Raw genomic sequence first — 47,254 nt, forward strand, 5'->3', positions numbered from 1 at the left:
GTGCTGCAGGAGCGGCTTGCTGCTGTGGAGTATAGCCACCTTGCTGTGCACCTTGAGCCTGATTGTTTTGACCATAACCACTGTGTTGCTGAGCGCCTTGTGGTTGATTACCTTGATAACCACCACCTTGTTGTCCGCCTTGACCTTGATTACCTTGGTAACCACCACTGCTTTGCTGATCGCCACCACGTGCGCCTAGCATTTGCATTTGACCAGTAAAGCCATCAACAACAATCTCTGTTGTGTATTTCTCTTGACCTTGTTGATCGGTCCATTTACGCGTTTGAAGTTTACCTTCAACATAAATTTGTGAACCTTTACGGCAATATTCGCCAACAATTTCTGCTAACTTGCCAAAAAATACAACACGATGCCATTCCGTTTTATCAACCATTTGGCCAGTGTTTTTATCTTTATAGCTGTCTGAAGTTGCTAGAGTAATATTTGCTACACCATTGCCGTTAGGCATATAACGAACTTCAGGATCTTGTCCTAAATTACCAACTAAAATTACTTTGTTCACACCGCGTGCCATGGAACCATCTCCTATAAACGTTAGATTAAACCAGCTACTTTACGTGCTTGGTCTAGGTCAAATTCTTTATCATTAATCTTTAAATAGCTGCGGCTTTCATCGCGAACTACGGTTGCTTCTATTACGCCTGGTAATGCAACCAATTGAGAAGCGAGCGTTTGAGCTTGCTCCTCAGAACTTAATTTGGTTATTAAGCTAATAACTTTGCTTTTAGGTGGAACTTGCATTTTCCACGCAACAATAAGCCATATTAACCCAACAAGTGCTGCTGCCGCAAACACAGCTTGCGTTGTTGTTGTTTGCGCTACGTAACCTCCAAGCATACCGCCTAAAAAGGCACCTAAAAACTGGCTGGTTGAATATCCACCCATTGCAGAACCCTTTTGGCTTGCTGGTGCAATACGCGATACAAGTGCTGGCATAGTTGCTTCTAAAAAATTAAATGCGACAAAATAAAGCAGCATACAAACAGCAATACCTATTACGCTATTAACCCAAATAGACATGGCAAGCATACTCACGCTTAACAATGCAACTGAACCTATGAATGCCTGTTTTTCTTTTTCTTTTTTAATGGCAATAATCATAATTGGTACCATTAATAAAAATGCTAAAAACAACACCGGTATATATAAATACCAATGATGGTTAGCCACCAAACCATCTTTAATTAGTTGACTCGGAAGTACAACAAAAATAGTTGTTAGCGTTAAATGTAGTAGTAATACACCAGCATTTAATCGTGCTAACTGCGGATGTTTAATTAGTTTTTTAATATCACTAAAGCTTGCCAGTGTATCGCCCTTAGGGGCTTTATTAACGGCTTTAGGGACCAGTAATGTAACAATAAATATGCCTACAATCGCCAACACAGCGGTTAGCCAAAATACACCTGAAATTCCCCAAGAAGCAGCAACAATCGGTCCAAGTAGCATAGCAAAAGCAAAGCTCATGCCTATGCTCATTCCTATTACCGCCATTACTTTTGGTCGCTGCTCATCTCGGCTTAAATCAGATGCAAACGCAAGTAACGCGCTTGCTATTGCTCCCATACCTTGTAAGGCTCGCCCTACAGTTACCATTTGAATCGAGTCAGCTAATGCAGCTACTACAGAGCCCAGCGCAAATACAGCTAAACCACCTACAATTACTTTTTTACGACCTATTTTATCTGATAACCGACCCATAGGAATTTGTAACACAGCTTGTGTTAACCCATAAGCACCAATAGCAAAGCCTATCCAAATAGGCGAAAAGCCGTCAAGCGACTGCCCATAAATAGCCATTACAGGCATCAGCATAAACAAGCCAAGCATTCTAAATGCAAACACACTTGCTAGCGATACTGCAGCGCGTTTTTCTCGTGAATTAAGTGAAGATGCGGTCATTATTTATGTGATCTTACAGTATGAAAAATTAAGGTTGAGATTCTACCATAAGCTTGGCAAAAATTAATCGCCTATAAGTAAGGATTTTTTCATTGATCAAGGATTAATCTTGCTTCGTATTATGCGATACTGAGTAAATAACTTTGGTAATAAACGAGATAGCATGGAAAACATTGAAGTCAGAGGCGCACGAACGCACAATTTGAAAGACATCAGCCTAACCATCCCACGTGATAAATTAATTGTTATCACTGGGCTATCTGGTTCAGGGAAGTCATCACTTGCATTTGATACACTTTATGCTGAAGGACAGAGGCGTTATGTTGAGTCTCTTTCTGCATATGCAAGACAGTTTTTATCACTGATGGAAAAACCCGATGTTGACCATATCGAGGGCCTCTCTCCTGCTATTTCTATAGAGCAAAAATCAACGTCTCATAACCCACGCTCTACTGTGGGAACTATTACCGAAATATACGACTATTTACGTTTAATGTTTGCCCGTGTGGGTGAGCCTCGATGCCCTACGCATAATTTACCACTTGCTGCACAAACAGTTAGCCAAATGGTTGATACCGTTTTAGCGCTGCCTGAAGGCAGTAAGCTAATGTTGCTTGCGCCAATAGTAAAAGAGCGTAAAGGTGAACACGTTAAGTTATTAGAACAGTTATCTAGCCAAGGTTATATACGCGCTCGTATTGATGGTGAAGTATGTGATTTATCAGATCCACCAACGCTTGAACTTCATAAAAAACATACAATAGAAGTCGTTGTTGACCGCTTTAAAGTAAAAGATGGGTTACAACAGCGTTTGGCTGAATCGTTTGAAACTGCACTTGAAATGTCAAATGGAGTTGCCAAAGTAGCATACATGGACGACAGCAGTGCTGAAGAAGTTTTATTTTCAGCAAACTTTGCGTGTCCAACCTGTGGTTACGCAATGACGGAGCTTGAGCCTCGCTTATTTTCGTTTAATAACCCAGCGGGTGCGTGTCAAACTTGTGATGGATTAGGTATACGTCAGTATTTTGATCCCACTCGTGTTGTACAAAACCCTGAGTTGAGCCTTGCTGGCGGTGCTATTAAAGGGTGGGATAAACGCAGCTTTTATTATTATCAAATGCTACAAGCGGTTGCTGAACATTATAATTTTGATTTAGATGTACCTTATCAAGAGCTAGATGACGAATCTAAAAAAATTATTTTAGATGGTTCTGGCAGCACTAAAATTGCGTTTAATTACCGTAACGACCGTGGTGATTTAATTACTCGTAACCATGAGTTTGAAGGCGTGTTAAATAACATGAACCNTCGCGTTTACGCGAAGAATCTCGCAATGTATTTATTGGTAAAACTAACTTACCTGCAATTACCTGCATGAGTATTGGTGAGGCTATGGAGTTTTTTGAAGGGTTATCGCTAACCGGACAAAAAGGCCAAATAGCTGAAAAAATATTAAAAGAAATTCGCGACCGTTTATCATTTTTAATTAATGTAGGCCTAAACTACTTATCACTTGAACGTAGTGCCGACACTCTATCTGGCGGTGAAGCGCAGCGTATTCGTTTAGCGAGTCAAATTGGTGCCGGTCTTGTTGGTGTAATGTATGTACTTGATGAACCATCAATTGGCTTGCATCAACGCGACAACGACCGCTTACTGCAAACACTGGTCCATTTACGTGATTTGGGTAACACTGTAATTGTGGTAGAACACGATGAAGATGCAATTCGAGCCGCTGATCATATTATCGATATTGGTCCTGGTGCTGGTGTTCATGGTGGTTATATTATTGCCCAGGGCACCCGTGACGACATTTTAGCAAGCAAAGAGTCTGTTACTGGTCAGTTTTTATCAGGTGTGCGTAAAATAGAAATACCAAAAGTACGCCATCCAACTAACGACAAATGGCTAGAGCTGTTTGGTGCAACGGGTAACAATCTTAAAAACGTAGATTTAAAAATTCCATTTGGCTTAATGACTTGTGTTACCGGTGTATCGGGCTCAGGTAAATCAACATTAATAAATGATACCTTATTTAAACTTGCTCATACGGAGTTAAATGGCGCAACGACAGCCGAAGCAGCACCGTATAAATCAATTAGCGGTTTAGACCATTTTGATAAAGTAATCGATATTGATCAAAGCCCGATTGGTCGTACTCCGCGTTCAAATCCAGCAACGTATACTGGAATATTTACTGGCATTCGTGAGTTATTTGCAGGTACACAAGAAGCGCGCTCACGTGGCTACAAAGTAGGTCGCTTTAGCTTCAACGTTAAAGGCGGACGCTGTGAAGCTTGCCAAGGTGACGGCTTAATTAAAGTTGAAATGCACTTTTTACCAGACGTGTATGTACCGTGTGATGTTTGTAAGAGCAAACGCTATAACCGCGAAACACTCGAAGTACAATACAAAGGCAAAAATATACATCAAGTCCTCGAAATGACTGTTGAAGACGCTCATGAGTATTTTGATAAAATACCGGCTATTGCACGTAAGCTTAAAACTCTTATGGACGTTGGTTTGTCGTATGNAAGCCGCTACTACTCTCTCTGGTGGTGAAGCACAGCGTGTAAAACTAGCGCGTGAACTATCAAAGCGTGACACAGGTAAAACACTCTATATATTGGACGAGCCAACTACTGGCTTACACTTTGCCGATATAGAACAGCTACTTGTTGTATTGCACAGGCTTCGCGATCACGGTAATACTATTGTTGTTATTGAGCATAACCTTGATGTGATTAAAACAGCAGATTGGGTTATCGATTTAGGACCTGAAGGCGGTGCTGGTGGTGGTGAAATACTCATTGCAGGCACGCCAGAAGAAGTTGGTGAATGTGAGCGTTCACATACTGGGCATTACTTAAAACCTCTATTGCAAAAATAGAGGTTTACACACCTCGGATAAGGAAAGCCGGTGTTAAGGTATTTTAAAATTGTAAAATGGCGTGCAAATAAGCAGCTACAGCAACAACAAAAAAACTGGCAACCACATAAAATACGTTTACATGAACGTGTTAAAACGGTTTGGTTTAATCTTAACACCGCACAAAAGCTCTATTTAATTGCGCTAATGGTTTTGCTCGTTTTTCAATCGGGCTGGTTGTGCGCACTTATAACTATTACGGCATTAGTCATCGAATTTTGGCCCAAATTTGATAAGTTATGGCACTCGTTGGCTGGTAAAGCATTAATACTTATTTTTTATGCGAGTATTGCTAACTTTGTACTGGCAAATGCCAGCGGCATTGTAAACGATGTAACCCACGTATCTGCCACACAATTCAATTACACACATAACTTTGCCACCCTGCTTTATTTACCACCGTGGGCTTTAGGTATCACGCTAAGTACATTATTATTGTTTCAGTTAATTTTACCTTTTTATATTATAGCTTTATTACTACTAAAACCATTTGGCTCAGAACGAGTTAAGTTTATTAGTCAAAGCTATTCACCATTAATAACCGCAACTCTCCGGTTTTTCTTATCATTAGTCGTTTTAAGTGCGTTATTTACAATAATAGATGGTAGAGATGAAGAAACTTTTTTGGCTGATATTCAAAGTGGCTATTACTTTGGGCAAGAAATGAATAATGATTCTTCAGTAAATAAAGAAAAAGCACTTATAGATTTAAAGGAACAATTAGAAAAACCAGATTCTAGTGTTGATCCTGAAATTAAATCACTAGACACTCAAATTGAAGGAATAGCAAAAGCAACTGAATCGACGACTTTGTTTTTAAATACTCAAGGGTACTTTGAACGCAGTAAACGCCTTATTGCTTTTTTTGCTTTTAACTATGAAGCCGATGGATTCTCGCGGTGTAAAAAAGCTAAAAACAGTAAATCAATCGAAATTAACGACTACGAAATTGTCGAAATCACACCTGATAATACAATGCCTTACGGCTATAAATTTATAGTTAAAGCCTGTGAGTCACCGGCATTCAAAGCACCTAATTAATTTCTTTGTAAATAATCACTTCTCACTTTTTGTACTCTAATTTACTTTTTATCATCGTAACAATTGAAATTTTTACTAGACAAAAAAATACCGCTAAATAGCGGTATTTTATAAATATTCAATCTTTATTATTTAACCACGAGGTATAAAACCTAGTACATCGTATACCGATTTCAATGTTTTCTCAGCACGTACACTTGCTTTTTCAGCACCTGATTTCATTATGCTATTAAGTAGGTTTCGATCTTCTCTGATCTCTTTAAAACGTGCTTGAATTGGCTCTAACATACTCACTACTGCATCGGCAGTGTCTTTCTTCAAGTGACCGTACATTTTGTCTTCATACTCTGGCACTAAGTCTTCAATTGAGCGTTTAGTCGCAACACTTAGTAAAGTAAGTAAGTTTGAAACGCCTGGCTTTTCTGTGCGATCAAAATAGATGCGCGCTTGCTCGTCTGAATCTGTTACTGCTTTTTTAAGTTTTTTCTCAATCTTTTTAGGCTCGTCTAGCATCATTATAAAACCATTTGGGTTTTCGTCAGACTTAGACATTTTTTTAAGTGGATCTTGCAGGCTCATTACGCGAGCGCCAAACTCAGGAATGTACGGCTCTGGTAATGTAAAAATGTCGCCATATACATTATTAAATCGTGTAGCAATATCGCGCGTTAATTCAAGATGTTGTTTTTGATCATCCCCTACTGGCACTTTATCTGCTTGATATAATAAAATATCAGCCGCTTGCAAAGCTGGATAAGCAAATAGCCCCACATTAATATTGTTAGCGTGTGTTGCTGACTTATCTTTAAACTGCGTCATACGATTAAGCTCACCCATTTGCGCATAACAGTTTAAAACCCAACCAAGTTGAGCATGCTCAGGCACTTGAGATTGTACAAATAATGCCGATTTTTCCGGATTAATACCACATGCTGTATATAACGCAACTCCATCCAGTACGCGAGCGCGAAGTAATTCAGGGTCTTGGCGTACCGTAATCGCATGCAAATCTGCAAGCATAAAGTAGCTATCACATTCTTCCTGTAGCTTAACCCACTGGTTAATAGCGCCAACATAGTTGCCTATTGTCATACCACCGGTTGGCTGCATGCCACTTAATACTACTGGTTTACTCATGATTTTCCTTTATTTAGCTTAATTAATAATATTTAACGCTGCGTTAGAACAGGTATTATATCTAAGAAGTTATCACATAGGTACTGTGGATTATAATCTCCAAGGTTTTCACCTTGGTTATAGCCGTAACTAAGTGCGATTACATCTATATTAGCGGCTTTAGCTGCAAGTATATCGCTTTTAGAATCACCTATCATTATCGCTTTACTAGGTTCAACCTTTAGTTTTTTACAAGCAAATAACAATGGATCTGGCGATGGTTTTTTTGCCATGTCGTCACCACATACAATCACATCAAAATGACTTGTTAGAGCAAGTTTATCAAGCAGCTTTTCTGTAAATATACGGGCTTTATTTGTAATTAATGCTTTTGGCATGCCACGAAGCGCTGCAAGTCCGGTTTCGACATGCTGATATAACACACTATATTCACCTACTTGCTGCTCATAGTGCTTATAAAACTGTAATATTGCTTTACTACTAAGTGACTCATCTAGATGCTCACTCACTTGCATATCACCACTCAAAGCGCGTTTAACGAGGACTTCAACACCATTACCGACCCAGCTTTCAACCAAGCGTTGGCTAACAATAGGAAAAGCGAGGCCACTCAAGGTTAGGTTAATAGCAATATACAAGTCGTAAACGCTATCAACCAAAGTACCATCTAAATCAAATAAGGCTATATCGTATTTCATTACTTAACACTTCCAAGCTGTTCACGCATTTGATCAATCACAACCTTGTAATCTGGTTGGTTAAAAATAGCTGAGCCTGCGACAAACATGTCCGCACCCGCTTGTGCTGCGGCTGCAATGTTATCGACTTTAATACCACCATCAACCTCTAAGCGAATATCTCGACCCGATTCAATAATGCGTTGCTTAGCTTGGCGTAATTTTTCAAGCGTATGAGGGATAAAGCTTTGCCCGCCAAAACCTGGGTTAACCGACATAAGTAAAATGGTATCTAGCTTATCAATAACATGATCTAAATAACTTAGGCTTGTAGCTGGGTTAAACACTAAGCCGGCTTTACAGCCGTGATCTTTAATTAACTGTATTGTACGATCTACATGCTCACTGGCTTCTGGNCCAGCCTCTGCAAACAATGGAATAAGACTATCTACAGGTTTAACCATTAAGTGTACGTCGATAGGGGCTGTAATGCCGTAATCTCTTAGTGCTTTACACACCATAGGACCAATTGTAAGGTTAGGTACATAGTGATTATCCATTACATCAAAGTGAACCACGTCAGCACCAGCTGCTAAGACTTTATCGACGTCTTCACCTAGTTTTGCAAAGTCAGCAGATAAAATTGAAGGGGCAATCAAATATTTTTGTTCTGGGGTAAACATAGTTAATCCATCAATCAGTAATATATTCGTTAATGTAACTTAATTAGTGATGTTACCCAAGTCACCAGAGCGAAATATTATTAGTTTTAAAGTTAATTATTTAATAGTTAAGTCATTATTTTTTATAATTATTCAGTATATTCAGCTAAATTTAAGTTTGTTATTTAACCGATATTTGTTATGCTTAAAAAAGTAACAAATTATTGGATTTATTTATGCGTGCATTTAAAACTGGGATATTAATTGCGTCGGCATTATTATTTATTGGAGCATTTAGCTTTGCTCCAACTACAAAGCAAGAATTAAGCTCTGTAAATAATTGCCATAACCAAGAGCAAGCTAGCAGTGTTCAAAATACTGCTCATGCATGTATAAAAATTGAAGATGATTCATCTTGGTTTTCGTGGATAACAGGTGATAGCCGTAGTGCACAATTTCACTATCTTGATCTATTAGAATTACTTACTAGCTCTGAAGACTCAAAAAAGACCCCATCTTTAAAACCATTATTTTAAATAATTTTATAATGTTTAGCACATTAAAATTGCGCTAGCAATATTTTATATTTAATCAGATACAAACGCAGTTTAGACTTAAAACTGCACTTTCCATCTTCAATTATTATAATTGCGATTATACTTAATTATAACTTTTGTATTTTAGGTTTACACAATTGATTCTTTAGTGGTAAATACATTGCCATTAACTCATCAACTTTGTTACGAGACCCGCCTTTAGGACTAATAGTGCGCTTTACTTGAATTTGGTCAAGCGAAGCTTGGCTATAAATTTTTCGAGTCCATACTGTATCGTGATTAGATATAAGCACTGGTGTATTATTTTCAAACGCAGCCTTTTCAGCTAGATTAGCTAAATTAGCTTGGTCATCTAAATTAAAGCCCCCTTTTGCATAAGAGGTAAACGACGCTGTTTTACTTAACGGCACGTAAGGTGGGTCGCAATATATAACTGCATTCTCAGGTACTAATTTAAACACGTCATCGTAGTCTAGACATGTAAATGTAGCTTGCTGGGCTTTTTTAGCAAAAAAGTACATTTCTTTTTCAGGGAAATAAGGTTTTTTATATTTTCCAAAAGGTACGTTAAAAATACCTTTTAAATTATATCTACACAGACCGTTGTAGCCATACCTATTCATATATAAAAATAACATAGAGCGTTCGTATATATCGCGGCTTTGATTAAACTGCACACGGTATTCATAATAAGCGTCAGGGTGGTTATTTAAATCTACAAATAATTTTTTAGCGTCGCTAATAAACTCATCGGGTGAATCTCTGAGCTCTTTATATAAATTAATTAAATCAGCATTAATATCATTAAGAATATAATGTTTAAAATTACTATTTAAAAAAACAGAGCCAGCACCAACAAAAGGTTCAACCAAAGTATCAGCATGCTTACTTGCTTGGTTTAATCGCGCGTTAATATCATCAACTAGACTGTATTTTCCGCCAGCCCATTTAAGGAAGGCTCTACTCTTTTGCTGCATTGGGCTCTTTACTTCAATTCGGTGTTGCGCGATTTTACACTAAAGCAGTTTAATTTACTGATCAAGTAGTGTTATTTCTTGTTTTATTTTACTAATTTTTTTATAGAAAGGCTTATTCTTTAAAATACCAGCCGGCAAGTTTTTCATAGCCCGTTTAGCATCACTTAAATTAGTAAAACTTCCTAATGTTATTACCCACCAAACTTGGTTATTTCTTTTTGTTTGATAAGTATGAGCAATTTTTTGTAATTTATGTTGAGCAATAAATTCGTCACTAACTTGCTGTTGAGTAACAGCCAATAATTGAATTACTGTATTAGCCTCTGGTTGTTGTTGATACCAAGCACTCAGGGGATTATTTTTAGGTTGAGTAGATACATTCACAACCTCTTTGTTTATTTCAAGATCGATTGTAGCAGCAGGCTCTACTTCTTCTTTGCTAATGTCTAACTGCTGAGCGTGTACGCTGGGATCTAAACTTTGCATTATTGCTGGCACATCATTGTGGTGACGTTTAGTATCAATGGCACCTTCACTCTTTACTATATTAGGCTCAGCAGGTTCTACAACCGTACTTTTAAGCTCATCTTTTTCTAGTCGTTGTTCATTAATTTGTTTAGCGGATATAACCGTTGTACTGACTTCAATATCTTCTTGCTCATAGTATTGCTGCCACCATTGCGTCATATCTGATTTATATAGAAAACCTATAATCAAAAACATAATAATAAACATTAAAACAATTAAGTGTAAACGCCATGACACTTTATCTTTTATAACTACATCCACAACATGCTCATTAGCCTGCCAGGCTAATAGTAAACTTGGATTACCGCGTGCCTCAGTTAAAAAAGCCTGAAATACAGGGTCTTCATCATAAGGTAAATCTGTAAAATACCAGCCCAACAATTGTTTACTTTCACTAAGGGTAAGTGGCTCTAAGTAAATTTCTACGGCATTATTTAAAGGCAATTTTGATGGTGAAGCGAGCATAATATACAAAGTGCTTGGGCTACTTTTTGCCAGTAATTCTAGCTCAATCAAAAACTCATCTGATAAATGTCGACCACCATCAAGCACCCACAGACAAGATCCGCATGATTGTTGCTGAGATAATTGATAAAAATTTTCAGATAAACTTAAACTATGATCAACCAGAGGGGCATTAAAGCTTTGCTCTAACAAGTCACTCATTAACTGAGCATCTGTCATTTTTGCGGTTATTTGTACAAACGCTTTATTAAAGTCGTTGTACTTATCGGTAATAAAGGTTTCGAGCATATAACTTTTGCCGAGCCCAGAAGTACCTAATAAAACAATGAAGTTTTGCCCATACTCGAATTGCAGTGCAATTCTATCCACCAAAGCCGCACGGCTTGGTAAAATTTGTAGCTGCATTTATTGCTCGATTAAGGCTCTTACTTGGTCATCAGATACATTATCGACTAATGCACATTGTCCAAATTGGGTAGGTAGAATAAAACGGATTGTACCTTTTTTATTCTTTTTGTCTTTACGCATGTGCGTTAAAAACTGCTCACTCGTCATTTCTGCTGGTATTGTGGTTGGCAGGTTATACTGTGCAATAACATCAACAATACGTGCTACTTCGTCAACTGTTAAGCCCTGACGTGTATGAGCAAGTTGCGCAGCAAGCACCATTCCTGTAGCTACAGCTTCACCATGTAGCCAAACACCATATCCCATTTGTGCTTCAATCGCATGCGCAAATGTATGGCCTAAATTTAAAAGCGCTCTAATACCATGTTCTTTCTCATCTTGAGCAACAATCAATGCTTTAATTTCACAACATCTAAAAATAATGTGCTGTAAACACACTTCATTTAATTGCTGTAAGCTTTCTACATTTTTCTCTAAATAAGCAAATAACTCAGTATCATAAATCAGCCCATACTTAATAACCTCAGCCATGCCCGCAGCAAACTCTCTTGCTGGTAAAGTGTGGAGTGATTGTGTATCGATAAAAACGGCTTGTGGCTGATAAAAAGCCCCAATCATATTTTTACCTAATGGATGATTTACAGCTGTTTTACCACCAACAGAGGAATCAACTTGAGATAGTAATGTAGTTGGAATTTGAATAAACGGCACACCGCGTTGATAACACGCTGCAACAAAACCGGTTAAATCACCCACTACTCCACCGCCTAATGCAATTAAGCACGTATCGCGACCGCAATTATTTTGAAGTAAAAATGCAGATATTTTTTCAAACCATTCTAGTGACTTGTATTGCTCACCATCAGGAATAATAAAAGAGAGTGGATTTAATTCGTCTAATGAATCAAGTAAGCCTTGCAAATATAAAGGCGCTATTGTGTCATTAGTAATGATGATAGGCCGACAATCACCAACGTGGTGAACTAGGCGGCCATTATCTTGAAGTGCAGATTGACCAATATAAATAGGATAACTTCGCTCGTCCAAATTAACAGTTAATTCAAGCATGCTCAGTTGTTCCTTTTATTATTGGTTTTTAAAAATCTAGTTTCTCGATGATTTGGTTAGCAACAACTTTAGCGCTTTGCTCATCAGTGCGTACAACAAAATCAGCCACTTCTTTATATAACGGTTCGCGTTCTTCTGCTAAGCGCTCTAATACATCACGAGGTGCTTCTTCAGTTTGCAGTAATGGGCGACGCTTGTCGCGTTGTGTGCGTGCAACTTGTTTTTCAATAGGTGTCTCTAGGTATACAACGATACCACGAGCCGAAAGCTTGTTTCGAACTTCTTTACTCATTACTGAACCACCACCGGTTGCAAGTACAATACCTTGCATTTCGGTTAAGTCGCCAATAACAGATTCTTCACGAAGTCTAAAGCCTTCTTCACCTTCAAGATCAAACACCCAGGCAATATCTGCACCGGTACGGCGTTCGATTTCTTGATCAGAATCAACAAATTCAAGGTGTAATTGATCGGCAATGTGACGACCAATTGTGCTTTTTCCAGCCCCCATGGGGCCAATTAGAAATATATTACGTTTCTCAGCCATATCTTTTAGTACAAACGAACTCTAAAATTAGAAATAAAACCCCGCCTAACGACCTGGCCCCAAAATTAAGGAGGGGATTATCTCAGTAATTGAGGGGGTATTTCAAGTCAATTAGCATAAAAAGCTATATAACGAGCAATTAATATAAATAATCGCCCATTAGTTAACAAAATAGTACTGTATTTTAATCGATTTGTATTTTTGGTGTCACGAAAATTAGTAATTCACGTTTTTCGTTAAACTCACTTGTCGTTTTAAATAATCTTCCAAGGTAAGGAATATCACCTAAAATTGGTACTTTACTCGTAGCATTAATTATTTGTTGCTGAAATATTCCCCCAAGCACTACTGTTTGACCGTTATCAACCAACACTTGGGTTTCAATTTGTTGTGTATCAATCGACACGGCATCACCTGTACCGGTTGCAACTGTATCACCTCGAGTATCTTGAGTAATAATAAGATCTAATATTACTTTATTGTCTGGAGTAATGTGAGGCGTTACCTGCAGGCTCAGTACTGCTTTTTTAAAGCTAACTGTTGTTGCACCGCTTGACGCAGATTCTACATAAGGAATTTCGGTACCTTGCTCTATACGCGCTTTTTGTTGATTACCCGTCGTAATACGAGGACTAGCAATAATTTCGCCTTTATTTTCTTCTTCCAGCGCGCTTAGTTCTAAATCAATTAAAGTACCATTAGCAAGTTTAGCAATATGCATTCCTATACTAGCAGCGGAACCACTAGAGGCTGGTAAGTTCACATTTAATCTATCTGATATACTTGGAATAGTACCGTTAGAAATGGTTTCAGCACCTTCTAGCGAACCAGATATACCGTCACTGCCTTGTTGGTCGCTAAAGCCCCAACGTACGCCAATATCTTCTGTTACGTTGTCGCGTACGGTTACCATACGCGCCTCAATAACAACCTGCTTTACGGCGATATCAAGTACTTCAATCATTTTACGAATGCTCTCAATACTTTTAGCCGTATCTTTAAGCAATAATGTATTTGTACGCTTATCAACTGAAACACTACCGCGTGGGCTGATAATACTGTTTATATCTGTTTTTAATAAATCAGCGAAATCTTCAGCTTTGGCATAATTTAAACGAATATATTCACTATAAAGCGGCTCTAAGTCTTCAACATCTTGTTTTGCTTTTAAATCTTTAGCTTCACGTGCTGCAAGCTCTTCTGACGGAGCGACCATTAAAATAGAACCATCCATACGCTTATCAAGACCTTTAATTCTCAATACAACATCTAGAGCCTGATCCCATGGTACGCCATCTAAGCGAAGTGTAATATTACCAGTCACAGAATCACTGGTAACTAAATTAAAGTCGTTATAACCTGCAATAATTTGTAACACAGCACGAATAGAAATATCTTGGAAATTTAAGGTCATTGGACGACCTTGATATTCTTTACCGCCATCTAAGTAGGCATTTTGTGTTTCGTCTTTTTCTACTGTAAGAGTAAGTATGCTATCTATTTGCTGATAAGTAAAAGTAAACGCTGAATTTGGCTCTATCACTATTCGGCTAAACCCATCTTCTTTAAACGTTTCGATGTTGCTTACAACCGTACCAAAATCCAAAACATCTAATTCATAAAGTAAATCATCTAAAATATCTGTGTGGTAAAAATCAGCAATAATTTTGCCGCCACTTTCATGAACTTCAATAGCAGCCTGAGTGTCTTGTAAAAATACAAGGACCTTAGCTTCCCCTTTCTCTCCACGGCGAAAATCAATAGATTGAATACGGTTAATATAATTACCAGCAACCTCTGTTGAGTCGCTACTTTCATTACCCACCGACTGCTCAGTTAATGGGTTATCAGAAACACGCAAAGAAACTAAGTTGTTTTGGACTTCGGTTTCATAAATTTTTAATCTATCAAGGTTCACTGTTACTTTTAAGCCATTATCAGTAATGACATTAGTAACATTAGTAATTCCGGCTTGATTTACAGGAACACTTTCTAAGCCTTGTTCTAATTGCGCTGTACTAAATAGCATCTCAATTCGAGCTGGGCTATTAAATACTTGTATTGTTGGCTCTTGGGTTAATTCTTCATCGAAGACTAACTGTAATTCTGTTTCGCCCTTAAGCAATGGGTTGTAACGAACATCGTAAAGTAATGGCGCAGCAATAACTGAATTTGCTACGACGAGAGTTAACATGGCAAATAGAACTCGCGAAATGCGATTAAGCCAAAGTACATCCTTATACATGTTGTTTTTACCTTTTTTATTATTAATTTGCGCCATCTGTTGCCGCCTCTAGCATTTCTAATTTAGTCAGGCGTTCTTTCCAACAACCAGACCCATCAGGGATTAATTCGACTAATTCAATGTAATCACTATTTACTAATCTTACTTTTCCATCATAACTGCCTAAGTAGTTTCCAACAGTCACACGATGTAAAGTTTCATCAGCGGCAGTAATAAGTGCCCAAGCTTGTCCATTAGATCCCATAGTGCCTTTCATTGCTAAGTTATCTAACGGGTATTTTTCTAAAGGCTCACGCCTACGCTCAGGATCTGGATGCAAACAATTTTTAACTTGCGTAAGTTTATTTTGAATTATTTCTGGTTGCGGTGCCACAAACGGACTACGCAACTGTTTTGCACTATATTCAAAATACTCAAATTTTATAAGATCAGGTATCGCATCAACTTTAGGTGTTGTACTCGCTTTTACTTGATCAATAAACTCTTTTTGCTCTGAGGTGTCGTCGTTACAACCACTCAGTACTAATGCTAATAGAGGTATTAAAGGAAGGAGTCTCATTTTTTCACCCCTTCTTCATAACGGTATGTTTTTGCTACTACGCTAAATGTTAGTTGTTTATCGCCCGATGATAAAATAGAAAAATCATGCAAGCTAACAATACGAGGAAGTTGGGCTACTTTCCCTACAAATTCACCAAAATTATGATAAGTCCCGACTACTTCAATTTTAATTGGTAGCTCAGTATAAAATTCTTTTTCTACTTCTGGAAGCCAGCCAATTTTTAAGAATGTTAATCCGCTTGTAGTACCAACATACGATAAGTCATCTAATAAACCAGGAGTTTCATCAGACGTAGGTAAGCGCTTTAATAGTTGAGAAAACTTATCTTCCATCTCAACCATTTGTTCACGATATATTTCAAGTTTACTTGCCACGGCATACTTTGTTCGATACGTAGTACGTAACTCAACTTCTTTTGCTACGGCATTATGATAACTATCTATTTCATCCGAAACCAAAAAGCTATAACTAAAATACAATATTAAAGCAGCAATAAAAGAGCAAAATATAACTTTTACGACGATAGGCCACTCACCTATATTATCAAGCTCGATCTCATTCCAATCAACTTCGCTAAACGCTTTTAGATTAAGGCTCATCTGAAACCTCACCAATTTTATTAAATGGTTTTACATAAAATTCCATATTAAAATCACTGAGTAAACGCGAAGACTCGTCGCCTGCAACAATACCTTGCATTATAGGACGTTCTAATAAATATGAACCTTGTACTTGACGAAGCATCGTTGATAAACGGTTATTAGACTCGCTGCGTCCTAATACATGAATTTGATTACCTCTACGCTCAAGCTTAGTTAAATAAACGCCTCCTGGCACTATTTTTGCCACTTCATCCATAATTTGAGTACCTAAGTTACGACTGCTTTGTAATTCTTCAATTAAGCGCATACGTTGCTGTAAATTTTCTTTTCTTTTATCCAGCTCTCTTATTTCTCTTATTTTGTTATCTAACGTACCAATTTCTGCACTTAGATAATTATTTTTGATATTTTGCCCGTCTTTGTATCCTGCATATACCGCACTTAGTAAGTACATACTTGCAAAGCACAAAATCACAATTGCAATTAATATAGTAAAGAATTTCTTTTTAGACTCTTCGCGTTTCAGTTCACGCCAAGGTAGTAGATTTATATATGGCATGATGAAAAACTCCTCAAGGCCAATCCTGTGGCTATAGCAAACTGCGTTCTGTGTCGTTTCATCACATTACGGTCAACTTTTGGCGCAACCTCCATATTAACAAACGGTTCAGCTACAACAGAATGGATACCAAGTTCTTCTATTAACAAACGATCTAAGCCATTAATCATGGCAGTTCCGCCAGTTAAAACAATATAATCAATTTGATCTTTGCCGCTAGTTGTTAAAAACATTTGAACTGCTCTGCGCACTTGTTGAAGCAATGATGTTTGAAAAGGAGCTAGCACCTCAAAGGTATAATTAGGAGGTAAGTCACCAGATGTTTTACCTATTTCAGCTTCATCAAACCCTTTATTGTAATATGCAACAATACTGTTTGTGTATTGATCACCACCAAAAACTTGGTCTCGGGTGTATATAGTTTCACCACCTTGCACAACGCTAACAAGCATTAACACTGCGCCAATATCAACCACAGCAACACATTTATTAAATGCATCAGTGGGTAATTGCTGATAATAAATATCCATAGAGCGACTAAGAGCATAGCTTTCTACATCAACAACTTTTGCTTCCAAATCAGCAACCTCTAAAGCACCAACACGCGCTTCAATACTTTCTGTTCGCGCAGCTGAAAGTAATACATTCATTTTGCTTGGATCAGCTTCGTTTGTTGAAAGCCTTTCAAAGTCGAGGCTCACTTCATCAAGTGGGTATGGAATTAAGCTATCGGCTTCAATCTCGATTTGTGATTCGAGTTCAGCATCAGTTAATGATACATCCATGAAAATGACTTTCGTAATAACGGTTTGACCCGAAACTGCAACAGCCGCAGATTTTAGCGATTTAGGCAGTTTTCTTTTTAATTTAGTTATTATATTACCAATCGCTTCAATATCTTGAATTGCTCGCTCGCTCATTGCGCCTTTAGGCATGGGTTCAATTGCAAGCGCTTCTAGTCGAAATCCGTTTTCAATTTCACTTAAAAGCACCGCTTTGATAGAGTGCGATCCAATATCAATTCCTACCATCATCTTTGACGGCTTTTGAAATAGTTGACTTAGCATGTTTGCAACTTGACCTTTGTTTTAATAATAAACAAGTTATAATTGTTATCTTAAAAAATATTATTCATTTTTTAATCAATATATACTAGCAGTCTCCATACATAATTGGGAGCCTATTTAGGGAAATATAAGTGATTTTATTAAAACGAACTTTACAATTCTTTATCATTTGCACGATTTTAGGGCTAATTACTTTAATCAGCCTTTATTATTACGTTAAACCTGATATCCCCAGTGTGCAAGTTTTAAAAGACGTACAATTACAAACTCCCATGCAAGTATTCACTAAAGATGGTCTTTTGATCAATCAATTTGGTGAAAAGCGGCGCATTCCAGTCACTATAGATGAAATACCAAAACCTTTAATCAATGCTTTTTTAGCGACTGAAGATAACCGATTTTACGATCATATTGGTATAGATCCAATAGGAATAATACGCTCCGCACTAGTACTTATTTCTACAGGTGAAAAAAAACAAGGTGCAAGTACTATTACTATGCAGCTAGCGCGTAACTTTTTCTTAACCCGAGAAAAAGCATATATTCGTAAAGTAAAAGAAATATTTATAGCTCTACATATTGAAAAATTATTAACTAAAGACGAAATTCTTGAGCTTTATCTAAATAAAATAGAACTGGGTAATCGTGCTTTTGGTATTGGTGCAGCAGCGCAAGTATATTACGGAAAAGAATTAAAAGACTTAACACTTGCCCAAATGGCGATGATTGCAGGCTTACCAAAAGCACCTTCTGCTCTCAATCCTATTCGTAACCCTACACGCGCAAAGTCTCGTCGAAATGTTGTTCTTGGTCGAATGCTAACTGAAAACTATATTACGCAATCACAATATGATGATGCGAAAAGCCAACCTATTACGGCTTATTTCCATGGCGCTGAAATTGATTTGTACGCCCCTTACATTTCTGAAATGGTACGTGCTGAAATGGTCGCTCGTTATGGCGCCGATAAAGCATATAACTCAGGTTATAAAATATTTACCTCTGTTGAATCTCGAGTACAACAAGCGGCACAAACTGCTCTCGTTAATAACCTACATAACTATGATATGCGACACGGCTACAGAGGACCGGTTAAAGTTTTATGGGAATCCGAAACACAACCCGCTTTAAATAAATTACAAATACTGAGTGAATTAAAAAGCACAAAAGAAATTGGTCCATTAAAGGCGGCTGTTGTATTAGCTGTTAATGAAAAAACTGCTGATGTGATTCTTAAAGATGGTGAGGTTACGACCCTTACTTGGGATAATTTAAAATGGGCTCGCAAATACATTACTCGTTATCGCCAAAGTTTTGCTCCTAAAACTGCATCAGATATATTAACACCGGGTGTGCAAATATGGCTTCGCAAAAATAGCGACGATAGTTATTTACTTAGCCAAATACCAGAAGCCTCTAGTGCTATTGTATCGCTTGCTCCGCAAGATGGGCGCATAAAAGCAATAGTTGGCGGTTATAGCTTTGAACAAAGCCAGTACAACCGTGCAGTTCAAGCTAAACGCCAGGTAGGCTCAAACATTAAACCTTTTATTTATTCAGCAGCGCTTGAAAAGGGCTATACCCTTGCGTCTATATTAAACGATGCGCCTATAAACTTATGGGATAAAGGCCAAGGCGTAGCATGGCGTCCAGAAAACAGTCCTGCTATTTATAATGGTCCAATACGTATTCGCCGTGCTCTTGCACAGTCTAAAAACGTTATTTCAATTCGTTTACTTCGTGGTGTAGGGCTTCAACGTACTGCAGATCATTTACTAAAATTTGGCTTTAAAAATTCAGATATTAATCGCAGCGAATCACTTGCTTTGGGTAGTGCATCTATTACACCACTTGAGCTTGCGCGTGGTATGAGCGCTTTTGCAAATGGTGGGCATTTAATAGAACCTTACTTTATTTCTGAAATTCAAGATGCTTACGGCAATGTATTATTTAAAACTAATCCTGCTATTGCATGCGATGAAGACATGAATGAATCTGCAGTAAGTGCTAGCAACCTAACAACACAAAGCAGTGGAAGTAATGAAGTTACTCAACCAATCAAATGTGCACCTAGAGTAATCTCTAAACAAAATGCATTTTTAATTGCAGATGCAATGAACAGTGCAGTTTGGGGTGGTGGTAGTTGGGCGCATAACACAGGTTGGAGTGGTACAGGTTGGCGAGCTCAGGCTCTAGAACGCCGTGATCTTTCAGGTAAAACAGGAACAACCAATGACTCTGTTGATACTTGGTTCAGTGGCTTTAATAATAATGTACTTACCTCGGTTTGGGTTGGGTTCGATAATCCAGGTAACTCTCTAGGTCGAACAGCTTACAACAGCAATCTCAGTGGGAATCAAATATCAGGTGCTGAATCAGGTGCTAAAACAGCTCAACCGGCTTGGGTTGAATTCATGAAAGCTGCACTTGAAGGCACACCAGAGGCACCTATAGAACCGCCAGAAGGACTTGTATCTATCAGGATTGATTTAGCAACAGGTCTGCTAAGCCATAAAAACGACTACACTAGCCGTTTTGAATACTTTGAAAAAGGCACTGCACCGACTAAATACGTTATGTCGCAGCCTACTGATATTTTTGAGGAAAATACAAAAACAGAAGAAGAGCTATTCTAAATAGTTTTTTAAACAAAAGCGGCAGCCAATTTAGGCTGNCCAATATAAGTCCGAATGAATACCCGCTGCAGTTACTTCTTTTCCTGCGCCTGGTCCTTGAATAACGAGTGCGTTATCGCGGTACCATTTACTATTAATCACAAAAATATTATCCCCTGGCGTTAAGTTAGCTAAAGCATGACCTTCAGCCACGTAAGCTATTCCCACTTTTGCAGTTACTTTTCCTTGCTCTATTTCTAGTAAGCCAGTGTAACGAAGCACTGAATGCTGTGATTGTGCTTTACTCGCGTGTACTTGTATAAAAGAATCTAACTCATCTTTTTGATCAATAAAATCCTTCCAGCTACCTTTAGCCAATTTGTCAGGCATAAGTGCAGATAGCTCTATATCATTAAGGTCTAACTTAATACCTAGCTCTCGCGCTAAGATAAGTAACTTACGTTGCATGTCTCGACCTGACAGGTCTTCTCGCGGATCGGGTTCTGTAAATCCCATGTTTTGCGCTTCAATTACCAAATCAGAAAATGCTTTTGATCCATCATATTTACTGCATAGCCACGACAAAGTACCCGAAAAAACACCTTCTATTCGCGTTATTTTATCGCCACTATTTTGTAAATCTGCTAACGCAAAATTAATAGGTAAACCAGCACCTACACTTGTGTTGTAACGCCAATGCAAATTTTTATCTGTTATACGACTACGTAACAACTCATACCATGTAGTAGGTGCTGTACCGGCATATTTATTAGCACTAATTAAATGACAATCACGCTCAACAAAGTCTGTGTATAACAAACTAAATTGTTCACTAGCAGTTATATCTATAACAACTTTATGCTCATAATCAAGCTCACTAATCACATGTAATAAATCAGACTTATTATATTTGCATGCTTCATGCTGCCATTGCGTATCCCACTGCTGGGTATTAATACCACTGGCATTAAATAGCATTTGTGTTGAGCGAACTAAACCTACCAGTTTAATACTATAATCATTTGGCAAACGTTTAATTTGCGAAGACAACTGATCAATAAAAACCTTACCTACATTGCCAAGCCCTGCCACTATTAATGCTATTTCTTGACCTTTATTTATCAGTTGGTCGTGTAATATACTCAGTACATCACTATCAATAAGTTGATCAGTCAACAACAGTGCATAGCCGCACCCTTTATGAACAAACCTAGGCTTAATGCTTTGTTGATTTAATACATCGAGAGCTTGTAAGTTCAACGCATTAATATCTTGCTCTGATGCAATGACCGCACAACCATTTAAATTCGACTCACTAATATTAGCTCTGCCTGAAAAATAACTTACAATCTGATTTGTTGCAGCAGCAGGTACGATTAAATAAGTTTCCCCACTTTGATTAAAATGATGAAGGCTATGCTGAATAAGCTGGCTGATATCTGCAACCTCTCCTTCACTAAGCTCATCAATCGTTAATAAGTCCACATTATGTAACGTTGTTATAAAGCGTTTTTGTTTAACGCTACCCTCTTTTACAATATCTGTTTGACCTGCTTGCACGTCAAAACTACTGCGAACAGCCAGTTTTATATCTGTATTTTTAAGTGGAGATAACGTTTTTGCGTGAAGTACAGGGTTACCCAATCTGGCTAATAAATTAGCCTGCCCTCGGCATATTTTAGCGTATTTAATCGCTTTACTAACTTTACGAGGATCGGCGCTAAACACGCCTTGAGTGTCAGTCCAAATGCATACTTGCTTTGCATTGCAGTAATTTGCTAATAAGGTCGCGCTATAATCGCTGCCATTACGGCCCAACGTTACAGTATCGCCATTAGTATTTTTAGCAATAAATCCTGTTACTACGTTAATTTTACTATGATCGATTAAGTCGCTGCATTGCTTAACATTTTGTGTATGTAATAGTTGCCCATTATTTAAAGAAAATAACTCTCTAGCATCTTGCGCGCAGGCATCAATATTTAGTTGCTGTAAATAAGTTGCTAATAAACGCGCCGACCATAATTCACCATGAGCGAGTAACACAGCTTCTTGCAATTGCTTATTTTTAGCTAATTCCGTAATTAAACTTAATTCTTCATTTAATGTTTTAAGTGCACTGCGTTTAAGATCCGCTTGTAACAATTGCTCAATCAAATCACTTTGGTGATTACTTAGCTGTAATAATATATCAGCCACAACTTGCATATCTTGTTGCTGATAACTTTGCCATAGCGTTACTAGAGTATCAGTTGTTTTACCTGATGCAGATACCACCACACAATCACCAGATTGAGTATGAGCTAAAATAATCTTTGCAACGCTTTGATAGCGCTCGGTCGAACTCAAACTCGACCCACCAAATTTATGTACGCAATTAACCATATTCTACCAATCCATTTTATAGGTGCTAATTACCAAAGTGCAGGATGAGCAGCACTTTGCTTAACGTTACCGTTAGACTACCCAGCACCTTTACCTAGTCGATTGGCATTAAGCTGTTGACCTGGTTTAACAAGGCTAAATACACGCTCCAGATCAGCGAGTAAATCTTGTATATCTTCAATACCAACCGAAATTCGAATCAACGTATCACCAACACCCGCCTCTAAACGTGCTTTTTCCTCCATTGCTGCATGAGTCATTGTCGCAGGGTGACAAATTAAGCTCTCTACCCCGCCAAGTGATTCAGCCAAACTAAAATCATGTAAGCTTGTTAAAAATGCTGCGGCATCGTTTATGTCGCCTTTAATATCAAAACTAACCATGCCACCAAAGCCAAGTTGTTGTGCTTTAGCGAGTGCATGTTGAGGATGCGACTCAAGGCCAGGATAATAAACTTGGCTAACAAATTCAGAGTTTTCAAGATATTTAGCGATTGCTAATGCATTTTCTTGGTGCTGCCTTAGGCGCACGTTCAAAGTACGTAAACCACGCAGTGTTAAATAACTATCAAATGGAGCACCTGTAATACCTATATTATTAGCCCACCAAGCAAGCTCATCACCAAGCTCTTGTGTTGCAGTAATAACAGCGCCGCCCACAACATCGGAATGTCCATTAATATATTTAGTGGTTGAATGCACCACAATATCTACACCAAACTTAATTGGGTTTTGCAGGGCTGGCGACAAGAACGTGTTATCGGCAGNCTAATGCCCCGCATTGCTTTGCAATATCGGTTACTGCTTTTATGTCAGTTAAACGTAGCACTGGATTACTTGGTGTTTCGATCCAAATTAGTTTTGGTTTAATTGCTAATATTTTTTGAAGACTTTCTGGCTTTGTTAAATCTAAAACTTCAAGCTTTAGCAAGCCACGTTTTTGTAACGAAGTAAATAAACGGTAGCTTCCACCGTAGCAGTCGTGTGGGATCACTAATGTATCATCGTGATTAAGCAGCTGAGTTGCTAAATGCACAGCCGCCATACCTGTGGCTGTAATTATGCCGCGCACTCCACCTTCGAGCTCTGCAAGCGTCTCAGCTAAAATATCGCGATTAGGATTACCACTGCGACCGTAGTCATATGCACGCTTAGTATCGAAGTCGGCAAACGAATAAGTAGTCGATAAATAAATTGGTGCTACCACTGCTCCATGATGTTTATCGGCTTCTACACCGCTACGAACTGCAATGGTTGCTTTGTTTTTTTCGCTCATATTCGTCACCTAATTAATTTGGATGTTTAGACGTCTAAAAGAGTAATTTATTCAATTTAAGAAGTCAAAACATTTAAACCTCTAGATGGCTAAACAACAAGTATTTGACTATCTTTTTTAAATCGATAGAATTTCACGCATATTCACACGCTTTTTATGCCGTGTGAGCAATTAATAATCTGAGGCAACGATACATCTTATGGCTAAATGGAATGGTGAGTATATTCACCCATACGCAGAACACGGTAAAAAATCAGAACAAGTTAAGAAAATTACCGTTTCGATCCCACTAAATGTATTAAAGGTATTAACTGACGAACGTACTCGCCGTCAAATTAATAACCTGCGTCATGCAACAAACAGTGAGTTATTATGTGAAGCGTTTTTACATGCATTTACAGGTCAACCGTTACCTAATGACGACGACCTACGTAAAGATAACGCAGAAAAAGTACCAGAAGAAGTGAAAAAAATAATGCAAGAAATGGGGTTAGAAGTCCCTGTTTTAGATGACGAATAAATAGATAAAGTAAAACAAAAAAACCTCAGTAATTACTGAGGTTTTTTTATGACTAAATTTTACTATGTAACGCTACTGTATAGGTTTACTGCATATAGTTTTCTGGTAACTCAATTTGCGCCACACCAGATTCAACAGCAGCAAGAGCAACCGCTCTTGCTATGCGTGGTAATAAACGTGGGTCCATTGGTTTTGGAATAATATACTGCGCACCAAATTCTAGCTTATCTACACCAGCGGCTTTTAGCACTTCAACAGGTACAGGCTCTTTTGCAATGCTGCGAATAGCTTCTACTGCTGCTATTTTCATTTCATCGTTAATAGCACTTGCGCGTACATCAAGCGCACCACGAAAAATAAACGGGAAACACAAAACATTATTAACCTGATTTGGATAATCAGAACGCCCTGTCGCCATAATTAAATCATTGCGTGCGCTGTGTGCAAGTGCAGGATCAATTTCAGGATCAGGGTTTGAGCACGCAAACACAACCGGCTTATCTGCCATAAGCTTTAAATCTTCAGCTCCTAATAAATTAGGACCTGATACACCAACGAATACATCTGCATCTGCAATTACATCTTGTAATGTGCGTTTATCAGTATTATTAGCAAATAATTTTTTATACTCATTTAGATCTTCACGGCGAGTATGGATAACTCCTTTGCGGTCCAGCATGTAAATGTGTTCACGCAGTGCGCCACACTTTATTAATAGCTCCATACATGCAACGGCCGCAGCACCAGCACCTAAGCATACAATAGTAGCATCTTCGATTGATTTTTCTTGTACTTCGAGTGCATTTAACATACCCGCAGCGGTAACGATTGCAGTGCCATGTTGATCATCATGAAAAACAGGAATACTACAGCGCTCAATGAGTGCTTTTTCAATTTCAAAACACTCTGGCGCCTTAATATCTTCAAGGTTAATACCACCGAATGTGTCGGCAATATTAGCAACCGTGTTAATAAAATCTTCTGTTGTTTTGTGCTTAACTTCAATATCGATTGAATCTAGACCCGCAAAACGTTTAAATAATAAAGCTTTACCTTCCATTACCGGCTTAGATGCAAGAGGACCTAAATTACCTAACCCTAAAATGGCAGTGCCATTGGTAATTACCGCAACCATATTGCCTTTACCGGTATATTTGTAAGCATTTGCAGGATCAGCGGCAATTTCACGCACAGGTTCGGCAACCCCTGGACTATATGCTAACGCTAAGTCTTGAACCGTTTCAGCTGGCTTAGTTAGCTCAATGCTGATTTTGCCTGGAACGGGATGAGAATGATAATGTAGTGCTTGTTCACGAAAGTCTGACATAACGCGATTGTATCCTGCAATTTAAGTTAAAGTGAGAGGTGTTGTCTGGGTTACGATACCCTTATTATTTTTAAATTCCAAGTAATATCAGATCTATCCTGTTATCTGCTAGATGCATTGATTTTAAGAGGTTTTTTTAAAAAACAGCTAAAACACAGCAACATTTCATGAGCAAAAATTCATCTAAAATATAGTTTTAAAAGCACTTTTAGCGTGTTGTGATTTTTGATGTAGCGCGCAGTTGAGACTTTAATATAAACCATATTAAATGACTTAAATCGTTACTTTTAAAACATTTATCTTCATGTTAGCTGCATTTAACAACGTAGTTAAAATTAGATAATTAAAAATATAGAGACAATTATGCAGTTTGTCTGCAGAGGTTTATGCATACTCATAATAAAAGCAGAAAATAGTGACACGAAGAAGAAAGGGGATAATTAAAATAAAAAAATAAATAAATGAGACAAATTATAGGTATAAAAAAAGCACCCTAAGGTGCTTTTCTCAACTAGACAGCAATAATTACTTCTTGCTACCAAGTGCACCGAAACGCTTGTTGAAACGATCAACACGTCCGCCAGTGTCTAAAACTTTTTGCTTACCAGTGTAAAACGGGTGACACGCAGAACATACGTCTAAGTGAATGTTTTTACATAAAGTAGAGCTTGTTTCGAATTCATTTCCGCATGAACATGTTGCTGAAATTACTTCGTACTTAGGGTGAATACCTTCTTTCATAGAAACCTCTAGTTAAGGCCGCATCGCTCTCCAAACCCGTAGTTTGGTACCATACGTCGTTAAAACAAATTGTTGGAGCCGGATTTTATCCAACAACAACCCCGCACACAAGTTTTAATTATATTTTTTGCTAAAAAAGTAATCAAATACTAAAGCGACTACAATTTGCTTGTAGGTTTTTAGCTATATTTTTAGTACATTACAGCATTAATTTTATAGGTAGAGTTGTTATGCGTTTTGTTGAAGTTGCAATAAAGGTTCCACTACCACGCACCTTTGATTATAAAATAGACGAGCAACTCACTAATATTGCCTCAGACTTAAAACCTGGTATGCGCGTTTTAGTGCCTTTTGGTAATCAACGTAAAGTTGCTGTAGTACTGGCACTCAAAAACACGACTGAAGTACCTGAAAACAAAATTAAAAGTATTTTTGAAGTTATTGACGATACCCCTATTTTATCATCGCAGCATATAGAACTACTTAGTTTTACTGCCCGTTATTACTGTTATCCGCTAGGTGAAACTATCCACATAGCATTACCAAGTGCATTACGCCAAGGTGAGTCGCCAGATAAAACCAGTATTAACATGGTCGCACTTACAGAAAAAGGCGCCAAAGTACCTTCGTTAAAAGCAAAAACGCAGCTCAACTTATTAAAGCAATTATCGCAATCGGGTAAATCGTCATTAACTGAGCTAAAAGCTTTAGGATTTAGTAAAAAAACGATTGATAGCCTTATCGATAAAGACCTAATAACACAAACTATTGAACACGATAACCAATGGCAAAGCGTCGCTCCTACTGTTGGTAGCAAGCCAACACTTAATAAAGAGCAAGCGATAGCCTGTACTGCAATAAATCAAAGCACAGGTTTTAGCAGCTTTTTATTAGAAGGTGTTACAGGGAGCGGTAAAACCGAAGTTTATTTGCAATGCCTTGAAGAGGTATTAAAACGCGGCGAACAAGCTCTCGTATTAGTACCCGAAATAGGCTTAACGCCACAAACAGTTAACCGTTTTCGCCGCCGCTTTCCTGATACGCCAATCATGCTTTGGCACTCAGCCCTTACCGACAACGAGCGGTTACAAACATGGCGTTTTTGCGAGAAAGGCAGTTGTGCAGTAGTGATTGGCACACGTTCGAGTATTTTTCTACCATTTTTAAAGCTCGGCATGATTGTAGTGGATGAAGAGCACGACTCTTCATTTAAACAACAAGATACATTGCGTTACCACGCTCGCGATTTAGCAGCGTATCGCGCCTACCAACATAAAATTCCACTTATATTAGGTAGCGCAACACCAGCGCTCGAAACACTCCATAAAGCTATAAATAATAAATACCAATTATTAAGCCTAACTGAGCGCGCTCAAACAGCGACCGATAACCAATTTAAATTGCTCGATATGAAAGGACAACCCGACCAAGCAGGTATTGCTCATGCAAGCCTTGCAACTATGCGCCAGCATTTAAATCGTGGCAAACAAGTAATGGTGTTTTTAAATCGTCGTGGGTTTTCGCCAACACTTATTTGTCATGAATGTGGTTGGTTGAGTGAATGTAAACGCTGCAGTACCAGCGCAACTTTTCATAAGGCAATTGGTCAAATGATCTGTCACCACTGTGGCGATCAATATCATGTTCCTCATCAATGCCCTGATTGTGGAAGTACACAAATATTCCCTAATGGTAAAGGCACAGAGCAAATAGAAGAATTTTTAACTACCGAATTTCCCGATACGCCTATTACTCGTATTGACCGTGATTCAACCCGCCGTAAAGGCAGCCTTGAAAAAGCACTCGACGAAATAAACCTAGGTGGTGCGCGTATTTTAGTAGGCACACAAATGCTAGCTAAAGGACATCACTTTGCAGATGTAAGCCTAGTGCTTATTTTAGACGTAGACAGCGGCTTATATTCATGTGATTTTAGAGCGACAGAGCATTTAGCACAACTTGTTACGCAAGTAGCTGGTCGCGCCGGACGTTCCGGCGAACCTGGGCAAGTGCTGCTACAAACCCATTTCCCCGAGCACCCACTTTTACAAGATTTAGTTAATAATGGTTATCAAGACTTTGCTCGTTTTGCACTAAGTGAACGCGATGACGCCGACCTACCACCCATCACAAATATGGCAATAGTTCGCGCTCAGGGACATAGTATTAAGCAAGTCGTCGATTTTTTGACGGATTTGGTTCCTGTGAATGGGGTATCTGGTATACAATTGCTCGGTCCGATCCCTGCTCCACTTGAAAAAGTTGCAGGCATGTATCGTTTTCAATTACATATTCAAGCGCAAGATCGCCGCATATTACATCAGTACCTTGCGCAAATGGTTGATTATTTAAGTTCGAGTAAACTTGCACAAAAAGTTCGCTGGAGCCTAGATGTAGACCCTATAGACATGATTTAGGTTAAGGCCAAAATAAAGCTATGGCACAGCACGATTACATAAACAAAAAACCAGCAAGCAGAAAAAATAATAAGCAAACGCCCGCTAAAAAACCATTTCCTATTATTTTAGTGGTTATCGCTATTTTATTGGTAAGCGGATTTGTCTATGGATTATGGTTTATTAAAAGTAACGCCGATCCTAAACTCGTTGAAAAACAAGCGAACCCAGTTCCTCCGGTAAAAGTTGTAGTACCTCGTACACCCGAGTTTATTGAAGAAATCAGAAACCATGAAATTCAAGTTGAAGTAAAAAAACTTGAGCAAAAAGGTCCTTATGTCATGCAGTGTGGTTCGTTTAGAACACACGAACAAGCCGAATCGCTAAAAGCAAAAATTGCGTTCGCTGGGTTAATTTCTGAAATTAAAGAAGCCTCAGGTACCAATGGTAAATGGTACAAAGTTCGCCTAGGTCCATATAAAACCAAACGCCATGCCGAAAGTGACAAAAATAAACTCAAGCGAGTAAGAATTGTCGGCTGTGGAATTTGGGGCTGGACTTGAAAATAAAGCATTCACCCATATAACCTCATCATAATCGTTTTTTACGAGTTGCCTCTGCAACTCGCTGATGAGGAATAACATGACCACTATCGTAAGTGTACGCCGCGGCGACAAAGTTGTAATCGGCGGTGACGGCCAAGTTTCACTTGGTAATACCGTAATGAAGGGTAATGCCCGCAAAGTTCGACGTCTTTATAATGGCAAAGTAATCGCAGGATTTGCTGGCGGTACTGCTGATGCCTTTACGCTTTTCGAACGCTTTGAAAGCAAATTAGAAATGCACCAAGGTAACCTCACCAAAGCAGCCGTTGAAATGGCAAAAGATTGGCGAAGCGACCGAGCACTTCGAAAACTCGAAGCCCTCCTTGCTGTAGCTGATGAAACAGCATCCCTTATCATTACCGGTAATGGCGATGTAGTTCAACCAGAGAATGACCTAATTGCTATTGGTAGTGGTGGTAACTTTGCCCAATCTGCAGCAACGGCCTTATTAGAAAACACTGATTTAAGTGCCCGCGAAATTGTAGAAAAAAGTCTCACTATTGCAGGCAATATCTGCGTATTCACTAACGACTTCCAAACTATCGAAGAATTATAATAGGAACCGCTATGTCTGCTATGACCCCAAGAGAAATTGTTCACGAGTTAGACCAACACATTATTGGTCAAGCTAATGCAAAAAAAGCTGTTGCTATTGCACTTCGTAACCGCTGGCGCCGCATGCAACTAAATGATGATTTGCGTGGCGAAGTAACCCCAAAAAATATTCTAATGATTGGTCCAACCGGTGTTGGTAAAACTGAAATTGCACGCCGTTTAGCTAAATTAGCTAACGCACCATTTATTAAAGTCGAAGCAACCAAGTTCACTGAAATTGGTTATGTTGGTAAGGAAGTTGAAACAATAATCCGCGATTTAGTGGAAGTTTCAATAAAAATGACGCGTGAGCAACAAACTAAAAAGTTTAAACATCGCGCTGAAGAAGCTGCAGAAGAGCGTATTTTAGATACTCTGTTGCCACCTGCTAAAGACCAATATGGCGAAAATCAAGTTGATGATAATTCTTCAACTCGCCAAGCGTTTCGTAAAAAGCTACGTGAAGGTCAATTAGATGATAAAGAAATTGAAATTGACTTAGCGCAAGTCCAGCCAAATGTAGAAATTATGGCGCCTCCTGGTATGGAAGATATGACCAACCAGCTACAAAGCATGTTTCAGAACATGGGCGGCGATAAACGTACTAAGCGTAAACTTAAAATTAAAGAAGCTTTTAAGCTATTAACGGAAGAAGAAGCAGCTAAGCTTGTTAATCCAGAAGAGCTAAAAGAGCAGGCAATTTTTGCAGTAGAACAAAACGGTATTGTGTTTATTGATGAAATAGACAAAATTTGTAAGCGCGCCGATTCTTCAGGTCCAGATGTTAGTCGTGAAGGTGTTCAGCGCGATTTATTACCACTAATTGAAGGCTCAACTGTAAATACTAAGCATGGCATGGTTAAAACAGACCACATGCTATTTATTGCTTCTGGCGCTTTTCAAATGGCTAAGCCATCAGACATGATCCCTGAGCTGCAAGGCCGTTTACCAATTAGAGTAGAGCTTGAAGCACTAACGGCTGATGACTTTAAACGCATTTTAACTGAACCACATGCCTCGCTTACAGAGCAGCAACGTGAGCTCCTTAAAACAGAGCAAGTTGATATTGAGTTTAGTGAAGATGCAATCGAACGAATTGCTAAAGCAGCATGGCAAGTTAATGAAAAAACCGAAAACATCGGTGCTCGTCGTCTGCATACTGTGATGGAAAAGTTAATGGAAGAAATTTCATACGATGCATCAGAGAAAGCAGGTTCATCGGTTGTAATTGACGCAGCTTACGTTGAAAAACACCTAGGTGCACTTGTTGAAGATGAAGACTTAAGCCGCTTTATTCTTTAATTGACGTTACAAACAGTTATACTGAAAGCCTCCGTTATGGGGGCTTTTTAATGAGATAAAAAATGAAACACGTAACAAAAGTACATTACCACAGCGTAAGTAAAAACTTAGATGTTTACTTTGACGATGACACCAAGTCTGTATTTACGTGTGAATTTTTGCGCGTTCACTCACCCTCTGCTGAAGTGCAAGGACATGGGTCAGGCCCAATGAAGTTGGTGCTTAACAAGCAATCCGTCGAAATTAAAAACATAGAGCCCGTAGGTCACTATGCTCTTCGTTTAGACTTTGATGATGGGCATAACAGCGGATTATTCAGCTGGCAGTATTTTGCTAAACTACAAGAACAACAAGATACATTGTGGGATGAGTACTTAAAACGCGTAAATGAGCACAAAAATAATAAAGATAGTGTGCCAATAAAATTTGTTCCTTAACTTTAAACTACTCGTAAGTTTTATTGCACTTTAAGTTGGTAAATCACAACTTAAAATTAATGCATTTTATTCACTGCCTTCCTTTCATTATAGATTTACGCTCCCCCACAACCCTTTATGGAGTGATTGCGTATCACCCCATTGTTTTTTTACAAGCCATCTAATTAAAGGTGTAGGATCACTCGGGTAATTAATTTGTTTATTTTGTGGTGCACTATTCCAATCATCTAACGCTTGAGGATTGAGGTAATGCATTACATGCGCCATACCCATTGCAAGTAATGTTTGCGCATTAGCTGCTTGCTCAAACTGCCCATTAAGTGGCTTTAGCAATAATTTTTTTCCTAGCTTTAATGCTTCACTGGCAAGCTCAAATCCTGCATTACCAATAACACCACTGGTATTCGATAAATCATTTAAAAAACCAGTCCGCGAAGGAGAACGTAAGTGAATATGCCCTATTGACTGATTTTTAGCATACGGGTGATAACAGTAAAATTCTTTTTCGGGAAAGTCTTTTAGGTAATCAACAATACTCTTAAGGTTTTCAAATGGTAGATATACCAATACCTTATTGAGTACTGCGACGGGGTTTTCATGTTCATGGTTGGCAATAAAAGGGGGGATAATATTATCCGCAAACGGTTGCCAATGTACCCCTAAATATATATTTGCAGGTGCATAATATTTAATAAACGATTTTCGTAAAATGCCTTTGCTAAACATAGGTACGCTATTTGACAAAAATGCAGCCTGATGACTAATGCCAACAACCGGAACACCAGCGCGCTTTGCTGCCCATGCAGAAATAGGCTCAAAATCATTTAGTACAAAATCATACGGCTTTACGTTAAGTGATTTTATATCTGTTATTAATTTACCTATTCGCGCATTTTTAAGCGTTTGTAGGCTGTTAACTTGACCGTTTTTAGTATTAAAAGATAACCCGCGAAAATGCCTGTATTGAGCGAACTCTTGCATATCAAAATAATCTTGCCCTGCACGCCCTGAAAAAACATAATCAACATCAATGGCTAATTCTTTGAAGCAATTAGCCATAACCCGTGCACGCGTTATATGTCCATTTCCAGTCCCTTGAATACCGTATAATATTTTCATACAGGGATCACCAGTGCTAAAGCAAGTAAACCACATGAGCTTCCAATAATAGCGCCAATAACAATATCAGCCGGAAAGTGTACGCCTAACACAACCCGAGAAATAGCAACACCACAAGCCCAGCTAAGTAATAACCAAGTATATTCAGGGAAAAAGTGGCTTATTATTATCGCCACTAAAAATGCAGCAGCACTGTGACCCGATGGTAAACTAAACTTATCACTTGGTATTATATAAGCATTAGTTACCAAGCAATCACATGGGCGAATACGAGCAAAGCGATTTTTAGCTAATAAATAAATAGGTCTTTCTATAACAAATCCAAGCAGCACAGTCATGGGTAACAACTGATGGTACTCGTTTGTACCTAGCCACCAAATAGTAGTGCAAGTAAATAAGTACAAACCGCCATCGCCACTTTTCGATAATCCAAGTGCTATTGTTTTAACCCATTTAGGTGAGTTGTAATTAAACAAAATTAAAAAGAGCTGTTCATCCATTTGAGCGACTCTTTTTAACATACTATTGTCATCCATCACTTACTCCTTGCTGCATAATATATGAACACTTATTTAGCTTAGATGTCGTAAATAACAATTGAGTGACGCTTTTGAGACACTATTATTGCTATTATTGTTTTAGCCCTTGTTTTGCTTAAATTTACTGCGATTAAGTCGTTGTTATTGCATATAAGGAGGGTATACTAAGCTATAAATTAATGTATCTTTTGAGGGTAAAATAATGGATTACAGCACTTCTGATTTATGTGACCACTTTGCTGACGTGGTTGACGTGCTAGAACCAATGTTCATCAACTTTGGTGGTCGACACAGTTTTGGCGGCCGCATTAAAACGGTTAAATGTTTTGAAAATAATGAACTGATCCGTGAATTACTTTCTCAAGATGGTACAGACTTAGTACTTCTTATTGATGGTGGTGGTTCAACTCGTCGCGCACTAATCGATATAGAATTAGCTGAACTAGCGTGCGAAAATAACTGGAATGGTATTATTGTATACGGTGCCATACGCCACGTTGATGAACTTGAAGAACTAGATTTAGGAATTCAAGCAATTGCTTCAATTCCTGTTGCAGCTGACAGTGAAGGTGCAGGCGAAGATGCCATTGGCGTTAACTTTGCTGGTGTATCGTTTTTTGATGATGACTTTATTTATGCCGACAGCACAGGCATCGTTTTATCAGCTGAAGAATTGGAATTGGAAATCGTAGAAGTCTAACGTGAACACCCACTTAAAAGTATATGACGAAAGCGCGGTTAAAGCTCTTTGCTCTAGCCGCGAAAACGAAACTAAGGCTTGGCAGTCAATGGCCTTGCTCGATACGCAAGTAAATGTACAACAAGCACTTATTGATGCCGCACAGTTTGGTATTCGCTATGTATTACTTGGTATTTGCGAGGATATAGGTCCTAAAGCTAATTTAGGTAATGGTGGTGCTACCCAAGCATGGCCAGCTTTTTTACAGCAGTTTTTAAATCAACCTCATAACCAATTTATCAACACTCAAAAAGTATTATTACTTGGCGAAGTTGACGTTGATGATTTAATGCTTCAAAGCAATCAACTTGATAATCAGCAACCATCTCAGCTTACTAAACTAAGAGAGTTATGCCAATACATTGATGAGCGCGTAGAGAGCGTTTTAAACCTTATATTTAAAGCAGGACTCGAACCAATTATTATTGGCGGCGGACATAACAACTCTCTAGGTATTATCAGTGCATTAAGCAAATATAAAAACACGCCTATCAATGCTATAAATTTTGGTCCTCATGCTGGGTTTAGAGAACCTGAAGGTCGTCATAGTGACAATAGCTTTCGTTATGCTTACAACGAACAATACTTAAATAACTATCATGTTATTGGCTTGCACGAGCTAAAAAACAATCAAGCTGTTATTAATGAAATGGCTAAAGCAGACTTTAAATTTACAAGCTATCAGTCAATACACATTAAACGAGAAGTAACGCTCACCCAAGCTATTAATAGTGCACTTAGCGGCTTTAATGAAGCCCCATTAGGTGTCGAAGTTGATGTAAGCTGTATTGCTTATATGCCAGCAAGTACGTACATATGCAGTGGTTTTAGCGTAAGTGACACTGAGCATTTTGTGTATTTAGCCGCCAAAAAGTGCCAATCTAAATATTTACACTTAAGCGAAGCAGCACCAAGCCAACATCCCAATGGATTAGATAGTGGAATAGATCATTGCGGGCAAGTAATTAGCGCACTCGTAAATAGTTATCTTCAAAGTAAATATAATATTTAATTCTGAGCTAGTCGCCACTCTTTTAACCAGCTCATTAAACCTATACTGCTCAGTGGGTGACCATAGTAATAACCTTGTGCCGCGTATCCATTTAAGCTTTTAACAAATTTAAGCTGCTCAAGCGTTTCTACACCTTCAAAAATCACTTTTGTTTTTAGCTGGTTATGCATTTCGACCATACCACCTACTAAACTACGTATATTATTTTGATTGCTAAAATCAGCCGTTAATGACGGCGCCACTTTAATATACTCTACGGCTAAACTCGATAACTTAGATAGTAATACAGGGTTATCACCTAAACCATCTACACATACTTTTAAGCCTATATTATTAAGACGAGCAATCATTGCCCTACCCTTGTTATCTAAGCTGGTAAAAACATGTAATGGACATTCGACAATTAAATCTCCAGCCTCTAAATGATGATTACTTGTCACTTTATCAACAAACTCAACAAACTCTTCATTAAGCATTTCAGGACCGAATACGTTAATACTAAGTGGTATTGCAATACCTTCCATTCTCAATGCCATTGCAAGCTCTGCTGCACGCTCTATAACAAACGTAGCTAATGGGTAAGCTAGCCCTGCAATTCTAATATCATCAATAAATCGGTTTGCTGATAAAATACCTTGCTTAGGATGCTGCCAACGCAGAAGTAACTCTAAAAATTCAATCTGACCGCTCTCATTACAAATGATAGGTTGAAAATATAGCTCTAACTCACTCGAAAAGTCGATATTAGCGAGCTCTTTTAAACGAGCTTGCTGTTCTTGCTGCTCAACTGTCATTTGCTTATGGTATGCAACAATTTGACGTTGCGGATGACTATCTAGTGCAAGGTAAGCGTAAGAAATTAAATTATCAAAGTCATCGCCTTGCTCATCGCAATCAACATAGCTAGCTCTCGCTTTTATTTCTAACGTGCAATTAGCAACATTAAAAGGCTTAAGCGTTGCATCTAATATTTGTTTTATTAATTGTTCATGAAGATATTTTTGATTTTCGAGACTACAAATAAATGCGAAGTTAAGCCCACCCAAATGTGCCAGCTTCTCCTTTGAGCCTAAATCGACTATTTCGTCACTCTCTAATAAATTTTTAATTCTATTAGCAGATTGCGCCAACAGTAAATCACCAAAATTGCGTCCAATATGCTGATTAACCTCATCAAACCCCTCTAAGCGAATAACAACCAAAGTGGCTTTTATTTGCTTGTCACCACGCCACATATAATATCTTTGACGTAATGTTTTTCTATCAGCAAACGCTGTTAATGGTGAATTTTCAATAAATGTTTCTTGCCCAGGCTCAAATTCGGCTATTGTCTTTGTAATAGGTGAATCATCATTAATAAAACCCACTATAGATAATAATAAAATAGCCAGTATTACCCAAAATAAAGGCACTTGTAATAATAAAAATGCAGAAAATAGCACTACAAACAACAAACCTGCCGTGGCGCTTACTATAATCATACTCCAGTTATTACGCTCAAAAGCCTGCCATAAATGAAAGCAAAATCCAAAAGCGAGTAAAATAGCAAGCCAAGCAGTACCACTGCTTAGAATAGCCAAACCAATAGCCGCAGTGCATAAATAGCTAAATTTAATACTATTATTTTTGATCGTAAATAAAGTGGCGATCATTGCCATTAATAGCGCACCACTAAAAAATATAGGAAAGTTACTGTCGGTTAATACACTCAAATTAGCGCCACTCGTATTATCAAAAAATCAGTTAAAAAATATTTATTATGGATAAAATTAATACAAACTAACTAAGTTTACCCAAAATCCATAATTTTAACAGTTTATTTACGCAAAATTGATAACTTAGTTATGATAGGAAATTTATTCTCTAATCTACAGTATCGATCTAATCACCAGTCTTTAGTCCACAACAGTCTTTAATCCTAAAGCTTTCTATACATTAAATACCATACCGATAACTAAATCCTAACGCCTCAATAGCTGAGCCAACAACTTTACGCTCAGCTTTGTCATTACTGGTAAAACGAGGTAGTTCACCGCCATGTTGCACGCATTTTTCGGCATAATAATCCGCTTTTGTTGGGTGCGAAGGATTAACCACATTATAAATATTTTGCCCCACTTGCCAGTGCTTTATAACCGCAAAAATTGCATTAATTACATCTTGTTGATGCACCATATTTACTACTTGCTGGCTTGAGGTATTAAGCTCTTTACCTGCAACAAAACGACCAGGCTCTCTATTTGGACCTAATAACCCAGCTAAACGCAGCACTTTTCCATCTTGTGAAAGCACTTGTTCTTCAGCTTCATAAAGCTTTATTTGTCGCTCGTTAGTGCATGAAATATCGTTACTTTCGGTGTATACACCAGCCTCTTGATCGTAAACACCTGTTGATGAGCATAATAAAAAGCCTTTTGCATTTAACGTTTTTGAAAGTTTTAATGCTGCGGTAAGTGTTTCCGGATAATTGCTTTCACTGTGTCGACTACGCGGCGGGATAGCACAAACCCAGTAAGCATCTTGTAAGTCAATTTGATGTGTTAATTGCTCGTCTTTTAGCAAAAACTGTCGTTCGAAATCGTATTTGTGCTCATTACTTCTATGTGTACCTTGCACTTGCCAACTAACTTGCTTTGCACTTAAACATAAAGCATGACCCAACCAACCAGCACCTAGTACTACTAATTTATTAATTTTATCTTCCATTTTTGTATAAACCTTAATTTTAAACGCATAATTATTGCTTTCTATCTAACTTTATAGAGATTTTCAACGAGATATGATTAGATATAATCTACTAAATAATAAAAATATGTGTACCCATGCTGAATAATTTATCATTACGGAAGAAAATATTATTATTGATCGGTGGAACAATTACTATTTTACTGATTATTACCTCCATTTTTTTTGTTAAACACATCGCTAACCTCTCCAGAGTAAACATAGAAAACGAAGCACAAAGTTACCTACAAACCGAGCAACTCTCAATGCAAAGTTACTTTGCAATGTACGGTAAAATGGTATCAACCTTTGTTAATAATCCACATTTAATAAACTTTTTTGAAAACTGGAATACCCGTGACCAAACAATTGAAAATGCGCCTGGTTACAGCGAAATAAACCAAGATTTTGTACGTATAAGCGCAAATGATGACAATATTTTATCCGCATTTTTTGCCTCAGCTTCAACTGGTGAATATTTTAAAGAAAACGAGCGCACCACTCACTACGATGGCAAACCTTACTACGCTTATAAGCGAGGTTGGTGGCAAGAAGCAATGCAAATCAATAAGCTCTATGTAGGTCCTATATCTGTAGATTTAACTACTGGAAATGCATCTGCAGTAGTACAACAACCCGTTTATAACACTCAACAAAAGCTAATTGGTATGGGTGGAGTTGATTTACAGCTTAATAAAATTAACGACATGGTCGAAAATATCCGATTTAACGGTAAAGGTTATGGTTTTTTGCTGGACGGTAATCAAAAGGTTGTGCATTTTTCAAAAGCGACGGGACATAAACTTTCAATTACAGACGAAGGCCCTAATGGAAAGGAAGGGCTTGATGCGCTTGAGCAACAATTTACAGATACCACAGGTTTTAAAACCCTAAATACACAAATGCGTAATAACTTAAAAGGCAGCCAAATAGTTACCTTAAAAGGTGAGCAATTTTATGTGGTTTATAATCGTTTACAGCTAGAAGAACCTTATTTAGATTGGTACGTAGGTTTGCTCATTCCAACAAGCATGATTGAGGAACCTGTAAATGCAGCAGTAACAACCACAACCACAGCTGTTGTTGTTATTTTGATCATTATTTTAGCCATGATTTTATGGGCTACACAAATGATTTCAAAACCAATAACTACGCTTACTAATATTATGCGCGACATAGCATCAGGCGAAGGCGACTTAACACAAAAAATTAATATTGATAGCCAAGATGAAGTTGGCCAGTTAGCTAATCATATGAATACCTTTATTGATAAGTTACGCGTAATGATGCTAGAAACAGCAGCTCAAGCAGAGCAATTAAGTAACGCTGCGGCTCAATTAAAAACGGTATCAGAGCAAACAAACTCAGAAATTCAGCAAGAAAAACAACAGGTAGATAGCGTTAGTGCTGCGGTAACTGAAATGGCGACTACCGTGCTTGAAATTTCACGCAATGCACAAAATACAAATAACGCAGCCGAAGAAGTACAAGCTATTACCGCTGAAGGCGCTAACCGCTCAGCACAAGCTCAAAAAGTAATGACTGAACTTGCACTTCATATCGGTGAAGCCTCTAAAGTCGTTGCAGGGCTTGAACAAGAAAGTAATAACATTGGTGCGCTAGTCGACGTAATTAACTCCATTGCTGATCAAACTAATTTACTTGCGCTAAATGCAGCTATTGAAGCAGCTAGGGCTGGCGAACATGGTAGAGGCTTTGCGGTGGTTGCTGATGAAGTACGCTCGCTAGCGAGTCGAACACAAGAATCAACCGATGATATTCGTAATATGATTTCGCGTTTGCAACAAATTGCCCAGCAAGCATCGCTCATGATGCTACAAGGTCAAGAACAAACAGAAGGCTCTGTCTCGCAAACAAAAGAAGTACTGACTTCACTGCAAAACATTGCATTATCGGTAACTAAAGTGCAAGACCAAAGTCATCAAATTGCAACATCAACAGAGCAACAAACAGTGGTAGCAGAAGATATAAACACGAGTCTATCGGCAATTAATAGCTTAGTGAATAGCACAGCTAATCATGCTCATGTACTCGCTGATGAAGCACGCGACCTGAGTGATTTAGCAGCTGCACTAAACAAAACGGTTAATCAATTTAAATTATAAAATCGGAGATTTTGTGTGCATGTTTAAGTCTAAAGTTTAAGCAGGCACACAGCCCTTGTTTTTAATTTATTTACCACCATATCTTTAGCGTTAATGGCTATTTAAATGTAATTTAAGGCATTAAGTTATTTTTACGAACCAGATCAAATTTTTCTATTTTAAATACACATCTTTTTGTTGAGATAGTTTGTTGTTTGGCAGAGTCTGGTATAGTAGCGCACGTAGTAAACAGTACTTTTAAGCAGTTTAATACAAAATTGCTAATTAATATGTTCTAAGTGTTACTTAAAAGTACATATTAATTGCCAATTGTTAAAAATGGGTTAGCCGATACTCGGCTAGCAAAGAATACATTGTAACGGTTTTATCATGATATCTAATTTATTTACCAAAATTTTTGGTAGTCGCAATGACCGCACTATTAAAAACTTTAGAAAGACGGTCGCGCTAATCAATACACTAGAAACGCAATTAGAAGCGCTTTCTGATGAAGACTTAAAAGCTAAAACAGTTGAGTTTAGAGAACGTTACGATAACGGGCAAAGTCTTGACGACATACTACCAGAGGCCTTTGCTGTGGTACGTGAAGCGTCAAATCGTGTAAATGGCATGCGCCACTTCGACGTACAGCTATTAGGCGGCATGGTTTTACATCAAGGTCGCATTGCAGAAATGCGTACCGGTGAAGGTAAAACACTAACAGCTACCCTACCAGCTTACTTAAATGGCTTAACTGGGAAAGGCGTTCACGTAATTACCGTGAATGACTACCTTGCTAAACGTGATGCTGAAACAAACCGTCCATTATTTGAATTCTTAGGTTTGAGTGTAGGCTGTAACGTACCAGGTATGATGCCACAGCAGAAAAAGCTAGCATACACAGCTGATATTACTTACGGTACAAATAACGAATTTGGTTTTGACTACCTTCGTGACAACATGGCATTTAGCATTGATGAACGTGTACAACGTCCATTATTTTATGCTGTTGTGGATGAAGTGGATTCAATCCTAATAGATGAAGCACGTACCCCGCTTATTATTTCAGGCCCAGCTGAAGATAGCTCAGAGTTATACACTGAAATAAATACCATCGTTCCTTTACTTGAACTTCAAGAAAAAGAAGACGAAGAAGGTGTTGAAGGCGACGGCGATTACACTATCGATGAAAAGTCTAAGCAAGTTCACTTAACAGAACGTGGTCAAATTAAAGTAGAAGAGCTACTTACTGAACGCGGCTTAATTGAAGAAGGCGATTCGCTTTATTCAGCAGCAAGTATTACGCTACTAAGCCATGTTTATGCAGCCCTTCGTGCTCACAAGCTATACCAAAAAGATGTTGATTACGTAGTAAAAGAAAACGAAGTAATCATTATCGATGAGCACACTGGTCGTTCAATGGAAGGTCGTCGTTGGTCAGAAGGTTTACACCAAGCTGTTGAAGCTAAAGAAGGTGTAAATATTCAAAACGAAAACCAAACACTTGCATCTATTACGTTCCAAAACTACTTCCGTTTATACGAAACGCTAGCAGGTATGACAGGTACTGCCGATACTGAAGCTTTTGAGTTTCAATCTATTTACGGTCTAGATACTGTAGTTATGCCAACTAATAAGCCGATGGTTCGTGATGATCGCGCTGATTTAGTTTACCTAACGCAAGAAGAAAAATACGAAGCTATTTTAATTGATATTAAAGACTGCCAAGACCGTGGACAACCGGTGCTTGTAGGTACTATTTCGATTGAAAGCTCTGAGTATTTATCACAGTTTTTACGTAAAGAAAAAATTAAGCACAACGTACTTAATGCTAAATTTCATGCGCAAGAAGCTGATATCGTTTCAGATGCAGGTCTACCAGGCACAGTAACTATTGCAACTAACATGGCCGGTCGTGGTACCGATATCGTGTTAGGTGGTAACTGGAACAGTGAAGTTGAAAAACTTGAGAACCCAACTGCTGAGCAAATTGCTGACATTAAAGCAGCTTGGAAAATTCGCCATGATGCAGTAATTGATGCCGGCGGTTTACATATCATTGGTACTGAACGTCATGAGTCTCGTCGTATAGATAACCAATTACGTGGTCGTTCTGGTCGTCAAGGTGATGCTGGCTCAAGCCGTTTTTACTTATCGATGGACGATTCGTTAATGCGTATATTTGCTGGTGAGCGCATGACTAACATGATGCGTAAACTAGGTATGCAACGCGGCGAAGCAATTGAACATCCATGGGTAAATCGTGCAATTGAAAATGCACAGCGTAAAGTAGAAGCACGCAACTTTGATGTTCGTAAACAATTACTTGAGTACGATGATGTAGCAAACGATCAACGTCGTGTTGTTTACTCTCAACGTAATGAACTACTTGAAGAAGGCGATATTTCAGAGACTATTACTGTAATTCGTGCTGACGTTCTTAGTAATCTAATTGATCAGTATATTGCACCGCAAAGCCTTGCTGAAATGTGGGATATTAATGGACTTGAAGAACGCTTAAAACAAGACTTCTTAATTGAATTACCAATTACTCAGTGGTTAGCAGATGACAATAAACTATACGAAGAAAAACTTCGTGAGCGTATTGAAGAATCTGTTGAGCAAGCTTACAAGCAAAAAGAAGAGCAAGTTGGCGACTCTGTTTTACGTCAATTCGAAAAAGCGATTATGTTACAAAGTCTTGATCAGCATTGGAAAGATCACCTTGCTGCTATGGACCACTTACGTCAAGGTATTCATTTACGTGGTTATGCGCAAAAGAATCCTAAGCAAGAGTATAAGCGTGAATCGTTTGAGCTATTCTCTGAAATGCTTGAAAACTTAAAAGTAGATGTTGTAAGCATTCTAAGTAAAGTACAAGTACGTGCAGAAGAAGATGTTGAGAAAGTAGAAGAGCAACACCGTAAAAGTGAAAGTGCTCCTCGCGAATACCAACATGAAGAAGCTGAGAAAGTAGGTGGTGAAGCACCTGAAACAGCCANGCTCGTACAGAACCAAAAGTAGGTCGTAATGACCCTTGTCCTTGTAAATCAGGTCAAAAATTCAAACAATGTTGCGGTAAATTAAAATAGCCCAATATTGTCAGTAGCTTATTAAAAAGCGGCGCTAGCGTCGCTTTTTTTTATGGAGTTTTAAAGTAATGACTATAGAAATTGTACATGTAGCTGTTGGCGTTATTAAGAAAAATAACGCTATATTCATTTGTAAACGCGCAGATGAACAACATCAAGGCGGTTTATGGGAATTTCCTGGTGGCAAAGTAGAAGCAGGTGAAAGTGTATTTGTCGCACTTAAACGCGAGCTTATTGAAGAAGTTGGATTAACAATTCATAGCTCTAGCCAACTTATGGTGATTGAACATGACTACGGCGATAAGTGCGTTAAATTAGATGTACACATAGTAAGTAACTTTAGCGGTGAAGCACATGGCGCTGAAGGGCAACCTAGTGAATGGGTAGCAATTAGTGAATTAGAAAATTATAATTTTCCTGAAGCGAATGCTGGAATTATCGAAAAAATAGTTGCCCGATACGCATAATAAATGGGCATAAGTGAGCACAATGAACATCTCAATACAAAATAAGCTAAGCGAACAATTAGCATTAAATCCTGAGTTAACTCAAGTTAGTGTGATTAGTAGCGGCCATATAAATAGTACATGGCTACTTAGATGTATTGATAAACAGTTTATTGTGCAAAAACTTAATATTGAAGTATTTAAAAACCCTGCTCAGTTAGTAAGTAATGCAAAACTAATTGAGCAGCATCTAAATGCTAAACAACTGCAAAATAATTACCCTCTTGAAATAATCAAACATATAGCGACACAAAGCGACGAGCGCTTAATAAAAATTGATAGCGCGTACTATCGTATCCTTAACTATATTAGTAACAGTTACAGCGAAGACGTTGTTAAAAATGCGCAACAGAGCGAGCAAGCAGCTTATGCCTTTGGCGTATTTGCTCATGCCTTGCAAGATTTTGATGCACAACAACTACACTCTGTAATTCCTGATTTTCATAACTTAGCGATGCGCTTTGAGCAATTAAATACCGCAATCACAAATAACTCTGTAAATAGAGTAAAGCACTGCGCTGACGAAATAGAATATTGCTTATCGCAGCAGCATTTAATTACCGAGCTTAGCAACATTGCCAAGCAGATACCGCTTAGAGTGTGTCATAACGATACAAAAATAAATAATATGCTATTTTGTAATACAACTCATAAAGCAAAGGCGGTTATTGATTTAGATACCTGTATGGCAGGATTTAGGCTTTATGATTTTGGCGACATGGTACGCACTTTCTGCTCCCCCGAAGCCGAGGATTCAACAAACTTACACAACGTTGTTATTCGAAAAGATATATTTTCAGCCATTGTTAAAGGCTATGTAACGCCATTAAAAAGTAGCATGAGTAAACAAGAACAAGAAAGCCTGCTACTAGGCGCTAAAATAATGCCGCTCATGTTAAGTGTGCGCTTTTTAACTGATTACTTAAATAACGATGTGTACTTTAAAGTGGCTCATGCAGAGCATAATTTAGAGCGAGCACAAAACCAACTAGCGCTTTATAAAAACATACTCAGTAACGAAAAATGGATGCATGAGTGTTTGATGAGCTAAAGCTTATTTAACCTGAACTCTGGTTAAGAGATTTATTAACGTATTGAATCATGGTGATATTTAAATTTATTTTCTCTAGCCAGAGATTTTTAGTGAAAACAAGGCGAATTTACGCGTCAATAGCTGGCCTATTGCAAGTAAATTCAACGCAGTTAGCGCTGAAAATAGCTGCTTGAGATAGATTTATTATCCATAGTTCAGGTTATTTACAAATTCAAGATACAAAAAAACCAGTAAGCTAAAAACTTACTGGTTTTTTGTTAACTTTAAATCGGTCTATTTAGTAAATTACCAAATTTTTACACGATCTTCTGGTTTGATATACATTTTATCACCTTCTTTTACGTCAAACGCTTTGTAAAACTCAGGCATATTCGACAAGATACCGATTACACGGTAGTGACTTGGTGAATGAGGGTCTGTTAGTAAACGATTACGTAACTCTTCATCGCGATAGTTTCGACGCCAAATTTGTGACCAGCCCATAAAGAAACGTTGATCGCCTGTGTAGCCATCAATCACTGGCGCTTTTTTGTCACCTAAAGACAGCATATACGCTTTATGCGCAACCGTTAAGCCACCTAAGTCACCAATGTTTTCGCCAAGCGTTAGCTCACCATTAACACTTGCATCTTCAAAAGGTTTATATTCGTTGTACTGTGCAACTAAAGCTGCTGTGCGTTCTTCAAACTGTTTAAGGTCAGTCTCGCTCCACCAGTTACGTAAGTTACCGTCACCGTCGTATTTAGCGCCTTGGTCGTCAAAACCATGACCAAGCTCATGCCCAATTACTGCGCCAATTGCACCGTAGTTTACTGCATCATCCGCTTCTAAATTAAAGAATGGCGGTTGTAAAATAGCGGCTGGAAATACAATTTCGTTGTTTACTGGGTTGTAATACGCATTTACTGTTTGCGGAGTCATATGCCACTCAGAGCGATCAACTGGTTTACCCAATTTTGCGATCATGTCTGCGTATGCCCATTCGCTATAACGAATGTAATTACCTACTAGCTCATCTGAGTTAATATCTAGCTCTGAGTAATCTTTCCACGTGTCTGGGTAACCAATTTTAGGCGTAAATTTGTCTAGTTTTTCTTTCGCTGCAAGCTTTGTTTCAGGGCTCATCCACTCAAGATTTTCAATAGCAACGCCGTAACCTTTAATTACGTTATCAACTAGCTCTTCCATGCGTGCTTTCGCTTCTGGCGGGAAGTTATCTTTAACGTATACCTTACCTAAAATTTCACCAAGTACACTGTTAGATGCATCAACCGCTTGCTTCCAAAGAGGTGCTTGTTCTTCTACGCCACGAAGTGTTGTGCTGTAAAAGTCAAAGTTAAGGTTAACTAAATCTTCACTAAGTAGCTCTGCATAACCACTTACAAAATGAAATTTTAAGTAGTTTTTCCACGTCGCTAAATCAGTGTCTTTGTAAATAGTAGCAAGTGCTTCTAAGTAGCTTGGTTGACGTACAATAATGTCACTTGCACTCACGCCTGCATCTTTAAAGAATGCAGCTAAATCAAGGTCACCCATCAACTTGCTTGCATCTGCTACTGTCATCTTGTTATAAGATTTAGTTGCATCACGGCTTTGCACACGGCTCCATTGAGCATCAGCTAGTGTTTTTTCAAATGCAAGTACGCTCTTAGCAGCTTCTGCTGCATTTTTAACGCCTGACTTTGTTAAAACATCAGTGATGTATTGCTCGTAAGAAGCGCGAATTTTAGTGAATTTTTCGTCATCTTTTAAGTAATAGTCACGATCAGGTAAACCAAGACCCGACTGAGATAAATACAATGCATACTCGCTTGAGTTTTTAGCATCGTTATTTACAAACCAACCAAACGGTAAAGTACCGCCTTGTTTTTGAATTTTAGCCATTAAACCCACTAAATCAGCTTTAGATTTAACGCTATCAATTGTATCTAATGACGGTTGTAATGGCGTAATACCTAACTCATTACGCGCATCTTTATTCATATAGCTTTTATAAAATGCACCAATTTTGTACTCATCACTGCCTTTTTTAGCGGCTTTGTTTCCGGCTGCACTTTCAAGGGCTATTTTCATCGCTTTTTGCGACTCATCATATAACTGCGAAAAAGAACCGTAGTTAGATTTATCACCTGGTATTTCAGTTTTAGCTAACCACTGCCCATTTACATGGTAGTAAAAATCGTCTTGTGCGCGTACTGAACTATCCATAT

The 47,254-nt window shown here is 38.2% G+C and carries 36 protein-coding genes and 3 pseudogenes; 16 read left to right on the top strand and 23 right to left on the bottom strand.

The window, feature by feature from the left end; all coding sequences use genetic code 11:
- Positions 1–535, bottom strand: a 535-nt coding sequence (gene ssb / locus L647_RS0115305; protein WP_024611835.1) for a single-stranded DNA-binding protein, incomplete at its 3' end; no start/stop codon positions are given.
- A 20-nt stretch (positions 536–555) separates the two neighbouring features.
- Positions 556–1,923, bottom strand: a complete 1,368-nt coding sequence (locus tag L647_RS0115310) for an MFS transporter (protein ID WP_024611836.1) — start codon at positions 1,921–1,923, stop codon at positions 556–558.
- A 163-nt stretch (positions 1,924–2,086) separates the two neighbouring features.
- Here L647_RS0115310 and uvrA point away from each other — a divergent pair.
- Both uvrA and L647_RS0115320 read left to right on the top strand, forming a co-directional pair.
- A pseudogene (gene uvrA, locus L647_RS01000000124380) lies at positions 2,087–4,816 on the top strand (excinuclease ABC subunit UvrA).
- A 30-nt stretch (positions 4,817–4,846) separates the two neighbouring features.
- Positions 4,847–5,896 carry a hypothetical protein gene (locus L647_RS0115320; protein ID WP_024611837.1) on the top strand — a complete coding sequence of 350 codons (1,050 nt, stop codon included), beginning with the start codon at positions 4,847–4,849 and terminating at the stop codon, positions 5,894–5,896.
- Positions 5,897–6,028: 132 nt separating this feature from the next.
- On the opposite strand, the gene trpS is transcribed toward L647_RS0115320, so the two are convergent.
- From trpS to rpe, 3 genes are read right to left on the bottom strand one after another with little or no spacing between them, the layout of a single operon-like run.
- Entirely contained in the window at positions 6,029–7,033 is a 1,005-nt protein-coding gene (gene trpS, locus L647_RS0115325; RefSeq protein ID WP_024611838.1) for a tryptophan--tRNA ligase, read from the bottom strand.
- A gap of 32 nt (positions 7,034–7,065) precedes the next feature.
- Positions 7,066–7,731: a phosphoglycolate phosphatase gene (locus L647_RS0115330; protein ID WP_024611839.1), complete on the bottom strand. Its 666-nt coding sequence runs from the start codon at positions 7,729–7,731 to the stop codon at positions 7,066–7,068.
- Positions 7,731–8,393 carry a ribulose-phosphate 3-epimerase gene (gene rpe, locus L647_RS0115335; RefSeq protein WP_024611840.1) on the bottom strand — a complete coding sequence of 221 codons (663 nt, stop codon included), beginning with the start codon at positions 8,391–8,393 and terminating at the stop codon, positions 7,731–7,733. The genes L647_RS0115330 and rpe overlap by 1 nt, the downstream gene beginning before the upstream one ends.
- A 215-nt stretch (positions 8,394–8,608) precedes the next feature.
- On the opposite strand from rpe, the gene L647_RS0115340 reads away from it, so the two are divergent.
- The gene (locus tag L647_RS0115340) at positions 8,609–8,908 is read left to right on the top strand and encodes a hypothetical protein (protein WP_024611841.1); all 300 of its coding nucleotides are present in this window, start codon (positions 8,609–8,611) and stop codon (positions 8,906–8,908) included.
- Between the two features lie 128 nt (positions 8,909–9,036).
- On the opposite strand, the gene L647_RS0115345 is transcribed toward L647_RS0115340, so the two are convergent.
- From L647_RS0115345 to L647_RS0115385, 9 genes are all read right to left on the bottom strand, one after another.
- Positions 9,037–9,906, bottom strand: a complete 870-nt coding sequence (locus L647_RS0115345; RefSeq protein WP_024611842.1) for a Dam family site-specific DNA-(adenine-N6)-methyltransferase — start codon at positions 9,904–9,906, stop codon at positions 9,037–9,039.
- 54 nt (positions 9,907–9,960) lie between these two features.
- Positions 9,961–11,304, bottom strand: coding sequence for an AAA family ATPase (locus L647_RS0115350; protein WP_024611843.1), 1,344 nt, complete (start codon positions 11,302–11,304; stop codon positions 9,961–9,963).
- On the bottom strand, positions 11,305–12,375 hold the full coding sequence (aroB, locus tag L647_RS0115355; RefSeq protein ID WP_024611844.1) for a 3-dehydroquinate synthase: 1,071 nt from the start codon (positions 12,373–12,375) through the stop codon (positions 11,305–11,307).
- Positions 12,376–12,403: 28 nt separating this feature from the next.
- Positions 12,404–12,922, bottom strand: a complete 519-nt coding sequence (gene aroK, locus L647_RS0115360) for a shikimate kinase AroK (RefSeq protein ID WP_006793103.1) — start codon at positions 12,920–12,922, stop codon at positions 12,404–12,406.
- A 184-nt stretch (positions 12,923–13,106) separates the two neighbouring features.
- Positions 13,107–15,203: a type IV pilus secretin PilQ family protein gene (locus L647_RS0115365; RefSeq protein WP_024611845.1), complete on the bottom strand. Its 2,097-nt coding sequence runs from the start codon at positions 15,201–15,203 to the stop codon at positions 13,107–13,109.
- On the bottom strand, positions 15,190–15,726 hold the full coding sequence (locus L647_RS0115370; RefSeq protein WP_024611846.1) for a pilus assembly protein PilP: 537 nt from the start codon (positions 15,724–15,726) through the stop codon (positions 15,190–15,192). The genes L647_RS0115365 and L647_RS0115370 overlap by 14 nt, the downstream gene beginning before the upstream one ends.
- Positions 15,723–16,328 (bottom strand): type 4a pilus biogenesis protein PilO, encoded by a 606-nt coding sequence (locus L647_RS0115375; protein WP_024611847.1) that lies wholly within the window; start codon positions 16,326–16,328, stop codon positions 15,723–15,725. Before L647_RS0115375 ends, L647_RS0115370 begins: the two co-directional genes overlap by 4 nt.
- Positions 16,318–16,890, bottom strand: a complete 573-nt coding sequence (locus tag L647_RS0115380; RefSeq protein ID WP_024611848.1) for a PilN domain-containing protein — start codon at positions 16,888–16,890, stop codon at positions 16,318–16,320. Before L647_RS0115380 ends, L647_RS0115375 begins: the two co-directional genes overlap by 11 nt.
- Positions 16,878–17,957 carry a pilus assembly protein PilM gene (locus tag L647_RS0115385; protein ID WP_024611849.1) on the bottom strand — a complete coding sequence of 360 codons (1,080 nt, stop codon included), beginning with the start codon at positions 17,955–17,957 and terminating at the stop codon, positions 16,878–16,880. Before L647_RS0115385 ends, L647_RS0115380 begins: the two co-directional genes overlap by 13 nt.
- 131 nt (positions 17,958–18,088) lie before the next feature.
- Between L647_RS0115385 and L647_RS0115390 the strand changes: the two genes are divergently transcribed.
- Positions 18,089–20,593: a PBP1A family penicillin-binding protein gene (locus L647_RS0115390; RefSeq protein WP_024611850.1), complete on the top strand. Its 2,505-nt coding sequence runs from the start codon at positions 18,089–18,091 to the stop codon at positions 20,591–20,593.
- A 30-nt stretch (positions 20,594–20,623) separates the two neighbouring features.
- On the opposite strand, the gene metL is transcribed toward L647_RS0115390, so the two are convergent.
- Both metL and metB read right to left on the bottom strand, forming a co-directional pair.
- Entirely contained in the window at positions 20,624–22,957 is a 2,334-nt protein-coding gene (gene metL / locus L647_RS0115395; protein WP_024611851.1) for a bifunctional aspartate kinase/homoserine dehydrogenase II, read from the bottom strand.
- A gap of 77 nt (positions 22,958–23,034) precedes the next feature.
- Positions 23,035–24,232, bottom strand: a pseudogene (metB, locus tag L647_RS01000000124385) (cystathionine gamma-synthase).
- A 199-nt stretch (positions 24,233–24,431) separates the two neighbouring features.
- Between metB and metJ the strand changes: the two are divergent.
- On the top strand, positions 24,432–24,752 hold the full coding sequence (gene metJ / locus L647_RS0115405) for a met regulon transcriptional regulator MetJ (protein WP_007378651.1): 321 nt from the start codon (positions 24,432–24,434) through the stop codon (positions 24,750–24,752).
- Positions 24,753–24,837: 85 nt separating this feature from the next.
- Here the strand turns inward: metJ and L647_RS0115410 are convergent, their stop codons facing one another.
- Together L647_RS0115410 and rpmE are read right to left on the bottom strand one after the other, a co-directional pair.
- A complete protein-coding gene (locus L647_RS0115410) occupies positions 24,838–26,079 on the bottom strand; it encodes a malic enzyme-like NAD(P)-binding protein (RefSeq protein ID WP_024611852.1) in 1,242 nt (413 codons plus the stop codon).
- 525 nt (positions 26,080–26,604) lie between these two features.
- On the bottom strand, positions 26,605–26,820 hold the full coding sequence (gene rpmE, locus L647_RS0115415; RefSeq protein WP_007377245.1) for a 50S ribosomal protein L31: 216 nt from the start codon (positions 26,818–26,820) through the stop codon (positions 26,605–26,607).
- 230 nt (positions 26,821–27,050) lie between these two features.
- Between rpmE and priA the strand changes: the two genes are divergently transcribed.
- From priA to L647_RS0115440, 5 genes are all read left to right on the top strand, one after another.
- Positions 27,051–29,237 carry a primosomal protein N' gene (gene priA, locus L647_RS0115420; protein ID WP_024611853.1) on the top strand — a complete coding sequence of 729 codons (2,187 nt, stop codon included), beginning with the start codon at positions 27,051–27,053 and terminating at the stop codon, positions 29,235–29,237.
- Positions 29,238–29,257: 20 nt separating this feature from the next.
- Positions 29,258–29,779: an SPOR domain-containing protein gene (locus tag L647_RS0115425; protein ID WP_024611854.1), complete on the top strand. Its 522-nt coding sequence runs from the start codon at positions 29,258–29,260 to the stop codon at positions 29,777–29,779.
- 79 nt (positions 29,780–29,858) lie between these two features.
- Positions 29,859–30,377 carry an ATP-dependent protease subunit HslV gene (gene hslV / locus L647_RS0115430; RefSeq protein WP_008169919.1) on the top strand — a complete coding sequence of 173 codons (519 nt, stop codon included), beginning with the start codon at positions 29,859–29,861 and terminating at the stop codon, positions 30,375–30,377.
- 11 nt (positions 30,378–30,388) lie between these two features.
- Positions 30,389–31,717, top strand: coding sequence for an HslU--HslV peptidase ATPase subunit (gene hslU / locus L647_RS0115435; protein WP_024611855.1), 1,329 nt, complete (start codon positions 30,389–30,391; stop codon positions 31,715–31,717).
- Positions 31,718–31,779: 62 nt separating this feature from the next.
- Complete coding sequence (locus L647_RS0115440) at positions 31,780–32,154, top strand: gamma-butyrobetaine hydroxylase-like domain-containing protein (RefSeq protein WP_024611856.1); 375 nt, start codon at positions 31,780–31,782, stop codon at positions 32,152–32,154.
- Positions 32,155–32,241: 87 nt separating this feature from the next.
- On the opposite strand, the gene L647_RS0115445 is transcribed toward L647_RS0115440, so the two are convergent.
- Positions 32,242–33,273, bottom strand: coding sequence for an MJ1255/VC2487 family glycosyltransferase (locus tag L647_RS0115445; RefSeq protein WP_024611857.1), 1,032 nt, complete (start codon positions 33,271–33,273; stop codon positions 32,242–32,244).
- Complete coding sequence (locus L647_RS0115450) at positions 33,270–33,809, bottom strand: phosphatase PAP2 family protein (protein ID WP_024611858.1); 540 nt, start codon at positions 33,807–33,809, stop codon at positions 33,270–33,272. Before L647_RS0115450 ends, L647_RS0115445 begins: the two co-directional genes overlap by 4 nt.
- A 205-nt stretch (positions 33,810–34,014) precedes the next feature.
- Here L647_RS0115450 and rraA point away from each other — a divergent pair, with 205 nt between their 5' ends.
- A complete protein-coding gene (rraA, locus tag L647_RS0115455; RefSeq protein ID WP_024611859.1) occupies positions 34,015–34,512 on the top strand; it encodes a ribonuclease E activity regulator RraA in 498 nt (165 codons plus the stop codon).
- Between the two features lies 1 nt (position 34,513).
- On the top strand, positions 34,514–35,563 hold the full coding sequence (locus L647_RS0115460) for a formimidoylglutamase (protein WP_024611860.1): 1,050 nt from the start codon (positions 34,514–34,516) through the stop codon (positions 35,561–35,563).
- On the opposite strand, the gene L647_RS0115465 is transcribed toward L647_RS0115460, so the two are convergent.
- Together L647_RS0115465 and L647_RS0115470 are read right to left on the bottom strand one after the other, a co-directional pair.
- Entirely contained in the window at positions 35,560–37,221 is a 1,662-nt protein-coding gene (locus L647_RS0115465; protein WP_024611861.1) for a GGDEF domain-containing phosphodiesterase, read from the bottom strand. The two genes, L647_RS0115460 and L647_RS0115465, sit on opposite strands and share 4 nt — an antisense overlap.
- A gap of 277 nt (positions 37,222–37,498) precedes the next feature.
- Positions 37,499–38,269, bottom strand: coding sequence for an NADP-binding protein (locus tag L647_RS0115470; protein ID WP_024611862.1), 771 nt, complete (start codon positions 38,267–38,269; stop codon positions 37,499–37,501).
- Between the two features lie 116 nt (positions 38,270–38,385).
- Between L647_RS0115470 and L647_RS0115475 the strand changes: the two genes are divergently transcribed.
- The 4 genes and pseudogenes from L647_RS0115475 (at position 38,386) to L647_RS0115490 (ending at position 45,041) form a co-directional block, all read left to right on the top strand.
- On the top strand, positions 38,386–40,413 hold the full coding sequence (locus L647_RS0115475; RefSeq protein WP_024611863.1) for a methyl-accepting chemotaxis protein: 2,028 nt from the start codon (positions 38,386–38,388) through the stop codon (positions 40,411–40,413).
- A 369-nt stretch (positions 40,414–40,782) separates the two neighbouring features.
- Positions 40,783–43,484 (top strand): annotated as a pseudogene (gene secA / locus L647_RS01000000124390) (preprotein translocase subunit SecA).
- 68 nt (positions 43,485–43,552) lie between these two features.
- The gene (gene mutT / locus L647_RS0115485; protein ID WP_024611864.1) at positions 43,553–43,951 is read left to right on the top strand and encodes an 8-oxo-dGTP diphosphatase MutT; all 399 of its coding nucleotides are present in this window, start codon (positions 43,553–43,555) and stop codon (positions 43,949–43,951) included.
- 22 nt (positions 43,952–43,973) lie between these two features.
- Positions 43,974–45,041, top strand: a complete 1,068-nt coding sequence (locus tag L647_RS0115490) for a phosphotransferase (RefSeq protein ID WP_024611865.1) — start codon at positions 43,974–43,976, stop codon at positions 45,039–45,041.
- A 288-nt stretch (positions 45,042–45,329) separates the two neighbouring features.
- On the opposite strand, the gene L647_RS0115495 is transcribed toward L647_RS0115490, so the two are convergent.
- Positions 45,330–47,254, bottom strand: a 1,925-nt coding sequence (locus L647_RS0115495; protein WP_024611866.1) for a M13 family metallopeptidase, incomplete at its 5' end; no start/stop codon positions are given.

It is taken from the genome of Pseudoalteromonas sp. TB64, from assembly GCF_000498095.1.
GTDB lineage: Bacteria > Pseudomonadota > Gammaproteobacteria > Enterobacterales > Alteromonadaceae > Pseudoalteromonas.

Coding starts and splice junctions, on each gene's coding strand:
- L647_RS0115440 (WP_024611856.1), top strand. CDS start 31,780: ATGAAACACGTAACAAAAGTACATTACCACAGCGTAAGTAAAAACTTA.
- L647_RS0115340 (WP_024611841.1), top strand. CDS start 8,609: ATGCGTGCATTTAAAACTGGGATATTAATTGCGTCGGCATTATTATTT.
- priA (WP_024611853.1), top strand. CDS start 27,051: ATGCGTTTTGTTGAAGTTGCAATAAAGGTTCCACTACCACGCACCTTT.
- metJ (WP_007378651.1), top strand. CDS start 24,432: ATGGCTAAATGGAATGGTGAGTATATTCACCCATACGCAGAACACGGT.
- L647_RS0115490 (WP_024611865.1), top strand. CDS start 43,974: ATGAACATCTCAATACAAAATAAGCTAAGCGAACAATTAGCATTAAAT.
- L647_RS0115450 (WP_024611858.1), bottom strand. CDS start 33,809: ATGGATGACAATAGTATGTTAAAAAGAGTCGCTCAAATGGATGAACAG.
- L647_RS0115330 (WP_024611839.1), bottom strand. CDS start 7,731: ATGAAATACGATATAGCCTTATTTGATTTAGATGGTACTTTGGTTGAT.
- L647_RS0115445 (WP_024611857.1), bottom strand. CDS start 33,273: ATGAAAATATTATACGGTATTCAAGGGACTGGAAATGGACATATAACG.
- L647_RS0115410 (WP_024611852.1), bottom strand. CDS start 26,079: ATGTCAGACTTTCGTGAACAAGCACTACATTATCATTCTCATCCCGTT.
- aroB (WP_024611844.1), bottom strand. CDS start 12,375: ATGCTTGAATTAACTGTTAATTTGGACGAGCGAAGTTATCCTATTTAT.
- L647_RS0115470 (WP_024611862.1), bottom strand. CDS start 38,269: ATGGAAGATAAAATTAATAAATTAGTAGTACTAGGTGCTGGTTGGTTG.
- L647_RS0115365 (WP_024611845.1), bottom strand. CDS start 15,203: ATGGCGCAAATTAATAATAAAAAAGGTAAAAACAACATGTATAAGGAT.
- L647_RS0115385 (WP_024611849.1), bottom strand. CDS start 17,957: ATGCTAAGTCAACTATTTCAAAAGCCGTCAAAGATGATGGTAGGAATT.
- hslU (WP_024611855.1), top strand. CDS start 30,389: ATGTCTGCTATGACCCCAAGAGAAATTGTTCACGAGTTAGACCAACAC.
- L647_RS0115475 (WP_024611863.1), top strand. CDS start 38,386: ATGCTGAATAATTTATCATTACGGAAGAAAATATTATTATTGATCGGT.
- rpmE (WP_007377245.1), bottom strand. CDS start 26,820: ATGAAAGAAGGTATTCACCCTAAGTACGAAGTAATTTCAGCAACATGT.
- L647_RS0115310 (WP_024611836.1), bottom strand. CDS start 1,923: ATGACCGCATCTTCACTTAATTCACGAGAAAAACGCGCTGCAGTATCG.
- aroK (WP_006793103.1), bottom strand. CDS start 12,922: ATGGCTGAGAAACGTAATATATTTCTAATTGGCCCCATGGGGGCTGGA.
- L647_RS0115350 (WP_024611843.1), bottom strand. CDS start 11,304: ATGCAGCTACAAATTTTACCAAGCCGTGCGGCTTTGGTGGATAGAATT.
- L647_RS0115345 (WP_024611842.1), bottom strand. CDS start 9,906: ATGCAGCAAAAGAGTAGAGCCTTCCTTAAATGGGCTGGCGGAAAATAC.
- L647_RS0115380 (WP_024611848.1), bottom strand. CDS start 16,890: ATGCCATATATAAATCTACTACCTTGGCGTGAACTGAAACGCGAAGAG.
- rraA (WP_024611859.1), top strand. CDS start 34,015: ATGGATTACAGCACTTCTGATTTATGTGACCACTTTGCTGACGTGGTT.
- L647_RS0115370 (WP_024611846.1), bottom strand. CDS start 15,726: ATGAGACTCCTTCCTTTAATACCTCTATTAGCATTAGTACTGAGTGGT.
- mutT (WP_024611864.1), top strand. CDS start 43,553: ATGACTATAGAAATTGTACATGTAGCTGTTGGCGTTATTAAGAAAAAT.
- hslV (WP_008169919.1), top strand. CDS start 29,859: ATGACCACTATCGTAAGTGTACGCCGCGGCGACAAAGTTGTAATCGGC.
- L647_RS0115375 (WP_024611847.1), bottom strand. CDS start 16,328: ATGAGCCTTAATCTAAAAGCGTTTAGCGAAGTTGATTGGAATGAGATC.
- L647_RS0115425 (WP_024611854.1), top strand. CDS start 29,258: ATGGCACAGCACGATTACATAAACAAAAAACCAGCAAGCAGAAAAAAT.
- trpS (WP_024611838.1), bottom strand. CDS start 7,033: ATGAGTAAACCAGTAGTATTAAGTGGCATGCAGCCAACCGGTGGTATG.
- L647_RS0115465 (WP_024611861.1), bottom strand. CDS start 37,221: ATGGCAATGATCGCCACTTTATTTACGATCAAAAATAATAGTATTAAA.